The sequence below is a fragment of the Mesosutterella porci genome, assembly GCF_022134585.1.
In the GTDB taxonomy this organism is placed as follows: Bacteria; Pseudomonadota; Gammaproteobacteria; order Burkholderiales; family Burkholderiaceae_F; genus Mesosutterella; species Mesosutterella porci.
In genome coordinates this window covers 1-57,671 of sequence record NZ_JAKNCT010000004.1, presented here as the reverse complement: position 1 = coordinate 57,671, position 57,671 = coordinate 1, and the positions used below count along the sequence as shown (strand labels likewise).

At 59.5% G+C, this 57,671-nt stretch carries 43 protein-coding genes and 1 pseudogene (1 of these 44 running past the window's edge); 19 read left to right on the top strand and 25 right to left on the bottom strand.

All coding sequences use genetic code 11. The features are described from left to right. Positions 1-1,826, bottom strand: the 5' portion of a protein-coding gene (locus MAF45_RS04050) for an autotransporter outer membrane beta-barrel domain-containing protein (protein WP_237978273.1). The gene continues 4,495 nt to the left of window position 1, outside the view; the window shows 1,826 of its 6,321 coding nt (coding positions 1-1,826); it begins with the start codon at positions 1,824-1,826; the stop codon falls past the left edge of the window. 507 nt (positions 1,827-2,333) lie between these two features. On the opposite strand from MAF45_RS04050, the gene MAF45_RS04045 reads away from it, so the two are divergent. The 4 genes from MAF45_RS04045 to MAF45_RS04030 all read left to right on the top strand — a co-directional run bounded on the left by MAF45_RS04045 (position 2,334) and on the right by MAF45_RS04030 (position 5,458). Then, a complete protein-coding gene (locus tag MAF45_RS04045; protein ID WP_237978272.1) occupies positions 2,334-2,582 on the top strand; it encodes a hypothetical protein in 249 nt (82 codons plus the stop codon). A 219-nt stretch (positions 2,583-2,801) separates the two neighbouring features. After that, positions 2,802-3,605 (top strand): MerR family transcriptional regulator, encoded by an 804-nt coding sequence (locus MAF45_RS04040; RefSeq protein WP_237978271.1) that lies wholly within the window; start codon positions 2,802-2,804, stop codon positions 3,603-3,605. A 121-nt stretch (positions 3,606-3,726) separates the two neighbouring features. Further along, positions 3,727-5,142, top strand: a complete 1,416-nt coding sequence (locus tag MAF45_RS04035; RefSeq protein WP_237978270.1) for an FAD-dependent oxidoreductase — start codon at positions 3,727-3,729, stop codon at positions 5,140-5,142. A 1-nt stretch (position 5,143) separates the two neighbouring features. Beyond that, positions 5,144-5,458 carry a cytochrome c3 family protein gene (locus MAF45_RS04030; RefSeq protein ID WP_237978269.1) on the top strand — a complete coding sequence of 105 codons (315 nt, stop codon included), beginning with the start codon at positions 5,144-5,146 and terminating at the stop codon, positions 5,456-5,458. Positions 5,459-5,613: 155 nt separating this feature from the next. On the opposite strand, the gene MAF45_RS04025 is transcribed toward MAF45_RS04030, so the two are convergent. The 5 genes from MAF45_RS04025 to MAF45_RS04005 form a co-directional block, all read right to left on the bottom strand. Beyond that, complete coding sequence (locus tag MAF45_RS04025; protein WP_237978402.1) at positions 5,614-5,937, bottom strand: integration host factor subunit beta; 324 nt, start codon at positions 5,935-5,937, stop codon at positions 5,614-5,616. Between the two features lie 271 nt (positions 5,938-6,208). Further along, positions 6,209-8,014 (bottom strand): FAD-dependent oxidoreductase, encoded by a 1,806-nt coding sequence (locus tag MAF45_RS04020; RefSeq protein WP_237978268.1) that lies wholly within the window; start codon positions 8,012-8,014, stop codon positions 6,209-6,211. Between the two features lie 183 nt (positions 8,015-8,197). After that, on the bottom strand, positions 8,198-8,476 hold the full coding sequence (locus MAF45_RS04015; protein WP_237978267.1) for a hypothetical protein: 279 nt from the start codon (positions 8,474-8,476) through the stop codon (positions 8,198-8,200). A 501-nt stretch (positions 8,477-8,977) separates the two neighbouring features. Beyond that, a complete protein-coding gene (locus MAF45_RS04010; protein WP_237978266.1) occupies positions 8,978-9,652 on the bottom strand; it encodes a response regulator transcription factor in 675 nt (224 codons plus the stop codon). A 3-nt stretch (positions 9,653-9,655) separates the two neighbouring features. Further along, the gene (locus MAF45_RS04005) at positions 9,656-11,470 is read right to left on the bottom strand and encodes a sensor histidine kinase (RefSeq protein WP_237978265.1); all 1,815 of its coding nucleotides are present in this window, start codon (positions 11,468-11,470) and stop codon (positions 9,656-9,658) included. A gap of 412 nt (positions 11,471-11,882) precedes the next feature. On the opposite strand from MAF45_RS04005, the gene MAF45_RS04000 reads away from it, so the two are divergent. From MAF45_RS04000 to MAF45_RS03990, 3 genes are all read left to right on the top strand, one after another. Further along, positions 11,883-13,556 (top strand): carbon starvation CstA family protein, encoded by a 1,674-nt coding sequence (locus tag MAF45_RS04000; protein WP_237978264.1) that lies wholly within the window; start codon positions 11,883-11,885, stop codon positions 13,554-13,556. Between the two features lie 487 nt (positions 13,557-14,043). Then, positions 14,044-14,379 carry a phosphonate C-P lyase system protein PhnH gene (locus tag MAF45_RS03995; RefSeq protein ID WP_283206999.1) on the top strand — a complete coding sequence of 112 codons (336 nt, stop codon included), beginning with the start codon at positions 14,044-14,046 and terminating at the stop codon, positions 14,377-14,379. A 35-nt stretch (positions 14,380-14,414) separates the two neighbouring features. Beyond that, the gene (locus MAF45_RS03990; protein WP_237978262.1) at positions 14,415-14,795 is read left to right on the top strand and encodes a hypothetical protein; all 381 of its coding nucleotides are present in this window, start codon (positions 14,415-14,417) and stop codon (positions 14,793-14,795) included. Positions 14,796-15,167: 372 nt separating this feature from the next. Here MAF45_RS03990 and MAF45_RS03985 read toward each other — a convergent pair whose 3' ends face one another. The 5 genes from MAF45_RS03985 to MAF45_RS03965 form a co-directional block, all read right to left on the bottom strand. Next, a complete protein-coding gene (locus MAF45_RS03985) occupies positions 15,168-16,400 on the bottom strand; it encodes a DUF401 family protein (protein WP_237978261.1) in 1,233 nt (410 codons plus the stop codon). Positions 16,401-16,418: 18 nt separating this feature from the next. Then, the gene (locus MAF45_RS03980) at positions 16,419-17,297 is read right to left on the bottom strand and encodes an ADP-ribosylglycohydrolase family protein (RefSeq protein WP_237978260.1); all 879 of its coding nucleotides are present in this window, start codon (positions 17,295-17,297) and stop codon (positions 16,419-16,421) included. A 134-nt stretch (positions 17,298-17,431) separates the two neighbouring features. Further along, positions 17,432-18,382 (bottom strand): hypothetical protein, encoded by a 951-nt coding sequence (locus MAF45_RS03975; protein WP_237978259.1) that lies wholly within the window; start codon positions 18,380-18,382, stop codon positions 17,432-17,434. Between the two features lie 358 nt (positions 18,383-18,740). Continuing rightward, positions 18,741-20,012, bottom strand: coding sequence for a M20/M25/M40 family metallo-hydrolase (locus MAF45_RS03970; protein ID WP_237978258.1), 1,272 nt, complete (start codon positions 20,010-20,012; stop codon positions 18,741-18,743). A gap of 58 nt (positions 20,013-20,070) precedes the next feature. Then, the gene (locus tag MAF45_RS03965; protein ID WP_237978257.1) at positions 20,071-20,994 is read right to left on the bottom strand and encodes a hypothetical protein; all 924 of its coding nucleotides are present in this window, start codon (positions 20,992-20,994) and stop codon (positions 20,071-20,073) included. Between the two features lie 478 nt (positions 20,995-21,472). On the opposite strand from MAF45_RS03965, the gene MAF45_RS03960 reads away from it, so the two are divergent. The 4 genes from MAF45_RS03960 (at position 21,473) to MAF45_RS03945 (ending at position 28,099) form a co-directional block, all read left to right on the top strand. Beyond that, entirely contained in the window at positions 21,473-22,567 is a 1,095-nt protein-coding gene (locus tag MAF45_RS03960; RefSeq protein WP_237978256.1) for a porin, read from the top strand. 454 nt (positions 22,568-23,021) lie between these two features. After that, positions 23,022-25,562 carry a ribonucleoside-diphosphate reductase subunit alpha gene (locus MAF45_RS03955; RefSeq protein WP_237978255.1) on the top strand — a complete coding sequence of 847 codons (2,541 nt, stop codon included), beginning with the start codon at positions 23,022-23,024 and terminating at the stop codon, positions 25,560-25,562. A gap of 38 nt (positions 25,563-25,600) precedes the next feature. After that, the gene (locus MAF45_RS03950; RefSeq protein WP_237978254.1) at positions 25,601-26,647 is read left to right on the top strand and encodes a ribonucleotide-diphosphate reductase subunit beta; all 1,047 of its coding nucleotides are present in this window, start codon (positions 25,601-25,603) and stop codon (positions 26,645-26,647) included. Between the two features lie 945 nt (positions 26,648-27,592). Continuing rightward, complete coding sequence (locus tag MAF45_RS03945) at positions 27,593-28,099, top strand: terminase small subunit-like protein (RefSeq protein WP_326520669.1); 507 nt, start codon at positions 27,593-27,595, stop codon at positions 28,097-28,099. Between the two features lie 835 nt (positions 28,100-28,934). Here MAF45_RS03945 and MAF45_RS03940 read toward each other — a convergent pair. Both MAF45_RS03940 and MAF45_RS03935 read right to left on the bottom strand, forming a co-directional pair. Continuing rightward, entirely contained in the window at positions 28,935-30,080 is a 1,146-nt protein-coding gene (locus tag MAF45_RS03940; protein WP_237978252.1) for a porin, read from the bottom strand. 342 nt (positions 30,081-30,422) lie between these two features. Then, positions 30,423-31,328, bottom strand: a complete 906-nt coding sequence (locus MAF45_RS03935; protein ID WP_237978251.1) for an SLC13 family permease — start codon at positions 31,326-31,328, stop codon at positions 30,423-30,425. Between the two features lie 439 nt (positions 31,329-31,767). Between MAF45_RS03935 and MAF45_RS03930 the strand changes: the two genes are divergently transcribed. Continuing rightward, entirely contained in the window at positions 31,768-32,133 is a 366-nt protein-coding gene (locus MAF45_RS03930; protein ID WP_237978250.1) for a hypothetical protein, read from the top strand. On the opposite strand, the gene MAF45_RS03925 is transcribed toward MAF45_RS03930, so the two are convergent. Beyond that, a complete protein-coding gene (locus MAF45_RS03925; RefSeq protein ID WP_283206997.1) occupies positions 32,130-33,200 on the bottom strand; it encodes an MFS transporter in 1,071 nt (356 codons plus the stop codon). The two genes, MAF45_RS03930 and MAF45_RS03925, sit on opposite strands and share 4 nt — an antisense overlap. A gap of 77 nt (positions 33,201-33,277) precedes the next feature. On the opposite strand from MAF45_RS03925, the gene MAF45_RS03920 reads away from it, so the two are divergent. After that, positions 33,278-34,042: a GntR family transcriptional regulator gene (locus MAF45_RS03920; RefSeq protein ID WP_237978248.1), complete on the top strand. Its 765-nt coding sequence runs from the start codon at positions 33,278-33,280 to the stop codon at positions 34,040-34,042. 231 nt (positions 34,043-34,273) lie between these two features. On the opposite strand, the gene MAF45_RS03915 is transcribed toward MAF45_RS03920, so the two are convergent. Together MAF45_RS03915 and dcuC are read right to left on the bottom strand one after the other, a co-directional pair. Beyond that, entirely contained in the window at positions 34,274-35,449 is a 1,176-nt protein-coding gene (locus tag MAF45_RS03915; protein WP_237978247.1) for a porin, read from the bottom strand. Between the two features lie 31 nt (positions 35,450-35,480). Further along, positions 35,481-36,752 (bottom strand): C4-dicarboxylate transporter DcuC, encoded by a 1,272-nt coding sequence (dcuC, locus tag MAF45_RS03910; protein WP_237978246.1) that lies wholly within the window; start codon positions 36,750-36,752, stop codon positions 35,481-35,483. Between the two features lie 375 nt (positions 36,753-37,127). Between dcuC and MAF45_RS03905 the strand changes: the two genes are divergently transcribed. Both MAF45_RS03905 and MAF45_RS03900 read left to right on the top strand, forming a co-directional pair. Next, the gene (locus MAF45_RS03905) at positions 37,128-38,384 is read left to right on the top strand and encodes an MFS transporter (protein WP_237978245.1); all 1,257 of its coding nucleotides are present in this window, start codon (positions 37,128-37,130) and stop codon (positions 38,382-38,384) included. Positions 38,385-38,424: 40 nt separating this feature from the next. Next, positions 38,425-39,708 (top strand): amidohydrolase, encoded by a 1,284-nt coding sequence (locus MAF45_RS03900; protein ID WP_237978244.1) that lies wholly within the window; start codon positions 38,425-38,427, stop codon positions 39,706-39,708. Positions 39,709-39,858: 150 nt separating this feature from the next. Here MAF45_RS03900 and MAF45_RS03895 read toward each other — a convergent pair whose 3' ends face one another. Further along, a complete protein-coding gene (locus MAF45_RS03895; RefSeq protein ID WP_237978243.1) occupies positions 39,859-40,386 on the bottom strand; it encodes a hypothetical protein in 528 nt (175 codons plus the stop codon). After that, complete coding sequence (locus MAF45_RS03890; RefSeq protein WP_237978242.1) at positions 40,275-41,537, bottom strand: MMPL family transporter; 1,263 nt, start codon at positions 41,535-41,537, stop codon at positions 40,275-40,277. The genes MAF45_RS03895 and MAF45_RS03890 overlap by 112 nt, the downstream gene beginning before the upstream one ends. Positions 41,538-41,913: 376 nt before the next feature. Here MAF45_RS03890 and MAF45_RS03885 point away from each other — a divergent pair, with 376 nt between their 5' ends. Both MAF45_RS03885 and MAF45_RS03880 read left to right on the top strand, forming a co-directional pair. Continuing rightward, positions 41,914-43,398, top strand: a complete 1,485-nt coding sequence (locus MAF45_RS03885) for a hypothetical protein (protein WP_237978241.1) — start codon at positions 41,914-41,916, stop codon at positions 43,396-43,398. 599 nt (positions 43,399-43,997) lie between these two features. Beyond that, positions 43,998-44,507, top strand: coding sequence for a terminase small subunit (locus tag MAF45_RS03880; RefSeq protein WP_237978240.1), 510 nt, complete (start codon positions 43,998-44,000; stop codon positions 44,505-44,507). A gap of 48 nt (positions 44,508-44,555) precedes the next feature. On the opposite strand, the gene MAF45_RS03875 is transcribed toward MAF45_RS03880, so the two are convergent. Beyond that, a complete protein-coding gene (locus MAF45_RS03875; RefSeq protein ID WP_283206990.1) occupies positions 44,556-44,774 on the bottom strand; it encodes a DUF2188 domain-containing protein in 219 nt (72 codons plus the stop codon). Between the two features lie 45 nt (positions 44,775-44,819). Between MAF45_RS03875 and MAF45_RS03870 the strand changes: the two genes are divergently transcribed. Then, entirely contained in the window at positions 44,820-45,005 is a 186-nt protein-coding gene (locus MAF45_RS03870) for a hypothetical protein (protein WP_237978239.1), read from the top strand. Positions 45,006-45,931: 926 nt separating this feature from the next. On the opposite strand, the gene MAF45_RS03865 is transcribed toward MAF45_RS03870, so the two are convergent. The 6 genes and pseudogenes from MAF45_RS03865 to MAF45_RS03840 all read right to left on the bottom strand — a co-directional run bounded on the left by MAF45_RS03865 (position 45,932) and on the right by MAF45_RS03840 (position 53,651). Next, positions 45,932-47,611, bottom strand: a complete 1,680-nt coding sequence (locus tag MAF45_RS03865; protein WP_237978238.1) for a putative transporter — start codon at positions 47,609-47,611, stop codon at positions 45,932-45,934. 324 nt (positions 47,612-47,935) lie between these two features. Beyond that, entirely contained in the window at positions 47,936-48,955 is a 1,020-nt protein-coding gene (locus tag MAF45_RS03860) for a hypothetical protein (RefSeq protein ID WP_237978237.1), read from the bottom strand. Positions 48,956-49,033: 78 nt separating this feature from the next. After that, the gene (locus tag MAF45_RS03855; protein WP_237978236.1) at positions 49,034-50,023 is read right to left on the bottom strand and encodes a tyrosine-type recombinase/integrase; all 990 of its coding nucleotides are present in this window, start codon (positions 50,021-50,023) and stop codon (positions 49,034-49,036) included. Positions 50,024-50,902: 879 nt separating this feature from the next. Next, positions 50,903-52,149, bottom strand: a pseudogene (locus MAF45_RS03850) (IS256 family transposase). Positions 52,150-52,356: 207 nt separating this feature from the next. Next, on the bottom strand, positions 52,357-52,902 hold the full coding sequence (locus tag MAF45_RS03845) for a radical SAM protein (protein ID WP_237978234.1): 546 nt from the start codon (positions 52,900-52,902) through the stop codon (positions 52,357-52,359). Positions 52,903-53,336: 434 nt separating this feature from the next. After that, positions 53,337-53,651, bottom strand: coding sequence for an ArsR/SmtB family transcription factor (locus tag MAF45_RS03840; protein ID WP_237978233.1), 315 nt, complete (start codon positions 53,649-53,651; stop codon positions 53,337-53,339). A gap of 1,760 nt (positions 53,652-55,411) precedes the next feature. On the opposite strand from MAF45_RS03840, the gene tet(W) reads away from it, so the two are divergent. Next, entirely contained in the window at positions 55,412-57,331 is a 1,920-nt protein-coding gene (tet(W), locus tag MAF45_RS03835; protein WP_237978232.1) for a tetracycline resistance ribosomal protection protein Tet(W), read from the top strand. The last annotated feature ends 340 nt before the right edge of the window (positions 57,332-57,671 follow it).

Here is a 57,671-nt window from a genome sequence, read left to right as displayed (position 1 = left end):
GTGAGGGTGATGGCGTTCTCCTCAAAGCCCTCAAGCGGACTGCTGTCGGTGTCAAGAAGGAGCGAGTTGAAGGAAACGTCGCCCGAGGCCTGCACGGAGAGGGCGGCGTGCGCCTGGACATCGACGTCGCCCGCGCTGATGTTTCTGCCCTTTAAGGTCAGGCTGTAGCCGTACTGTGTGCGGCCGCTGTCGTTTTCGGCGCCCTGAATGAAGATGGAGTCCCGGTAGCTGCCCTTGACAAATCTGATGTCGCCGCCCGCTTCAATGGTGCCGGAGCCCCGGCTGTGCGCATAAAAGGCGCTGTCTCTTGTGGGGGTGACCGTGACGTTTCCGCCCGCCTTCAGAAGAAGCGTATTGTCCCGGTCGTCATAGCCGCTCGATTCCGTGAAAACCGAGCCGTCCAGGCTGATGTTTGCGCCGGCCCCGATTTCGACCCGGTTGGCGCCGTAGCTGTAAAGCCCGGCGTCCCGGCTGTGTTTTGATTTGATCGAAACATCCCCGGCCGCCTTCATATAAATCCCAAGATGGTCGGTACGTGCCCTCGTGGAGGTGTTTTCAGCGAAAAGGCTGCCGTTCAGCGTGATGTTGTTGCCCGAGACATAGTAAAACGCGTTCTGCCGGGCGTAGAGGGCGTAGGGGGTGTAATCGGAGTCGGAGCTGCCGAATCGGACGTCACCGCTTGCCTCGATCAGCGCCTCGGCCTGATCGGCGTCCAGCCCGAAGTCTTGCCGAACGCTGTCGATCGCCGACAGGGGCGACGCGGATGAACCGTCAGAAATCACCTTGGCTGTGCCGGCGCGGCGGTCATTTTGCAGCGTGAAGGGAGTGTTGAAGGTGATGTCGCCTTCGCCCTCTGCCGTGGACCTGGTCTTGAAGGAATAAACGCCGTCGCCATAGACCTGCATCAGGCTGTCGACCTCTATGCCTTTGTAAGCGTCAAGGCTGAGGCCTTTCTTCCGGTTCAGGCTCAAGCTGTTGCTTTCAGCATTGACGCCGTATTTGACCGTGATGGCGCCGGACTCGCTCGAGGCCTCAAGGTTTGTATTGATGCCGTTCAGATACACGCGGCCCTGAAGGCCGATGTCGCCCGATGACTGGAAGCTCGCGTTCGAAGACCCGGCCGCCCCGATGTATTTCAGATCGTCCTGAAGGAGAACGTCGCCGGAAACGGTGAGGCTTCGGACGCGGCCGCCGGCCGATCCGATATGGAGCTCTGACTGGGACACGGAGATGTGGCCCGTATTCACGCTGTCGGTCTCTTTGCCGCCAATCGCCGTCACGCCGCCGGTCTGGTAAATCTCCTTCATTTGGATCTGCCGGCCCAGAACCGTGACGCTGGGATCCTGTCCGCCATCGCTCTTGGAGAAAAGGTTCCCTTCGAAAGTGGTCCGGGTGGTGGAGGAGTCGCCCAGGGAGAGAGTGGAGCCGCTCGCGCTCACCTGCTTTTGGAACGTAATGCTCCCGCCGTGGACCGTGACCGTTCCCCCGGCGCTCGAATTGATGGAGCCGAGCCCTCCCTCGCCCTTCACCACCACCGTTCCCGTTCCGGTTTCCGCCCCGACCACGACGTTCTTTTCACCCCATTCGCCGCCGTCGCCCCAGGCGGCCACGTACTGGTTCACCGTGATGTCGCCGGTCACGCCGGTCGTGTTCCGGGTCCAGTTGTTGACGAAATCAACCGTGAGGGAGTCGGCCGAAGCCCCGAGGGAGCAGGCCGCGAGCAGCGCGGCGGCCGTCGCGGTCTCGATCCGCGAGGGTCTCAGGGCCGGGGTCGTCCGGCGGGATGTTCTTGAAGTAGACAGTTGATTTATAGAATATTTTTTCATTTTAGAAGACCGAGAGCAGAACGAAGGGCCGGGAAAAGATGTCTAATGAAAATATTTTTTTACATTTGTAAAGAATTATAGGCGCCGGTAACCCGAGAACAATTAGACAAAAGGCGCAAAGCTATAAGAATCAACGCATAAACAGCCGGATGGCCCGTTCTTCCGGCGGCGTTTCCCCAGGGGTTCGGACAGAGGCCCCGAGGGGACGGACGCGAAGCGAGGGCGCGGCCCGGGGCGTATTTGACGACATTGATGCGTTCTTGGAAGGTGAGGCGTTTGACCACGGAAGACACTCTTTTTGAATATTACGGAGTGTCTTAACTTTTTGGGTCAGTCTAGTCCGGGGCTTTTTCTCTCCTGACCGGCCGCCGCCCGCCTCCGGCAGGCCTTTAAAAATTTTTTAAAACAGCGTTAATTTTTGAAAAGACGCTGGCGGGAATCCCGCCGCCGGGAGCAAACTGTCTGAACGAGCAGGGATTTCCAGTTGGCTCGTATAGGGAGAAATCGATGAAACGTCGTGCACTTCTTGCAGCTTTCGCGGCGCTGCCGATCATTGCGGCGCAGGCAAAGGACAAGGGCCCGAAGCCTCCCGAAGGACCGAAGCCTGAGGGCCCGGACAAGGGACCCCGTCCTCCGGAACCCCCCAAGGGCGGCCCGAAGCCTCCGAAAAAGGGCGACCGCAGGCCTCCGAAAAAAGAGGACAGGAAGCCCCCGAAGAAGGGACCGGACAAAAAGCCCGAAGGCCCGCGTCCCTGAACTCCAAAAATTGAGAGAACCTTGATTTGATGCCGCCGCCCTTTAAAGTGCGGCGGTTTTTTAGGCCCTCAGCGAAGCGGAGCCGGACCCGGCCGCAGAGAGAATCAGGGAGGCTTCGGCCGCCCCTCCCCCCTTTGAGCGTTGACCGCCCCGGGCGCCATGCCCGACAATGGAGCGCACGGCGTTTCCTTTTTTCTCTCCGGTCTTTCGCCTCTCCTCATGCAGACAGTCAAGCAAATCGCCTCGGCGCTCGGCGTCGGCCCCGACGTCATCCGATACTATACGGACATCGGGCTGCTGCGCCCCGCGGTGGGCGCGCAAAACGGCTACCGCTACTACGACCCGCACGATGCGCTGCGCACGGCCGACGCCCGGGTGATGAGAAGCCTCGGGTTTCCGCTCGCGCGGGTGAAGGTGCTCTCGGGCGCCCCCTGCGCCGAGCAGCTCGCGGCGCTCAAGGACCGGGAAAAGGATGTGGAAGAGCAGCTCCGGGAGCTCTCCCTGCGGCTCGAGCGGCTGCGTGAGGTGGAGTCTTTCCTCGCCAGGAGCGCGCTTTGCACCGGGACGGTCGAAGACGTCGCCCGGCCCCCGATCCACAGCCTCTACACCTACGGGCGGGAGAAGGACTACAGGGCGGCAAGGCGCCTGGCCGCGGCCTGGATGAAGCACCTTCCCTACACCCACATTTCGGTGAAGGTTCCCCGCGAAGAGCTCAACGACCCGGGCTTTGGGGGCCCCTATTCGGTGGAGCTCGGGGTGGGGGCGACCGATGGGTTTGCAAAAAGGCTGGGGCTGGACCTGAGCCCTCCGGTTGAGTCGATCCCCGCGGGGCGCTTTCTGATCGAGTACCTCAGAACCCCGGACATTCTGTCGATTTCGCCCGCAGATCTCGCCCCGATGCTGTCGCTGTCGCGGCGGCTCCGGCGGCCTTTCCTGAACCACTCCTCGGGCAGGCTCCTCGCGATCGAAGACGGCCCGCAGGGGCCCGTCTACTCCATCCTGATCCGCGCGAGGATCGGCTGATCCCCGTCCCCTTGCCTGATCTCCTTGACCTCGGTGCCGCCCCCGGGTTTAGGGTGTGCCTGAACGTAAGGCCTGGAAGAAAGGCTTCCGGACCCTTGAGAAAGGAAAAAAGGAGAAACACATGGCAGAAAAAGCAGTTTCCAGAAGAACGGTGCTTCGGGCCGGCGCGGCCCTGGCGCTTTCGGCTCCGGTCCTGCCCGCCTTCGCGCGGACGCAGCCGCGCTTTGACGTCATCGTAGCGGGCTCGGGCGCCGGGGGCTTTGCCGCGGCGATCCGGGCCGCGGAGAACGGCGCCCGGGTGCTGCTGCTCGAGGCGAACAGCTGGGTGGGCGGCGCCTCGCGGGTTTCGACCGGAATCTTCGGCTGCGCCGGGCACCCGATACAGAAAAAACTGGGCTTCACGGCGACGGCCGAGGATCTCTATAAAAACTACATCGGCGTCGCCGCGGCCACCCGCACGAAGGCGAAACCCGAGGCGGCGCGGATCCTTGCCGACGGCGCGGTGCCCGCGGCCGACTGGCTCGCATCGCTCGGGGTCGAGTGGTCGACGAAGAAGGCCCAGAAGTTTTTCTTAAACATTAAGGAAGGCCACAGGCTGGGAGAGCTCCTGATCGATTCGCTCGAACGACGCGCGAGGGCGCTGGGGGTGGAGATCCGCACCCGGCACCGGGCTGAGCGCCTTCTCGTGAAGGACGGCCGGATCGCGGGAGTGCGCTGCCGGACTACGGAGGGATCCAAGGCCTTTCCAGCTCGCGCTGTGGTGCTTGCGACTGGCGGCTTCGAGGCGAATCCCCGCATGATTGACCTTTACATCGGGCACGGCTGGGGCAAGGCGGGCATTTACTGCACCCCGGCCGACCGAGGCGACGGCCAGAGGATGGCTGAAGAGGCCGGGGCGGGACTCGCCGACATGGAGGTTTTCAAGGCGAACCCCACCATCCACGAGTACAAGGGCAACCGCTACAACCTGCGCTCCGTCATCCGCCAGGGCGCGATCGCGGTGAACGGCGAAGGGCGGCGCTTCATGAACGAGACGGGGAGCTACTACGAGTCGCACCGCATCTGGGCACTGCCGCAGAAACAGGCCTGGGTGCTCTTTGGGGATCCGGCGCTCGAGGCCGACCCGAGGCTAAAAAAGCTCGTGGCCGCGGGCGACATCCTGCGCTCCGAGACGCTGTCGGGGCTCGCCCGTGCGATCGGGGCGGAGGAGAGCACGCTCGAGGTGACGCTGCGGCGCTACGAGGCGATGCGGAAATTCGGGCGCGACGAGGACTTCGGGCGCGGGAACCTGAAGGAGGCTTTTGGCGGCGCGTGGTACGCGGCGCGCATCCAGCCCATGATCCAGGGGACATTTGGAGGCGTGATGACCAATGTGCGCACGCAGGCCCTCACGCCCGAAGGGCGGGTGTTCCCCGGCCTTTATGCCGTCGGGGAATGCGCAGCCGCGGGGCTGAGGGGGCTCAACCCCCAGACGGCCAACGCCGTTTTCGGATCCATCGCCGGGCGCGAGGCCGCGGCTTACAGCAGGGAGGCGTGATATGAAAAAGACTGCCGCAGTTTTGATTCTCGGACTCTTCTGCGCCGCGGCTTTCGCTTCCGACCTCGCCGCAGTGCATCAGAAAGCGGGTGTGCGGCTCAAGGCCGAGCCCACTGAGCAGCAGTGCCTCTCCTGCCACGGCTCTTACGAGTCGCTGGGCGAGAAGACCGCCGCGCTTTCTCCCAACCCCCACCGCAGCCACATGGGGCGCGTGCAGTGCAACGCATGCCATGCCTGGAAGGGCAGGTCCCGGCTCATGTGCCAGGACTGCCACAATTTCCCCGAGCTTGAGGCCGCCTTAAGGCGCGGGCGCTGACCGCACACCGGGCTCCTCTTCCTCTGAAAGGAGGGAGGGGCAGCGCGGTCCATGGGCAAAAAAGAGCTCCGAAGGCCGTTGCATCGGCTTTTCGGAGCTTTTTGCTGCCGGCCGGCCCATTCCGCCCGGTCAAGGACGGACAGGCCACGCGCTTTTCAGGCGGATTTTTTCTGCGATAGGTTCGGCACGCCGTTTTGCGCCGCGCGGTTCACGTTGTCCTTCATGTCCTTGCCGGGCTTGAAGTGGACGGCGAACTTGGCGGGCACCTCCACGGACTCGCCCGTTCTCGGGTTGCGGCCGAGACGGGACGGGCGCAGGTTGAGGTCAAAGGCACCAAAACCGCGGATCTCGATGCGGCGACCGGAAGTGAGGCTGTCTGTCATTGCCTTGAGCAGCATCCGGACGGCTTCATCAGTGTCTTTTTCAGAAAGGCCAGGAATGCGGTTGTTGATGGCCTTGATCAGATCGGAACGGGTTATGCCTGCCATTTTTTAATTCTTTTCAAATGTTTTGCGATAGAGGACAAAATCTTATCAGACTTCGCAGAGGGTGGAGCCCGAAAGCGGGTCATTTTGCTTAAATTGAAACAAATCAGGCCCCTGCAGATTCCAGAGGCCGCCTCCAGCACGGGGGAAAGAAAAAAAGCTCCGGCCCGCCCGAAAGGCGGAGCCGGAGTCCTTGGAAAGCAGGGCGCTTCGCGGCGGGGCCCCGGCCTTTTTGGGGGAAAGGGGCCCCGGAGCGGACCGCTCCTTACTTGATCGACTTCACGGCTGAATCGGCGGCAACAGCTCCGGAGATGATCGCCCAGGAGTTCATCATGGCGGTCATGGAGTCGGCGCCGTTCGCACCGCCCACAACGCAGCCCGCGCCGTAGAGGTGGCCGATCGGCTTGCCGTTCTTCCTGAGGATCTGCATGTTGGCGTCAGCCTTCAGGCCGCCCAGCGTCGTGCAGAAGCGGACCTTCTGCTCGACGATGTACCAGGGTCCCTCGGTGAGCGGCTTCAGGGTCTTGCGGCCGAAGTCCTTGTCGGAGCCCGCCTTGACGAAGCCGTTCCAGCGGTCCACGGTCTTCTGCAGCCCGGCCGGATTAATGCCCATCTTCTTTGCGGCTTCGGCCAGATTCATGGAGGTGGCCATCACCGGGCGGCCGTTGTTCACGATCTTCGCCCACTTGTTGAGGTCATCCTCGGAAGCGACGAGTTTGTCCTCGAGGGACTTCGCGACGTACTGCTTCCAGGCGGCCTTGTCCATCACAATGTACATGATGGAGTTCTTCTGAGCCTTGGTCGCATCGGTGAGAATCCCGAGGCCCTTCATCTCGTCGACGAAGCGCTTGCCGTCGGTGTTCACGTAGATGGCGCCCGACTTCTTGATCGTGTCGGTCGAGGAGGCGGTGGCGGCCAGGCCGTGGTGCGGCGTGGTCTCAACGCCCTGCGGGTACTGCTTCACGAGGTCGAGGTTGATCGTCGCGGCCCCGATCGCACGGCCCATCTTCAGGCCGTCGCCGCTGTCGGAGTCAAGACCGTAGAAGAGGCCCTTCTTCACGTCCTTCGGCAGCAGGGCGCGGTTGGCGCCGTAGCCGCCCGAGGCGAGAATAACCGCCTTCGTGTTGAAGATCTTGTAGCTGCCGTCGGCGAGGCGCGCCTTCACGCCCGTCACGTTGCCCTTCTTGTCGGTGATGAACTTCTCGGCGCGCGTGTCGGTCATGATCTTGCCGCCGTTCTTCTCGAAGATGCCGCTCATGAGGTGCAGGAAGTTCACCGAGCGGCCCTTCACGCCCAGCTGACGGTTGGCGGAGTGATCCGGGTACTGGGTCGCGGCCGGTCCGTACGGGATCTTGAGGTCGTCGATCAGCCAGTCGACCACGCGGCCCGCGTTTTCAGTCGTCATCTTGACGAGCACCGGGTCGTTGCGGTACTTGCCCACCTTCATAATGTCCTTGTAGGCGAGCTGCGGGCTGTCCTTCGTCTCCTTCATGACTTCGCGCTGGTAGCGAGAGCCGGTCGCGATAAGGGTGCCCGCGTTGAGCTGCGTGTCGCCGCCGATCTGAGGCATCTTCTCGATGAGGATCGTCTTCTTGCCCTGGGTGGCGGAGCGCACGGCCGCGGTGATGCCCGAGGCGCCGCCGCCGATCACGAGAATGTCGGTCGCGACGGTCTCAGTGCCCTTCTTGCCGGCCTTCTTCACAGGCACGACCGCCTTGAAGTCGGCGGGGTTGCCGCCTGCGGCCTTGATCGCGTTGTTCACGGCCTCAAGGATGCCCTTCGAGGTAAGGGTGGCGCCCGAGACGGTGCTCACCTTCGTGGAGTTGGCGGCCACGATCTCGCCCGGGAGCTTCTTGAGCGCCGGGTCGGAGACGCCAGCGGTCTCGGTCTGCTTGGTGATCTTCACTTCGGTGATCTTGCCGGCCTTGAAGGTGACCGCAGCGGTCACGGGGCCGCCGCGGCCCGCGCCGGTGCCCTCGAAGGTGCCGTCCTTCACGGCGGCGCCCGCGGACACGCTGAGGAACGCGGCTACGGCCGCTGCAGTGACGGTGAGTGCGAATTTCCTGCTCATTTTCTCCCTCCTGGAGAGGGCGCACCATGCGCCCCTTCTTTTCTAACACAATATGGTTAGTTATTTTTGCAGAGAGAAGCGCAGGTGTCTTTATACGTACGTATAAGGTCTATATCCAATCCCTGAAGTTTGTTTGGTAGGTTGGCAAAGCACTCTATTTATTTAAAAACATAAAATTAGGTTTTAAATTTCCATTTGTTTGACTCGTATCCACAGTTCTCTCGTGAGGAAGCCTTTCCCCCCGCGCGCGGATATCCGCGGGAGAAGTTTCCGCCTTTTTTCAAGGTTAAGGAGAATGATGATGAGATCCAGCCGCAGACCCGCTTTTCCCGAGGTCTTTGCCATACTGTTCGGCGTGTTTGGAACCGCCGCATTTTTCTCTTCTCCTTGTTTTGCCGAGGATGTGCCGGCATTTTCCAGAGCGGTGGGCGGCGAGACGAAGGAAATCAGCGGCGACGTCATCACAGCCACCGGCACGTATACGAGCGGTACCGCTGCCGTGGAGGGCAGATCGATCCTCTTAATGCGAATGTCAGAAACGACACGAGCTTCAGCGCAGGCTCGCCCAGTGCGCGGGCTATTAAAGATCGCAGCACGGTTTCCGTTCCCACGGCCAAGGGGGAAACCGCGATCAGGCTGCCCAGATACTCCGCGCGATTTGTGCCAGCAACGGCAGAGTCACCGTCGAGGCAGAAACAGGCGGCAACGCTATCCCGGGCGGTTGCCAGGATACGGAATATACGATTTGGGCTGAAAACAACGGCGAAGTCACCGTCAGGAATGAAGCCGGAAACAACATCCTGAGCCCGGGCGGCATCCGTCTGGATAAAAACAGCACGGTCGAACTTACGGCCGTTTCAGGCAGCAACAGACCGACAACCGGCGGCGCACCTGAAAACGCGAGCCGGGCTGCACGTGGCGTTCTGAGGCCGCTCTGTAGGGGCTCGGGGGTTTTCTGCTTCTTCAGGAGGAGTCCCCGCCGCCCACGTCTTCCGGAAGAACCTGCAGCGTGATGAGCGGGTTCTTCTTTTCATCTGCACCTGCGGAATCAAGCAGCGAGCGGATTTCCACGGCCGAGCGGAGGGCGAGCTTCGCGTAGATGTTGGAGCGGTGGATCTTGATGTTCTGCTCCGACACCCCGAGCCGATCGGCGACCGCCTTGTTGGGCAGCCCCGTGGCGACAAGCTGCGCCACCTCGCGCTCGCGCGGCGAGAGCTTCGCGAGAAGTTGCTTCGCGCGCGCCCTTTCCCGGGCCTTCTCGCGCGAGGTCGCGTCCCAGTCGACGAGAGTGCGGCAGGCCTCGACCAGTTTTTCAGCCGGCACGGGCTTCTGGAGGAAATCCGCGGCCCCGCGCTTCAGGGCCATTACGGCCATATGGATGTCGCCGTGCCCGGAGAGGAAAAGCACGGGGAGCCTGATTCCGCGCGCATTCATCTCCTCCTGGCACTGCAGGCCGCTCATGCCGCCCATGCGGATGTCGAGCACCACGCAGCCGGGCCGCTCGTGGTCGTCCTTCTCGAGGAAGTCCTCCGCGGACTCGAACTCCCGCGTGTCGAACCCCGCGAGCTGAAGGACGAAGGCCTGGGCTTTGCGAAGCTGCGGCTCGTCGTCCACGAGCCGGATGAGAGGCGAGAGCATGGCTTAATTCTCCTTGTCTTCTGCGGGTACGAGGGGCAGCGTGAGGGTCGCGACGAGCCCGGGGCCGGGCGCGGCGCGCCGAAACTGCACGGAACCGCCGTGCGACTCCATGATCCGGCGCACGATCGTGAGCCCGAGCCCCAGCCCGTCGCGCTTCAGGCTGCGGGTGGGACGAGCGAGCCCCGCGATGAGCTTGTCGGAGACCGGCGGCCCGTAGTCCCGGACGCTGATCCGGACGTGCGGCGGTTCGCACTCGAGCCCGATGTCCAGGCGCCGGGCGGCTTCGGGCAGCGTCCCCATGCAGGCCGCGCCGTTTTTAAGCAGGTTCACGATCGCGAGTTCGAGCTCGAGCGGCTCGACCAGCACTTCCGGCGAGGCGGCTCCGGCCGGGCTTCGATAGAGCCTGCGGATCGAGACGCCGCTTGAGGTCGTGCTATGGCTGAAGGTGCGCAGCGCCCGCTCGATGAGCCCCGCGGCGGCCATCCGGTGCCGCGGATGGGTGTCGGCCTTCGCGTAGCTCCTCACCCGCTCGACGATGTCGGAGACGCGCTGCGCCTCCGAGACGATCTCGTCGGCTGTCTGGTTCACGACAGGATCCTCCGTCCCCTTTTTCCGGAAATACATCCGCAGCCCGCCCGCATAGGTCATGAGGGTTGCCAGGGGCTGGCGCACCTCGTGCACGAGCAGCGACGACATTTCGGAGACCACGCCCGCGCGCTCCATGTGCGAGAGCCGCTCTCGGGCCTCGCGGGCCTGCCGGTCGCTTTCGGTCTTCTCGTCGATCGCGGCCTGGAGCTCGCGCGTTCGGCGCCGCACGAGCTCGTTCGCCCGAAGCGTGTGGAAGATGAGAAAGCCCGCCGCGGCAAGCAGCGCGAATACCACGCTCTTGTACTGCTCCCAGAGCACCTTCCAGTTGGTTTCGCGCAGGTAGCTGTAGGGACCGATCTTCAGGGTCTTGTAGAGCTTGTCGACCGGGTGGAAGTCGTTTGCGATCCCCCAGCTGTAGCCCCGCCGGGTGGGCGGCATGGTGAGTGCGGCCACCATCAGGGTCTTCACCGCTCCGGGGGTGAGCCGCGGCGTCGCCCCGAAGACGGTGTCGGGGAAAAGCGCGCTCGTGCTGCGGCAGGGGTAGCCCGTGATCGGCTGGGGTTCGAGCACGCGGAAAGCGCCCTTTCTGACGCGCCCTTCGGCCTCGAGCCGCTCGAGGCTGCAGGAGGGGAGCACCGCGGCGTCGGCCTGGCCCGAGGAGAGCCGCTCAAGCAGCGGAGGCTCCTCGTAGTTGGCGACGACCGCCCGGCTCTCGATCGGCCCGAAGTCGACCCCGCGTTCGGCGAGCACCCCCTGGAAGGCGATCCAGGTGGTGAAGCGCTCGGGGTCGTTCACCGCGACCCGGCTCTCCTTCAGGTCTTCGATCGAGCGCACGGGCGAGCGATCGGGCACCACCACGGTCATGCCCACCGCGTGGCATGGATCGCTGATGTGCGGCGCGAGCCTGGTGGCGACCTGCATGATGTGGTAGCGGATGTGCAGGAACGTGAAGATGCCGCTGTCGGCGAAGAAAAGGTCGGCGCGGCCCTGCTTGATCGCTTCGATCAGCTGCGCGCTCGAGTAATCCGTGCGCCTGAACTCGGTCCCCGGGAATCGTTTTTTGAGATACGCGATGGTGGGCTCGTAGGACTCGAGGAAGAATTCCGGGTCGAGCGAAGCCTGAACCGCCACCCGCACCACGGGGGGAAGTTCCTGCGAATAGACGGCCTGTGCCGCGCACAGGGCGCAGAGCGGGGCGGCGAGGCATTGAAGGAGGCGGGAGAAGTTCATGGACTTAAAAAACGCTCCGGAACCTGAAGTTTAAAGCGCGGCGGCGTTTCTGTATACATCTCAGCGCCGAAGCCGACCAGGCGGTCCTCGCGGGGGCTCGGGGTGGCTTGCAGCGCGGTCTCCCCCTCCCGCAAAAAAACGGCCCCGCGCCGGGGATATAAGATTTAAGTATTTGTAAAATAAATAAAATAAATAGAATAAATGCAGAAGCTTAGTGAGTTCAGCTTAAGGGAAAAATCCATGGCCTTCGGCAACCCGGATATCAGATAAAAATATATATTTTTCTGCAATGGGATTCTTCTTGGTCTGATTCCTCAAAGAAGGAGCGCCCCCCGGGCCCCGCGCTTTAAGGGGGAGAAGAGCTCCCACGGTTTTACAAGACTTCAAACACTTTTCTTAGAGAGACAACACAATGAACGGCGTAACCGTCATGCTGATCGCCTTTGCGGCGCTCGGCTTCGGGTATTTCGTATACTCGAAATGGCTGGAGAAAGTCTGGGGCATCGACCCCAAGGCCCTCACCCCGGCCGTAAGAAACAAGGGCGGGGACTTCGCCCCGGCCTCCAAGTGGACCGTCGCGGCCCATCAGTTCACCTCGATCACGGGCGCGGGCCCGGTGACCGGTCCGATCATCGCGGCAATGTTCGGCTGGCTGCCGGCGCTGCTGTGGATGCTGGTGGGCTGCGTCTTCTTCGGCGCGGTCCACGACTTCGGAGCGCTCTACGCCTCGGTCAAGAACAACGGCAAGTCGATCGGCTCGGTGATCGAGGACTACGTGGGACACACCGGCAAGCAGCTCTTCCTGCTTTTCTGCTGGCTGTTCTCGCTGCTCGTGCTCGCGGCGTTCTGCGACATGGTGGCCGCGACCTTCAACGGCTTTTCCAAGACCGGCGCTCCGCTCATGCCCAACGCCGCCGCGGCCTCGATCTCCATGATCTACATGGTGGGCGCGATCATCTTCGGCCTTTTCATGAAGTACGTGAAGCCCTCATCCGGACTGCAGTTCGTGGTGGGCGTCGCGCTCATGGTCGTGATGGTGGCCCTCGGCATCGAGTTCCCGATCTACGCCTCGGCTGACACCTGGCGCTACGTGACCTTCGTCTACCTCTTCGCGGCCGCGGTCTGCCCGATGTGGATTCTGAAGCAGCCGCGCGACTACCTGTCGTCCTTCCTGCTGCTCGGCATGATCCTCTGCGGCGTGCTCGGCGTCTTCGTGAAGAATCCGACTCTCAACATGCCGGCCGTCACGGGCTTCACCGTGCACAACCTGGACCTCTTCCCGATCCTCTTTGTGACGATCGCCTGCGGCGCGGTCTCGGGCTTCCACTCGCTCGTTTCCTCGGGCACTTCCTCCAAGATGATCAGCAACGAGCGCGACATGCGCTTCGTGGGCTACGGCTCGATGTGCTGCGAGACGGTGCTCGGCGTGGTCGCCCTCATCGTGGTGTGCGCCGCCGCGAGCAACGGCCACCTGCCCGCCGGCACTCCCTTCCAGACCTTCTCAGGCTCCGTCGCGGGCTTCCTTGAGCAGATCTTCGGCGTGCCCAACGACATCGCCGCCTGCATCCTGACGATGTGCGTGTCCGCCCTCGCCCTCACCACGGTCGACGCCGTGGCCCGCATCGGCCGCATGTCGATGCAGGAGTTCTTCACCCCCGCCCCGGGCAAGGAAAAGACCCTCGTGCAGAAAATCGGCACGAACGTCGTTTTCTCCACCGTGGCGACCCTGGTGGGCGGCTTCCTGCTCTGCCTCGCGGGCTACATGTCCGTCTGGCCGCTCTTTGGCTCGGCCAACCAGCTGCTCTCCGCGCTGGTGCTCACCGGTCTTGCCGTGTTCCTCAAGGCGACCGGCCGCAAGGGCTGGATGCTCTACATCCCGATGACCTTCATGTTCATCGTCACGATGACTGCGCTTTTCGAGGCGGTGTTCCGCATCTTCGGCCAGATTGCGAACGGCACCTTCGTGTTCATGGTGGGCGGTCTGCAGCTCATCGTCGCCGCGGCGCTGATCGTGCTCGCGTTCCTCGTGGTCTATCACTGCGTGGGCAAGCTGCGCGAGCCTGCGCCGGCGACGGCGAAAAACTGACCCGGGGCGTCCCGCCCGGCAAGGGGCGGGACAGCTCTCCTTTTCACTCCCAAGCCCCGGTGCGTCCGGGGAGGGGAGGATCCCAGGCGGAGCCTCGCGCTCCGCTTTTTTTGGCTTCGGGAACCTTCTGGAGAAAGCGGGCCCGCACGGGGCGCGGGCCGCCTTCAGGGATCCGCCGTGAGCCGGATCCTTTTCCCCGCGATCGGCTCGAGCAGCGCTTCGAGGCCGAAACGGCGGCTACCAGGGTGGACTTTCAGAGCGTGTCCGGGATCCGCCATGACTGAGCGGACGGTTCTTCGCGGAGCAGCGCTTTCCGAGCAACGGGCCTTCCGCTGCCTGCTGCTCGCCCTTTCCTATCCGGAAAGGCCGGCTGCGGCGCCCGCCGATGAGTTTTTCCTTGGCTCCTGCGCGCTCGCGCTCTCGGGCGGCCTGGGGCTCGTCTGCCTAATGGGGGAGTGCGACGCGTCCCTGCGGGGCCCCCTGGGGGCTGCTCCGGAGCGCGCAGGCTCAGGAGGCCGACGTGGTTCTCGCGCCTGCGAGGTTCGGCCCGGTCGAGCGGACCCTCAAGCGCGGCACGGAGCTCGATCCGGACCTTTCGGCCCGGCTCGTGCTGCTTAACGGCGGCTGCGCCCCGGGCGAAGAGGTGCGGCTCACGGGTCCGGGCGTGCGCGGCAGCCTGGCCGTGTCGATCCCGGGGGCGGACCGCGCGTTCTGGGAGGCCCGCGGGGAGGCCATCCTCTGCGTGTCTCATGAAAGAAATCCTTCGGACATTCCGTTCGACCGGATTGTCCGTCTGGGTCCAGCGCCGGTTTCCGCCTGCTGATTCCGCGCTTTTTTAACTTTATGGAGTTTTAACTCATGAACCGCATCACTGTGACTGGAAAAGGGCAAAGCCTCATCTTCACGTTCGAGGAGATCCTCAAGTACTTCGGCTCGGGAAAGATCTCGGGCTGCGTCGTCGGGGTGAGCCACGGGCTCATCTCCATGCAGCTCGCCTTTCCGATGCTCGACGCGGGCCGCCCCCTCGAGCGGCGCGAGGTGAGCGTCCGCACGGCCTTCCCCGGAGCGGGAGCCCGCGACGCGCTTGAGATGGTGACGCGCTGCTTTACCGACGGCCGCGTCGTGGTCGACAAGAACATGCCGGAGGCGAAGGACGCGGTCGAGAGCCCCAGGGGACGCTACTACTTTGAGTACAGCTACCGCGGCCGCACAATCGCCTGCAGCGTGAAGCCGGGCTGAGTGAAGCCGGAATTCATCGCCCTCGCCCGGCTGAAGAACCGCACCCCGGAGCAGGAGTCGGCGCTGGACTTTCGATGAATTTCCTCTGTCCCTGATGCTGACAGGCCCGGGGGCGCTCGGTGATCAGCGTACAGATGTTTGATTATCTGCGTTATGAATTTGTTCCGGTGATTGCGGCAGTTTCCCTGGGCCGATATGGCCATTGCCGCCGTGGTCATGCTGATAATCGAAAAATCAATTGGCCTGAAGGCAATTTAGGGCGGGAAGAGAAAATCATAAATAGTGAATGCCGCCTTACGGCAGCAAAGGATGAGACTGGCGGGACGGTTAAAGCGATAAAGCACGGCGCGCCGAACTTTGAATCCCGCTCAATCACCAAAGAAGTTGCAGCAGGCAGGCTCCCGCGATGTAGCAGAGCAGGTACAGCGCGCTGCAGCGGGCAAGCAGCGGCAGCGTCTTCAGGTAGTCCGCCCTGAAGTAGTCGAGCGTCACCGTAAGGCACATGTGCGTGGGCGTGAGCATGATGCCCGCAAGCCCGCAGGAGAGGATCACGCCGGCGAGCTCGAGGCTGCCCTGCGGGACGAGGGCGGCGGCCAGCGGCATCACGATTCCAACGTAGCCCGGGGTCATGCCTACGACCGCCCCGAGCACGAAGGCCGCGGCGCCAAGCAGCACCGGCGCGGGCATCGGCGCGGAGAGGATCGCGGCCGCAAGCTGCTCGAGCGCTCCGGACTCGCCCGCGAGTTCCACGAACAGAAGTATGGCGAAGGTGTTGAGAAGCAGAGGCCACTCGAAGGTGTTCTTCAGGATTGAGCGCAGGTCGACAGGCTTGCCGAAGGCAAGGAGAACGGGGATCATGCCTCCGGCAACAAGGCCGATCGAGCGCCCCGCGCCCAGGTTCGTCGCGAACATCAGCACAAAGCTCGCAGCGATGGGGAGCACAGCGAGAAACACCTCCCTGGCGGCTTCGAGCCCGGAGCCGGACGGGGCCCCGGAGGACCGCGCCCGGGCCTTGACCGAGCGCAGCAGCACGAGCCATCCGGCCGCCGCAAAGACCGCTCCGGTCCACAGCAGGCTCGCGATCAGCTCTCCGATGTCCACCCGGGCGATGGAGGCGGCGAGAATGACGCCCGGGGCGATCGGCCTCAGGTTTTCAAAGATGTGCCGGAACCAAAAGTTCACGGCGGACTTCTGCTCGGCCGAGAGGCCCAGCCCCTGCGAGGCCTCCTCGACGATGGGGGCGGAAAACCGCGCTCCGCCCACCGAGGGGAGGAGCCCGAGGAAGGCCGGCATCAGAAAAAGAGTCGCCTTGGGCGAGTGGAAGGTTTTCTCCAGTGCCGCGACCATGCCCCGGATCGACTGCGCGCCTTTTAATTCAGACTCGATCGCCATGACGGCAAGAAGCGCGCCCATCAGGTCCCAGGTGCGCGGCGAGAGCGCCGTCTTTTCAAGCGAGGCGGCGAGTACCCCTGGGTCCCTCGACGTGAAGGCCCAGATGAGAAGCCCGCCCGAGAGCGTGGCGGCTCCGACCGGGACCTTCCTGCGGATGAGCCAGACGATGAGCAGGACGGCAAGTCCCATCACCAGCGCGATGCTTTCGCTCATGGCTGCGGCCTCCCTTTATCAGGTCTGGGCGGCTGCGGGGCCGTCTTTTTCCCGGGCGGGGGCTGAAAGGCCTCCGGGCTTTGTCGCCGCGACGCGGTCGAGGATCGAAAGCAGAGGCTGCGGGAGCCTGCTGCGGGCCGCTTCGCGGACCGGCCCGGGCACGCCCCAGTAGGCCTCGGCGAGGCTCCCCGCGATGGCGGCCTGGGTGTCGGTGTCCCCGCCGAAGGAGATCGCGCGCCGCAGCGCATCCTCGAAGCTGTCCGAAGAGAGAAAGCTCATGAAGGCGATGGGCAGTGTGTCCATGCAGGTGGCGGAGGGCCGGGCCGAGGCCCTGAAGGCCTCGAAGGATCCGGAAAGATCGTAGCCGTAGCGCTCGGTGATATAGGATCGGATGTCCTCAGCCGAAGCGCCGGTTCTCGCGAGGAAAATGCCCGAGGCCGCGGCGCAGGCTCCGCGGATGCCCTCCGGGTGGTTATGGGTCACGGCGGCGGCGATCTCCGCGAAGCGTTCAGTCTGCGGCAGACTGTCGAAAAACCAGCCAGCGGGGGAGACCCGCATCGCCGAGCCGTTGCCAAAGCTGTTGTAGGGCCGGGGGTCCTCGGAGCGCAGCCACAGCTTGAAGCGCACGCCGTAACCCGCATTCGGGTAGAGGAGCGCGAGACGGCGGATCGAGGCGATGAGCGCGGAGGGCGTCTTCTGCGGATCGCCTCCGCCTTCGATCAGGCCTTCGGCCACGGCGAGCGTGAGCACCGTGTCATCGGTGAAGCGAGAGGCGGGTGCAAAAAGCGGCCCGGCGTACGAGTTGATCGTCCGGGGAGCGCGGCAGTGCTCGTAGGGGCTGCCCGCGATGTCGCCCGCGATCGCGCCGTACAGGAAGCCATGGCTGAAGTCTTTCATAAGAGCGCTCTCCAGAAAGGAGCCGGTCCCTTTTGACGCGGGCGGATAGCCGCGGCGGAGCGGCCCGCCGCGTCCGGGGAAACAGTGGCGTCCGAAAAAGAAGGATAGCACCGCCCGGACGGCCCCGAAGTTTTTCAGCGGCGCAGCGCCTCCTCGGCCCAGAGCGTGCGCCGGGCGGCCTCTTCGGGCAGCCCATCCAGATCCCCGAGGAGGGGCTTCAGGCGGCTGGGGATGAAGCGGCGGAAGACAAGGGCGCTGCCCCCCGGAGAATACCAGGCTCCCGCCTGCGTGAAGGGGGCGGCCGCATCCATTGCAAGGCGGTTCAGATCAAGGGCCGCCTGCCAGGCGAGGGCTTCGGAGGGCTGCCTCGCGGGCAGCTGCAGCTCGATGGCGAGCCCGGGCCCCAGGGCCGCGTGGCGAGAGGCCCGAAGCGTGAGCCGCGTTCCCGCTCCCCCGGGGCCGGAGAGCTTCCCCTCGAGCCCGGAATCTGTGACGGAGGGCTCCTTCAGGGCGGCGGCCCAGTCCGAGGCCCACCGCCTGAAATCCCCGGCGTTCCAGGCCGGCTCGGAGGCGTCCGCGCTCCCGCGGCCGGTGAGGGAGGCGACAAAGCCCGTGAAGAGTGCCTTCGGGGCTTCGAGCGCTGCTTCCTTCACGGCTGCCCCTGCTGCCTCGCTCCAGCGCCCGATCCGGATGCGGCTGCCGACCCGCAGCTCGCCGCTGCCCGCGCAGTAGAGCGCGCCGCAGGAAGCGAAAGCGTTGATCGCGTTTTCGGTGCGCGGGTTGAAGGGGAAGCGCTTCCTCACGAGGGAGGGGACGCCCGAGGTGACGACGAGGTCCGAGGCTTCGGCCTGTCCGGGGCCGGTCTTCGCGGCGCGCGCCGTGAGGAGGACTTCGCTCGAGGGCGTGACAAGCTTCAGGCTCGCCTCGTCCTCGTAGGAGGCAAAGACCCCGGGCTCGTCAATGAACAGCAGCGCGACGCGCGCGAGCGACAGCCCGCAGGCCTCGTGCGCCCCGCTCTGGAGATCCTCGGCGAGCTGCTCGGCCGTGAGCCCGCGCTCTCTCTTTTTAAAAAGCCAGTCCAGCATGGCATCCTCAAGGAAAAAGCGGAGGGCGCAGCCCCTGAGGCTTGCGCCCGTGTGGGGCGAGCATAGCCCAAAAGAGAGCGCCCTGCGCCTTCTGCCGCCCTTACGTCAGGACATATGGAGCTGCCTAAAAAATAGGCATGCTGGTTTAGCCCTTAGAAACAATGGGGATTTTTGTCGCGAAACCCGCTATTATTCACAGATTCTGTGGAAATGTGGCCCCAAGGTTACAGCAAAATTTTGTAATGCAGGAAAAATGGCAGCGCCCGCCGCTCGCAAGGGAGCTCTTGTCGCCTGCGGCGGCGCCGGGAGGGCCTGGGGAGCGGGGGCGGACAAGCCCCCTTTTCTGTGGAAGCATCGGTCAGACCCTGAGGTCGAGCGGGGCGAGCTCTCCCTCGACTCCGGCCAGCGCGAGCAGGAGCAGCAGAGAACGCTGTTCGCACACCCACACTCCCCGCGGGTCGAACCATTCGGCGAGCGTGTGCGTGCCGAACTCCTCACCGCCCCGCGAGAGCGTGACGGCGGGAATGCCGCGGGCAATTGCGATGTTGCCGTTCGTGCAGCCGCCGGGCAGAAGCCGGGGCTGGACGCCCGCGGCGAGCGAGGCCGCCCTGGCGGCCTGCACGATGCGCGAGGACTCGGGCTGGGAGCCGGCCGGGATGTCGAGGATTTTCCTGCACGACATCCGGATCCGGCCGGGAGTTTCCCAGCGGGCGTTTTCCTCATCGGCTCCGGCCTGAAAGAGCTCCTGCATCCTCTGGTTCAGCCGCTCGAGGACCGTTGCGCTGTTTGAGCGGGCGTTCACCTTGAAGGAGGCGCGGGAGGCGATGCCGTGAATCGCCTGGCCGCCTTCGATCAGCGTGACCGAAAGCACGGTCTTAGGTTCGGCGGGGAGCTCCAGGTCCGCGAGCTTTGCGGCCGCCCGGGCCGCGGCGTGCACGGCGCTCGGCTCTCCCCATGCTGTCCAGACATGGCCGCCCGGGCCCTCGTAGTCGACCTGCCAGTCGACCATCCCGGTCGCGTTGGCGTAGAAGGTACCGCGGCTGCCGCCGTCGATCGAGATCGAGGCGAGCAGCTTCGTGCGCGCGGGCAGGTCCTCGCCGAGCAGCCGCTTCATGCCGTCCATCGCGCCCAGGCCTTCCTCGCACACGGTCCCGGCGAACACGAGGTCGTGGTGGGGGCGGATCCCGCAGGCGCGCAGCGCCTTGAGCACCGCGAGGTTCGCGGCGAGAGCGCGCGTGTCGTCGCAGATGCCCGGGCAGTGGATCCGGCCTTCGGCGTCCACGAAGAGGCCCTTCACGTCGCCAAAGGAAAAGACCGTGTCGAGGTGCCCCTCGAGAAGCACCGAAGAGCCGGTGCGGCCCCCGCCGCGCACAAAGCCGAAGACGTTGCCGCTCGGAGCAGTCTCGACCTCTTCAAGCCCCGCGCCGCGGAGCAGCTCCGCGTACCGGGCGGCCTTCTTCTGCTCGTGGCGCGAGGGCGCCTCGATGAGCGCGAGTTCCTTTTGCACTTCGATCGTCTCGGGGAGCCTTTCGCGCACGAGCCGCAGGGCCTCCTTCACGGCGGGCAGGGTCTTGAGCGCCTCAAAGGCGCGGGCGACCTCCGGGCCGACAGCTGTTTTTTCTTCGTTCACGGTTTTCTCCTTTGTGGAAAAAAGACCGCGCCGCCGCGGGCCCGGGCCGCGCGCTCTTTCAGCGCACAAGCTGGCAGCGCGCCGAGAGCCCGAGCGCGGTCGCGATTTCAATCCTTTCCGAAGCGGAGTAGACGTAGTCGCGGGACTTCACCCGGGAGGCGGCCTGGCGCACGAAGGGCGCGGCGAGCGTCTCCGGCCCTTCCTTCAGGAAGTCGGCGTAGGCCTCGAGATAGTGCTCGCGCTTTGCGCCGCTGCGGGCGATCTCAGGGTTGTGGGTGAAGTAGGTGAGGGCGGCCGCGTAGAGCTGGCGGATCTCGTAGGCGTAGGGAAAGTTGGGGTAGGCCTTGAGGAAGGCGTCGGACCCCAGGAGAAACCGCCCGAGCCTCTGCGGTGCGGGGCCTTCCTTTTTCGAATTGACCGACGGGATCTTGCCCGCGGCCTCGTCCATCAGCGCGAAATATGCGGCCCAGCCGCGCGGCAGCGAGGGCAGGAGGCGGAAGAAGCCGTAGTTTGGCGTGAGCTCGAAGTCCGGGATCTCGTTTTCCCGCGAGGCGCGGGAAAAGCCGTTGAAGGCGAGCTCCTGCTCGATCGCCCGCCCGGCGACCGACCCGTCGAAGATCTGCTTTTCCTTGTAGCGCGAGGCCACCTTGTTGTTGAAGCTCACGATGTTGTTGAGGTAGAGCCGGTAGAACTTCTCGAAGGACGGGTTGTTCGCGTAGAGGGACTCGGTCGCCTTCGCCTGCTTGATGAGCTCGGTGTGGAAGGTTTTCTGCGCGGGCGAGATCTCAATGGAGTCGTCCTTGAGGTTGATGAAGGAGCGCGCGGAAAAAGGGTTGGGCTCCGTCTGGACGGATTTGGGCCCGAGCGTCGTGCGCCCCCAGTTGAGGACCCGCTCGATCATGTCGCCTACCGAGGCGGCCTGCGCTGCCGCGGAGAGCGCAAGAAGCAGGGACGCGCATAGGGCGAGAGCTGTTTTCTTCATGCCGTGTGTCTTAGAAGCCGAAGCGGAAAATGTGTAAAAAAGAAAGACTGTCAGGCGATTATTGTACGAAGGCGAGTGAAAACAGTTCCTCTTAATTTGTTTCAAAGTAATTACCGAGCGGGGCTGACGCGCGAAGGAAGGAAAAGGGCATCCTGCCGCCGCGCCCTGACCGGGCAGCTGTTTTGCCTGAAAATGCCAAGTCTCTATCCAGGAAGAATTACTCCTGCGAAAAGCCGGTTCACCTGCGTGCTGCGGCGGGCCTGCCCCTGGGATTAACTTTTTAGCTTATTGAAGAAAGAGAATTTAAATACTCTGAGTTTTTTCAGAAACAATTTTGATAAATAATGGACATATTCTTGCGTTTTCCCTGATTGCCTAATCCTATGAATATATGGATATATGGATATTCACCCCCTCCGGGGGGAACAATGGTAAAAGAGTTTTGTTTTCATCACATTCAAAGAGAAAAAGGACAGTCATGAAAAAAACACTCATTGCAGCGGCGTTTCTGGGAGCTTTTGCCGCATCGGCCTTTGCGGTCCCGTCGGTCAGCCTGTACGGCCGCATCGACACCGGGCTTCTTTACCAGCACGTGAATCCGGACGCTCCGGGCAAGGATTCGGTCGACACCGTTTCGATGGAGTCCGGCTGGAACACCGGCTCGCGCTGGGGGCTTAAAGGCGGGGAGGACATCGGGAACGTCCGCGTGGGCTTCGTGCTCGAGTCGGGCTTCGCCTCGGATGCCGGCACGAGCAGTCAGGGTAGCCGCCTCTTCGGGCGCCAGGCCACGGTAGAAGTCTCGGGGGCCTATGGAACGCTCTATGCGGGGCGCCTGGGCTCGATCAATTCCGATATCGGCACGATCGGCCTTCTGGGGAGCGTTTCCCCCCTGGGCTCATCTTTCTCCGCGCTCGGGACCCACAACTCCTCCGGGCACCTCTGGACGCGCTACGACAACACGCTCGCCTGCGTTTCTCCTTCCATCGCCGGGCTGAAGGCTGAGGCGATGTACTCCTTCAAGGGCAACGCTAAGGACACGTACGGGGTCGAAGGCAAGTCGAGCGCCGACCGCTATGCCGCCGCGGGTCTCAACTACAACAACGGCGCCCTCGATCTCGTGCTCACCGGCGACTACACGATGTGGGGCAACGCCGAACACCCGGGCCTCGACGACGGCTGGAGCGTCGTGCTGGGCGGCAACTACAACTTCGGCTTCCTCACCGCCTACGCGAAGGCTACCTACTTCGGCAACCAACTGATCACAGACGATTCGGACCTGAACTTCTTCGGCCTCATCTCGATCCCGGTGAAGGGCTGGGGCGTGTCGGCGAGCGTCAAGGCTCCGCTGTGCGGCGGCAGCGCTATGGCTGAGGTCGGCTACCGCGACGCGAAGAACGTCGACGACTCGAGCGACAAGTTCCAGCGCCTGTACGCGACCGTGGGCTACAGCTATTCCTTCAGCAAGAGGACCAGCGTCTACGTGGCGGGCGGCTACACCCAGGAAAAGGCAAAGAAGCTTGACCGGACGCCGAACTCGGCCCTTGTGGGCGGCGGCCTCGTCCACAAGTTCTAAGAAACGCAGCAGCAAATTTACCGCGGGCCGGCCGGGGCATTTCCCGCCGGCCCGCGCGGCGTCCGGCTTCTCCGCCCCGCCCGGGGCAGGCGCCGCCTTTTCCCCTTCGCGCTTCCGGCATCCCGCGTATTAGGGGGTGGCCCCTGGCAGCGCCGCTTTCTTTTTTTCGGCTTTCCGCCCCCGGAGCCCCGCGCGGGCTGCCTCCGGGTCAGGGTTCAAGACCTTCTTTTCCCTTCGCCCGAACGCCGTCAAGGCGGGTTTTCTCCAAGGCGTAGGAAGGGCTGCGCCATGATAAAGTCACTACATTTTGTTTCTCAGTGAATTTCATTAACTATTGATTGCGGTTCCGGCTTCATCCGGCCCCGCTGCGGCAGGGTCCGCGGCGGGCGGCCCCAGCGGCCTCTGAAGCCGGCCCGCCCGACGGGCGCATGCGCCCTTGGACAGGAAAACGAAGATGGAAAAAAGACCGTCCTTTACGATTCGCAAGCGAAACGGCTGCGCCGAGCCTTTCATCGGGGAAAAGATCGCGCTCGCCCTTGAGAAATGCTTCCGGGCGGCTGGCACCGGGCCGAAGCCGGGGGACGCCGCCGGGATTGTGAGCGCTGTGCGCGCGCAGCTTGAGGCCCATGAAGAGATGCGCGAGGTGGAGCGCATCCAGGACCTCGTCGAGCGGCAGCTGATGCAGCGGGGCTATTTCGATGAGGCGAAGCGCTACATCCTCTACCGCGAGCAGCGTTCCGGCGAGAGAAGGCTTGTGAAGGAGCTCTCGGAGCTCACCGGGGGCGCGCCCTCCGAGCCCGTGTGGAAGGGCATCGCCCGGGACTTTCCGCAGCCTCTCTATTCGCTTGAGGTGCTGAGGCGCAAGGCGGCCGGGATGGAAAAGGAAGGCGGCGGGAGCCGCACCCGACTCGGCGCTTTCATCGCCGCGGCCGAGGAGCTCACCACCGCGGAGGCCCCCTTATGGGAGATGATCGCCGCGCGCCTGCTCGACTTCGAGCTGAGGAGCGGCGTCCGGGAGGCCGAGCAACGGGCGGGTGTCACGGACTTTTACTCAAAGATCTCGTGGCTCGTCTCCGAGGGGCTCTACGGGGGCTACATCCTCGAGCATTATTCGCGCGAGGAGATCGCCCGGGCCGCGGCCTTCATTGACGACGGCCGCGACCGGCTCTTCAGCTACCCGGCCCTGAGCCTTCTGTCCAAGCGCTACCTTATCCGCCCGCACGACGGGTCGCAGCCCGTCGAGACGCCCCAGGAGATGTTCCTCGGGATCGCGCTGCACCTCGCGATGAAGGAAAAGAAGGACCGTCTCGGCTGGGTGAAGCGCTTCTACAGCATGATGAGCAGGCTTCAGGTCACGATGGCCACCCCCACCCTCGCCAACGCGCGAAAGCCCGCGCACCAGCTCTCCAGCTGCTTCATCGACACGGTACCGGACTCGCTCGAGGGGATCTACCGCTGCGTCTCGAATTTCGCACAGGTGAGCAAATGGGGCGGCGGCATGGGGCTTTACTTCGGAAAGGTGCGGGCTGCGGGAGGACGCATTCGGGGTTTTGACGGCGCGGCCGGAGGCATCGTGCGCTGGCTGAAGCTCGTGAACGACACGGCCGTGGCTGTGGACCAGCTCGGGGTGAGGCAGGGGGCCGCCGCGGTCTACCTGGATGTCTGGCACCGGGACCTTCCCGAGTTCCTGCAGATTCGGACGAACAACGGCGACGACCGCATGAAGGCGCACGATATCTTCCCGGCGGTGTGCTTCCCGGACCTCTTCTGGCGGCGCGCGAAGGAGGATCTGGGGCAGCCCTGGGCGATGTTCTGCCCCGACGAGGTCTGGCGGGCGAAGGGCTGGCACCTCGAGGACTTCTACGGCGAGGAGTGGGAAAGGCGCTACCTCGAGTGCGTCGCGGACCGGAGGATCTCCCGGCGCGTGATGACGATCCGCGACATCGTTCGGCTCATCATCAAGTCCGCCGTCGAGACGGGCACGCCCTTCATCTTTAACCGCGACACGGTGAACCGCGCGAACCCGAATCCGCACAAGGGGATGATCTACTGCTCGAACCTCTGCACCGAGATCGCCCAGAACATGAGCGCGATCGGCGAGGCGAAGACCGAAGTGAGGACCGTCGACGGCGAGACCGTGGTCACCTCCAGCGTGACGCCGGGGGACTTCGTCGTGTGCAACCTCGCCAGCCTTGTGCTCGGGCGCATTCCGCTCGAGGATCCCGCGGCCCTGAAGGAGATCGTGGCCGCCGCGGTGCGCGCGCTCGACAATGTGATCGACCTCAACCGCTATCCGCTGCCCTATGCGGAAATTACGAGCCGGCGCTACCGGGGTATAGGCCTCGGCGTGAGCGGCTGGCACCATGCGCTTGCCGTGCGCGGGATCCCCTGGGAGAGCGACAGGCACCTGCAGTTTGCCGACGAGGTCTTCGAGCGGATCGCGCAGGCCGCAATCGAGGCGAGCAGCGATCTCGCCGCGGAGCGCGGCTCCTACGCCGAATTTCCGGGCAGCGACTGGCAGAGCGGGGCCTACTTCGACAAGCGCGGCTACGTCTCCGAAGCCTGGCAGGCCCTCCGGGAGAAGGTGCGAAGCCAGGGCATGCGAAACGGCTGGCTCATGGCGGTCGCCCCGACCAGCAGCACCGGGATCATCGCGGGAACCACCTCCGGGGTCGACCCCGTCATGAAGCGCTTCTTCCTCGAGGAAAAGAAGGGCTCGATGCTGCCGCGGGTCGCCCCCGGGCTTTCCAACAAGACTTGGTGGATGTACAAGAGCGCGTATCTGATCGACCAGAAGTGGAGCATTCGCTCGGCCGGGATCCGGCAGCGTCACGTCGACCAGGCGCAGAGCGTGAACCTCTACATCACGAACGAGTTCACAATGAGGCAGGTCCTCGCCCTCTACATCCAGGCCTGGGAGGAGGGCGTGAAGACGCTCTACTACGTGAGGAGCAAGTCCCTCGAGGTCGAAGAGTGCGAAAGCTGCGCCTCGTAAGGGAGCCCCCCAAAAAAATTCACCGACAGGAAACCAGCATGTCAGAAAAAATCAAGAGGAACGGCCTTTTTAACCCGAACGGTGACACCGACCTGAGGCTGCGCCGGATGATCGGCGGCAACTCCACGAACCTTAACGACTTCAACAACCTCAAGTACCCCTGGACCAGCCAGTGGTACCGCCAAGCGATGAACAATTTCTGGATCCCCGAGGAAATCAACCTTTCGCAGGACGTGAAGGACTACCCGCGGCTCGAACCCGCGGAGAAGACCGCCTACGACAAGATCCTGAGCTTTCTCGTCTTCCTCGACTCGCTGCAGAGCAACAACCTGCCCTGCATAAGCGAGTACATCACGGCCAACGAGGTGAACCTCTGCCTGCACATCCAGGCCTTTCAGGAGTGCGTCCACAGCCAGAGCTACAGCTACATGCTCGACTCGATCTGCAGCCCCGATCAGCGCAACTCGATACTCTACCAGTGGAAGACGGACCCGCACCTGCTGCGTCGCAATACCTTCATCGGTACCTGCTACAACGAATTCCACGAGAACCAGGACAAGACGGCCTTCATGAAGGCTCTCATCGCCAACTACATCCTGGAAGGCATTTACTTTTACTCGGGCTTCATGTTCTTCTACAACCTGAGCCGGATCGGGAAAATGCCCGGGTCGGCCCAGGAGATTCGCTATATCAACCGCGACGAGAACACGCACCTCTGGCTTTTCAGGAACATCATCCGGGAGCTGCAGAAGGAGCAGCCCGAGATGTTCACCCCCGAGCGGGTCGAGATCTACCGCGGCATGATGCTCGAGGGCGTGAGCCAGGAAATCGCCTGGGGGCAGTACGTGATCGGAGACAGATTGTGCGGCCTGAGCTCCGCGATGATTCGCGACTACATCCGCTTCCTCGGCAACCAGCGCTGGTACAGCCTGGGCTACGGCTACCTCTTCGAGGACAACCGGTTCGAGCCCGAGAGCATGAAGTGGGTGTCGGTGTACTCGAACGCCAACATGGTGAAGACGGACTTTTTCGAGGCGAAGAGCACGGCCTACGCGAAAAGCGCCGCCATCGTGGATGACCTGTAAAGAGGCGGGGGTCGGGCCGGGGCGCCCTCGCGCTGCTCGGGGGCCCGCCCCGCGGTTTGGACGCCTCCGGGCTGGCAGATCGGATCACCTTTCCGGAAGAATGTCGCCTACGGAGTAAAACACAGCTTTCCTCGCAATCGTAACGCGGTCCCCGTCTAGGCTTGCCGGTGCTTGCCTGGCAACAATTAGGTCTATTGTTTGATAGATATTCTTAATTATATGAATTTAAAGTAAATACTCAATATTACATCGCTAAAATGGCTATGGAAATAACTTCATTTCCGGCCTGTTTTATGTATCTGGCAGCTTGAATTGAATGTATGCCGATTGCAAAACGTTAAAAATCAATTAGTTGCGAAATATAATCTTTTCGTTTCATGTGTTTTCCTGTACAAATGAGGGAAACAGAGTGGGAAATGAATTCATTTCCGGGATGTTTTAAGGAGAGGTTTTCTTAATTTTGTTTTATTATCAGTGAATTAGAATTAACTATCAAGCAAGTATCCTATCTGTCGGCTGGTCCGACCCCGGGCAGAATAAACACAAAGGACAAGAATTTTTTACTACATCCGGTTTCTTTTTCTTTAATAAGAAAAGAACGGCAACGTCTTTTAATTTAATGCGTGTGGCGGGCACCAGAGAGCCTGTTAACTTGCATAACGTGAACGTTGAAGGCTCTGCTACGTATAAGTCCAAATCCTTTTACAAGCGAATTAGGCACACCGACGAAATGATTGATGAAGAAATTGAGTTGATAGGCGTCAGATTTGAATAACGAAAAAGCCGCGTGGTAGGTTGCTTGGCGCTCGCAGAGCCTACTCACTCGGCCTTTTAGCTGAGAGCCTCCACTTCCTTTTCGAATGATCTTTCGATCCGCTGCAAAAATTTGAGTGCCGAGGTCATCTCAACCTTTCAAGAAGCGATTTTACATTAAAGGAGTGCCAGATGCAAAATAAACCACATGCGGCCTCCAGCAAAAACAAAGGAGGTCGGCCAACCCTCTACAGCAATAATTTGGCCGAAAATGTTCTATCCAAAATAAGGGATGGCCTATCAGAAACGAAAATTAGCCAAATGCCCGGAATGCCGACTGTGAGAACGCTGGGATTATGGAAACACAAGTACCCCGATTTTCTTGCGGCTATCATCGAGGCTAGGCGGGCTAGCGCTGATCTGTACGACGACCGGCGCATGGAGCTGGTTGATGAGCTGATTGAGAAAACAAGAGCGCACGAAGAAAAAGCCGTCAGTTTCCCCAAGGGCGTTGTCGATGGCTACAAGGTCGCCATGCAGGAGCTCGCCCGCGAGGCCGCGATACGAGACGATTCCCGCTTCAGCGACCGCCATAAAGTGATTGCCGAGGTGAAATCAGGCAACACTGGTGAGGGCATGGACGCGGTTTACGCCAAGATGCGCGAGGTCGTTGAGGCCCACAAAGATACCGGTAAGTAACCCTTTTTCTGAGCTCTGGGCCCCGCATCGCTACAAGGTGTTTTACGGAGGCCGCGGTTCAGGGAAAAGTTGGGCTGTGGCAGAGGCCCTTATCACGATGGCCGACATGGCACGGCTGCGGATTCTCTGCTGCAGAGAGATCTAGGCAACAACTAGGTATATTGTTTGATAGGTATTCTTAATTAGATGAATTTAAAGTAAATATTAGATATTACATCGCCAAAATGGCTATGGAAATAACTTCATTTCCGGCCTGTTTTATGTATCTGGCAGCTTGAATTGAATGTATGCCGATTGCAAAACGTTAAAAATCAATTAGTTGCACGAGATAATCTTTTCGTTTCATGTGTTTTCCTGTACAAATGAGAGAAACAGAGTGGGAAATGAATTCATTTCCGGGATGTTTTAAGGAGAGGTTTTCTTAATTTTGTTTTATTATCAGTGAATTAGAATTAACTATCAAGCAAGTATCCTATCTGTCGGTTGGAGCGTTGGAAATAAGCCTTGATCTTTTGTGGGGCTTATCAAAAAGTTTTGAGAAACGAGCGCTTTCGAACGAAAGTTTGTGGTTCGCTGATCAAAAAATCCGACGGCTCCTGATGTTGCATCCGCGTCAGCGGGTGACAATAAAGCTTTCGACTTTAGTCGAGAGTTGTTTACAGCGCATTTCGCCTTATGGGCACAAGCTCGGCCTCGATTTCTTGAACATTGGCAACGGTGCGACCGTTCCTTGCTGGCAACGCCTGCAAAAAACCGCTCCCTCCTTGGCAGAAGAGAGCGGTTTCTGACATCACGTTCTAAGCGGAATGGCGAACTTCCGCTTCCCTTCCAGGAATTAGAACTTGTGCACGAGGCCGACGCCGACCTGAGTTTCCTTCGGAGTGAGGGAGACGCCGTAGCCCTTCACCTTTTCCTGAGCGTAGCCCGCAGCGCCGTAGACGTTCGTACGCTTGGAGAAGGCGTAGGTGTAGCCAATGGCGGCATTCCAGCGCTTGGCCTTCACGTCGGTGAAGTCAACGACCTCAGCATCGCGGTAGCCGACAGCGGCGAGGAAGTTGCCGCCGAAGGCCGGCACATTCGTGCCGATTTCAGCGCCCCAGCCCTTGAGAGCGAACTTTCTCTCGAGAAGTTCTTCGGCGGCTGCCTTCACTTCAAAGGTGTCCTCAACAGAGGCGGCGTTATCAAAGTAGGCGGCCTTGGCGAAAGCCTTGGCGACGCCGAAGTCGTAGTTGCCGCCGAGGATCACGGCGACACCGTCATCGAGCTTGCCCCAATTAGCATTACCCCACATCGTGTACTCAGCGGTGAGCACGCCCGTGAAAGCGCCCGCCTTGTACTGGAGGCCGGCGGCCGCATAGCGGGTGGATTCAGCCTTGTTCTCGGCGAGGACGTTGTTGTCGGCATCCTTCTCAGAGCTGTCCCCCTTGAAGGAGTACATGGCCTTGGCGGAGAAGCCCGCGAAGGTCGGGGAGGCGTAGGCAATCGTGTTGTCGTAGCGCGCAAAGGCAGAGCCCGTGGAGCCCTTCATCGAGGCGACACCATAGGCGTTGCCGAAGGCAGAGGTTTCGCCCAGCATTCCGATTGAGCCGCCGTCAGAAGCGAGGGACAACATGCGGCCAGCGTACAGGGTGCCGTAGGCGCCGGAGACGCTCACCAGAGCCTCGCGGCCGAACATACGACCAGACTGAGCGCCCGTGCCATCATCGCCGTTGAAGCCGTTCTCGAGGACGAAGCCCACTTTGACATTTCCGAGGTCTTCCGTGCCCTTCAGGCCCCAACGGGAGCCAGTGGACCAGCCGGACTTCATCTCGACCGAGTCTTCAGACATATGGCTAAGGCCTTCGACGCCCTTCACGGAGAGGCTGTCGTGCGAGTAGACGAGGCCGGTGTCGATGCGGCCGTAGAGCGTCACGGAGGGGGCGGCGAAAACTGAGGCCGCGAAAGTGCCGAGCAGGGCGGCAGCGAGGAGAGTCTTCTTCATGGTTTTCATTCCTTGACTGGCCTTCGGTGTGGAGGCCTTCTATCAATTTGCAGAGCGGCAAGGCAATGCCTGTTCCTCTGCTTGACCACATCTTGCTCGCAAGGGAAAAGTTAGTTTATGGGGGTTTACCCCCCCCCCGTTTACATTCCAAATTAAAAAATTTTAAAGTAAATCTAAGTTGATGTTCTAATTTGATTTGCGCAAGCTTTAGCTACGAATTCTCTCGTAGCTTCGCTTTCCTTATATTTTGTTGCCAAAAAACAACAATTGTGTTTTTCTGTTCTTTTGCCGCGGTTCGTTCCATTGCTCAAAGAAGAGGTTTGCTTTTTCGCCACTCTGTACTCACAGCGTGCTGAACGCGGGCCAGAAGAGCATCGCGGCCCAGCAGGCGAGGCTCACAGCGATCACCGTGAGCACCGAGACGATGAGCCCCTCGCGCAGCAGCGCGTCGGCGCTCAGCCCGTAGCTCACGCCGATCGCCCGGATCGAGACCGGGAGCACGTAGGCGCAGTTCACCGCGATGATCGAGGCGAGGAGGTACGGGATCGGGTTCATCGAGAGCTCGGCCGCGAGCCCCTGAACGACGGGGATTGCAATGGAGGCTGCAGCCGTGTTGCTCGAGATCTCGGAGAGCACCGTTCCGAAGGCAGTGACGGAGAGCATGGTCTCGAGCCCCCCGTGAAGCGGCAGGAGCGCGAGCCCCTTCGCGATCACGAGCGCGGCGCCCGTCTCCGTGATGAGGCGCCCGAGCGCAAGCCCTCCGGCAAAGAGGAAGATCATGCCCCACATGATGCCTTTTTCGGCCTCGGCCCAGGTGAGCATCCACTCGTGCCGCTCGTCCTTCAGGACGAAGGTGAGCATGCCGAGCGCGAAAAAGACGTAGGCGGGCTTCATGCCGGGGAGCCACGCGGCGTAAAGGGGCCTCGCGAAGGCTAGGACCGTTGCAGCCACGAAAAGCGCAAGTCCGATCTTCTCTCCCCGGCGCATCGCCCCGAACCCCCGGTAGGTCTCCTTGAAGTAGTCCGCGCCCCCGTGCAGGTTCTTGCCCTTGGGGGAAAGCCTCAGGATCACGGCGAGGTTGATCGCGAAGACGAGCGCGAGGATAGGCACGAACCGGTAGAGCCAGTCGATGTACATGAACTCGTGCCCGATGTAGGACTCTATATAGGAAAGAGCGACGAGGTTCGCGCTTCCGCCCAGAGGGGAGCCAAAGTCCCCGATTCCTGCGCCCCAGACGATCGCGAGCATGATGGCGGTGGCGGCCGGGCTCTTCTCGAGGTTCTTTTCGCCCAGGCAACAACTAGGTATATTGTTTGATAGGTATTCTTAATTAGATGAATTTAAAGTAAATATTAGATATTACATCGCCAAAATGGCTATGGAAATAACTTCATTTCCGGCCTGTTTTATGTATCTGGCAGCTTGAATTGAATGTATGTCGATTGCAAAACGTTAAAATTCAATTAGTTGTGCAAGATAATCTTTTCGTTTCATGTGTTTTCCTGTACAAATGAGGGAAACAGAGTGGGAAATGAATTCATTTCCGGGATGTTTTAAGGGGAGGTTTTCTTAATTTTATTTTATTATCAGTGAATTAGAATTAACTATCAAGCAAGTATCCTATCTGTCGGCCGATGGCCTGGATCTCTCCTCGCTCCCTGAAAAGCTCCAGGACGAGAATGCCCCGGTGCCCGTGTGGATCGAGCGCAGCCTCGACTACAACGGCGCCTGGATCGAGCGCAAGTACTATCCACTCGAAGCGCTGATGGTGCTGCTCTGGAACGAGGATCTCGTGGGCGCGAGCGAGCTTGAGAACTGGCTCGACCTGCCTCGCTCCGAGATCAAGCAGCTGCACCGCTACGCCTTCTGCCGTCCGGTCGGCATCAACCGGAAGGGCGAGTGGCTCTTCGACGCGGACTACATGCTCAAGTGCCGCAAGGCTTGGCTCATCGAAAAGGCGGGCGGCGACATCCGGCGAACCACGATCAAGCATGCAATCCCCCGCGAGGCTGAATTCAACTGGTTCTCCCTCGACTTCAAGGTGCGCGGCTAAGCCGCGCCGCCGCCATCCCCGCTGCGGTTGCGAAACCGGATTGCAATGGCCGCGCCTCCCATGAGGCTCGCCATCGCCATGAAGATCCAGAAAGGCCCGAAAAGGCCGGCAAGCGCCCCGAACCCTGCCGGAAGCACCGCGTGGCAAAGGCTCGTGAGCATCGTGCGGATGCCGATCGCCTCGTCCGCCCGTCCCGCAGGACTCTCGGTCTGCAGCAGGCTCATGACATTGGGCTGGCTTGCGCCGAGACCGAGTCCGAGCACGAAGGCGCAGGCGAAGGGCGGCGGAAACGCCGTGAAGAAAGGAAAGCCGAAATAGGAGGTCGAGCCCAGGACGAGCACTCCGGTGAGGAACTGCCACTCGCGGAAGCGCCTCGCGAGAAAAGGCGTGAGGAAGCGCACGATGAAGGACGCGCTGAAGAACGCCCCCACCAGCCAGCCGATCTCCGTGGCGGAGAACCCGACAGCGCGCCCGTAGACTGGAAACATGAAGGTCTGCAGATCCCAGGCCATGAAGACCAGCGCGGAGACGAGTAGCACGTTTCTCAGCCGCGGGACGCCCAGCAGCGCGAGCGACCCTCCCTTGCTCTGGGCTGCGGCCCGCCCCTCCCAGGAGGCAGGCAGCCGCCGCAGGCTCGCAATCGTGATGAGCAGCCCGGCAACGCTCACCACCGCCCCGAATCCGAATGCGAATCGGTAGCCCGCATGATCGATGATGATTCCCGAGAGCACGGGCGAGATGAATCCTGATGCGGCCATCGCCGTCGACTGCCAGGCGAAATTGGCGAGCCGGTTGCTGTTCGTGGAGGCGAAGCCGATCAGCCGCTGCACGAGCACCATCACGACCATGACGCCAATGCCGACGAGAGAGCAGCCGATCGCAAGCGTCACAAGCCCGAACTGCGCCGCAGGAAAGGCGAAGGGCACCGCCATGTCGGCTGCGACCAGCGCGCCGCCCGCCAGCACCGGCCGCCTCGAGCCCGCCCGGTCGATCCAGCGTCCGCAGCCGATAGAGAGAAACATGGGAAAGAAGGCGAGCAGTCCGATGACGACCCCCGCCTCTTGCAGGAAACGGCGCGCTGCTAAATAATAGCCGCTGCCGCAAGCTCCTGCCTGCGGCAGCGCTTTTCCATGGGAGTATCCTCATGCTGCCGTCTTCATTGGATTTCTTGTCTTTGCGCAGCCTCCCCAAGCGGGAGACGCTCTTCGAGCAGACGAGCCGCGCCATCGCTGAATGCATCCGCCAGGGCCGCTGGAAGCCCGGTGAGATGCTGCCCAATGAAGTAGAGCTTGCCGCAGCGCTTGGCGTGAGCCAGGGAACGATGCGCCGGGCGCTCAACATGCTTGTGGAAAGCGGCGTGCTCATCCGGCACCAGGGCCGGGGCACCTTCGTTGCGGAGTTCTCCGCGCACGAGGACCGCGTCTACCAACGCTACATCAGCCTCGAGCCCGACGATGCCACGCTCTCGGAGCCATCCCCCACCTCCTCCGAGCTGGTCTCCTTCGAGCGGGCCGTGGCGCCGATCGACATCTCTTCGGCGCTCCAGGTCGATGCCACGCTGCCGCTCGTCCACGCCGTGCGCGTGCTGAAGACCTCCACGGGCCTGGTCACCTACGATGAGCTCTGGTGTCATCCAGAGGACTTCGCCAGGCTTACGGCGGAGAATCTGGCACACCACGAGGAGAGGATGCTCTACGCCTTCTACCAGCGCGTCTGCGGCGTCACCATCGTGCGCAGCCAGGAGACGGCGAAGGCCGTGCTCATGCCGCAGGCGATCTGCGAGCGCTACGGATTGAAGAGCCCGCTGCCCGTGATCGAGATCCGGCGCATCTCCTGCACCTACGGCGACCGGCCGGTGGAGTTCCGCCGGCAGCTCTCCGTCACCGAGCACTACCACTACAAGCTCTGAAGCCCCGTCCCTCCGGCGCAGCGGGCGAGCCGCCGAGCTTCAGGGAAGTGTCTCGATGGCGGCCAGGGCTGCTGCATCACGAACAAGCAGGCAGCCTGCGCGAGCTTGAATCCTCTGCATGAAAAAGCCTTCCGGAGGCCGCGCGGCCGTCCGGAAGGAAGGATCAAGGAGCCGAGGAGCTGCTTCAAGCCGGCGCGCAAGGCGCGCCGGACGCGCTTTCCCGCGCTGGCCTCAGAAGTACTTCGTCAGGCCGGAGAACACGTTGAGGTTCTTGTCAGCAAGCCTCGCGCCCGTCTTTCCATCGATGCGGCTCACCTCGCTCATGCCGCCGCCCAGATAGAGCTCCACCGTCTTCGAGGGACGGTAGATGTACTTGGTCGCCACGCCGATCGAGTGGCCCGAGGTCTTCACGCCCTCGCGATCGAGCGTGTAGTCCTTCCAGTACGCCATCGACTGCCAGGACGACAGCCCTGAGAGCCAGACCTGCGCGCCCGCATAAAGGCCGTAGCCCTCGATCGAGCCCGCCGCGCGGCCGGCCGTCTTGACGGCGCCCGTGGCGGCGTCACGCACCTCAGCCACCCGCTTCGCGGAGAAGCTGTCCACCGCGTTCGCGCCGTTGTAGTACTGCGCCTCAGCGTAGACCGTGGCCGGCTGGAAGCGGTAGGAGCCGCCCAGCGTGAAGAGCTTCTTGCTCGTCGACGCCCCGGAATCGATCTGCTGCCTGCGCCCCCAGGCGACGCCCTCGGCGATGCCCACCAGGTTGAGGGGGCCCGAGCTGTAGCGCAGCGCCGCGCTCCAGTAGCGGTTGACATCGCTCGTGTTCTCATCGCCCTCGTCGTAGCCATCGTTCTTCATCGAATACTGCAGCGTCGTCTGGAAGCCCGCGAGCATCGGCGAGCGGTAGGCGATCGCATTGTCATAGCGGCCCGCCTTCACCGGCGCGTTGCCCGCGCCGTTCGTGCCGCCGCCAAAGGCGTCCATGTAGTACTGCAGGTCAAAGGCGCCAGATCCCGAGGAGGTGCCCGCCATGCGGCCGAGTGCGATCTCGCCGAGCTGCTTGTTCGCGACGCCGAGGAACATCTGGCCGCCGAACATGCGGCCGCTCTTGCCGGCCGAGAAGGACTTGAAGGCGCCGGAGTCAGATGTGAAGCGGTTCTCCATCTGGAAGAGCACCCGGGTGGAGTCGGTGAGGCTCTCGCTGCCCTTGAGACCCCAGCGCGAGGCCGTGTTGACGCCCGAGTCGAGCGTGACGGCATCCTGCTTCAGGGAGTCGCCTGCATAGTGGTTGTAGATGAGGCCCGTGTCGATGCGTCCGTAGACCTTCACTTCTGCGGCGCCCGCCTGGGCGGCGGCTGAGATCGCGGCGGCGGCAGCCGCTGCGGCCATTGCTCGAGCAAGATGAGTCATGATGAACAAGCTCCTCAAAAAGAACAGGGAATCAGATGAAGAAGTACGCAGCGGCCAGCATCACCGCCATCACGGGCGCGGAGCGCTTCACGATGTCGATCGGGGAGACGCCCGCGATGCCGGCCACCAGGATGAGGCCGCCGCACAACGGAGAGCTCAGCCGCCCGAAGGAGCCGCAGACCACGGCGAGGTAGCCGAGCGAGGGGATCGTCATGCCGAATTCCGCCGCGTGCGGCGTCACCGCCTCGTTGAAGGCGAAGGCCGCGGCATCGCCCGAGCCGGTGAGCACGCCCATCAGGTAGGGGCCGAAGGCGCCGCCGATGCGGGCCCATTCGCTCGAGCCGGTCAGCGCCGCGACGAGCAGGTCCACCAGCCCGGCCGCCCTCAGGCCGGCGGCGAAGACGCCGGCCGCGATGATGATGCCCAGGATGTTGCCGTAGCCCTTGCCCATGCCGTCAAAGAACTTCCGGGAGACTTCCGCGGGGCTCGTGCGAGTGACGGCGAGCGCGTAGATCGTGCCGATCAGCATCGCGGTGGCGACCGAGATCTTCGTGCTCGTGAACAGCGTCATGTAGAGCAGCAGCGAGACCGGCACGAGCGGCGCAATCGCCCAGAGCACGTTCACCTTTTCGGGCAGGTTGCTCGCCCCGGCAGCGGCCTCATCCGCTCCCGCAGCCGTCTGGCCGGGCCTTTTGTAGTCGCGGTAGGCGAAGCAGACCACGGTGATGCCGATGATCACCGCAATGCTCAGCCCGAGGAGTTGGTAGGCGAACTGGCCGATCAGATCCATGATCTCAATGCCGGCGAGCTTCGCCACGAACACGTTGTGCGAGACGCCGGGGTTGAAGAGAGCGGGCGTCGTCGAGCAGACGATCGCCGCCGCCGCGATCGAGGGCTTGAAGCCCGCCCGGATGAGAATCGGAATCATGGACGGCCCCACCGCCGCGCACAGGCCGGCGGTCGATGGAATCGCCACGGCGCAGAAGCTCGTCACCGCCATGCAGGCGGGCAGCAGCAGCACGCCGAGCTTCCTGAGTGGGCGCGTGAGCAGCGCCACGAGGTGCACGTCGCACTTGGTGAGCGAGACCACGGCGGCAAAGCCCATCGCCGAGCAGATCGCGATGATGAGCGAGCCGTTCGTCATCGACTTGTCAAACTGCTGGAAGGCCACCATCGGCTTCAGCGAGAAGAGCGCCATCGCAAGGCCCGCCGTGATCAGCACGAGCCTTGTTTCATAGCGCTTGATGAGCGCCCATACCGTCACGCAGACGGCAACCAGCGCAAAAGCGATATTCAGGGTCATCTTTTAGTCCGTTTTTTTCTTTCAAGTAAGTCCCCCGGATTGCTCCAAGGGCTGACTGGATTCTATTTTGTAACTAATCATTTTCGCATCCGTGATTTCAACTTAATATTCAACTGATATCCGATATCTAACTTATTTGAAGCATGGATTAAGCCTTGCTTGAATTATATTTCAAGCCAAATTGCTTAAATGTTTTATCTTATTGATTTTCAATCAATTAATATGTATTTCACGTTATTGAATAAATATCATATTTAAATGAAATGCAAGTCCGATATCCGATAGAAGATCCCTATTTGAGCAATTATCCCGTCTACTGATTTCGTCCAGTCTTGCCTAATATGCAGGCAGAAAAATCATTCTCACGAACAAGCAATGGAAACTGAAATCCTCACCGCCAGGCGGCGACGCGGCCTCTATCTCGCCGCATTCTGCCTGATCAACTTCTGCACCGGCGCGCTCTACGTCTGGAGCGTCTTCTCAGCCGCTCTCGCGGAGCGCTTCACCGCGATCTCGGGCTCCCTTGCCACCACCTCGCAGCTCGGCAGCATCTTCGGGCTCGCCACAGGCATCACGCCCTTCCTGATGCTCGCGGGCGGCATCGTGAACGACCGCATGGGGCCGCGCGCCGTGATCGGCGCGGGCGGCCTGTGCATCGGCGCGGGCTATCTGCTCTCGGCGCTCGCCAGCACGCCCTCGGAGCTCTACCTCGCCTACGGCCTGCTCGTGGGCGCGGGCACCGGACTCGTGAACGGCTGCACCATCAACACCTCGGTCAAGTTCTTTCCGGATCGGCGCGGATTTGCGGGCGGCGCGGTCACCGCCTCGCTCGGCATCGGAGCAGCCGTCCTGTCGCCCCTTGCGAGCGGCCTGATCAGCGCCTTCGGCGTCGCCTGCGCCCTCGCCGCCTTCGGCATCGCCTCGAGCCTGGTCATCGTCGCCGCCGCGCTCATCACGCGCAAGTGCCCGGACGGCTTCGCGGAGAGCTTCCCCGCAGCCTCGGGCGCCGCAGCCCGGCGCCGCGCTCCCGCCCGCAACCTCAACTGGCTCGGCATGCTGAAGTCGCCCACCTTTCCGCCGCTTGCCGCGCTCTTCATCGTCTCGACGACGATGGGGCTCATGCTGCTTTCCAACATCGCCTCCATCGCACGCGCCCAGGTGGCGCTGCCAGCCGCGGCCGCCGCGCTTGCGGTCTCCGTGATCTCCATCGCCAACACGAGCGGGCGCTTCATCTCAGGGGTCGTCTCCGACCGGCTCGGCCGCGTGCCCACGCTGATGATCGCGCTGCTCGCGGCGCTCGCGGGCTTTGCCATGCTCTGCGCCGCCGGCGCAGGCGACTCGCTGCTCTTCTTTGCCGGCATCATCGCGATCGGCCTTTGCTTCGGCGCCTTCGTGGGCATCTACCCGGGGCTCGTCGCCGATGAGTACGGCCCGCGGCACAACAGCGTGAACTTCTCCGTGATGGCCTTCGGCTACTCGGTCGGCAGCATCGCCGGCCCCGCGCTGCTGCGCTGGGCCGATACGGGCGAAGGCGACTTCACGCGGGCCTACGGCGTGTGCTCCGCTGCGGCGCTTGCGGGACTTGCCTTCGCCGTGATCTACCTGCTGCTCGAGCGCCGCGTCTCGAAATGATTCATGACTCTTCTTTTTTAAACTGACTCAGGAGACTGAAATGCTGAAATCCTACAAAGATGACATGGTGGCGATCCGCCGCCACCTGCACCGCCGCCCCGAGGAGGGCTGGACCGAGTTCGAAACCACCTACTTCGTCTGGAGCCGCTTGAAACAGCTCGGCCTTCCCGTCACGATCGGCAAGGCGAACATCAACACGGCCGAGGTGCTCGGCCGCGATGAGAAGCTCGTAGCCGACGCCATGAAGCGGGCCGCGGCGCACGGCGTGCCCGAGGACTTCCTCCAGGCGACCGGGGGCTACACGGGCTGCGTGGCCGTGCTTGAGACCGGTCGTCCCGGCCCCGTCACAGCCTTCCGCAGCGACATGGACTGCGTGATCGTGCGCGAGTCCGATGATCCCGAGCACCTGCCCAACAAGCTCGGCTTCGCGAGCGAGCGTCCCGGGCTGATGCACTCATGCGGCCACGACGGCCACACGGCCGTGGGGCTCGAGGTCGCGCGCTGGGCGGTCGAGCACAAGGACGCGCTCTGCGGCAAGCTGAAGTTCATCTTTCAGCCCGCCGAGGAAGGATGCCGCGGCGCCCGCGCCATGGCGGCCGCCGGCATCGTCGATGACGTCGACTACTTCATCAGCGGACACGTGGGCGGCGTCGCCAAGCTCGGTGAAATCGGCGTCATGGACGGCGGCTTCCTCGCCTCGACCAAGTTCGATGTCGACATCGCCGGCACCCCGGCTCATGCGGGCAACGCCCCGCAGCTCGGCCACAGCGCCCTCATGGCCGCCTGCGCCGCCTCGATGATGCTCACGGGCATCCCGAGAAACGGCGACGGCGAGACGCGCGTCTCCGTGGGCACGCTCTCCGCAGGCGAAGGCCGCAACGTCGTGCCGGCCCACGCGAGGCTGCAGATGGAGGTGCGCGGCGAGACCGAGGAGGTGAACCAGTACATGGGCGGCTACGTCTATGACATCTTCGCGGGCGTTGACAAGGCCTACCGCGTGAAGTCCACCGTGGTGAAGGCGGGCGAGTCAACGACGCTCACCGCCTGCCCGGAGCTGCTCGACACGGTCGAGGACGTCATGAAAGCCGTGCCAGGCGCCAGGCTGATCCCCCGCGTCCACGTTCCCTCCGGATCCGAGGACTGCGCGCTCTTCATGCGCCGCGCCGTGCAGCACGGCGGCCAGGCCGCCTTCATTCTCTTTGGCTGCAACCACCACGGCCATCATCGTCCGAACTTCGACATCCAGGACGAGCAGAGCCTGCCCAATGCCTTCGCGGTCTACACCGGATTCGCGCAGCGCATGAACGGCCTCAAGAAGGCCTGATCACCCGAAGAGAGGGTGGTCGCCCTCTCCAGAGAAGCGCCGCCCGGGCCGGAAAAGCCTCGGGCGGCGCTTCACTTCGTCCTGGCTGCCGGCGCAGTTCAAGTCGGCCGCCCGAAGATGAGCGAGGCGTTGCTGCCGCCGAAGGCGAAGTTATTCGTCATGACGGGGCCTGGCGGAATGCGCGTGGGCACTTCCGGGAAGGCGAGTGGAGCGCAATCCGCGGCCCGGCCGCCGCTCGCCCTGCACCGGAATCAGGATCGCGGCCCCCGCCTTCGACTCGATCACGAGCCGCCGCCAGCCCGCGCTCAGGTAGTCTTGCAGCCAGGGCTGCAGCGCGAGCGGCTCGAGCCTGGCCTCCTCCGGCTCGATCCCATAGAGTTCAAGTACGCGCTTCGCCTCGGGCATCGCATTCTTGATGAGACGGATATCCCGGCGCTGCGTCTCCTCGGAGTTGATCGGCAGAACCGTGGCGCCCGTGATGATGCTGCCGTCGCGCAGCGCCGCAAGTCCCGGCAGCAGGGCATCCTTGCCCTGAAGGGCCTGCTCGGCGCCGCTGCCGCTCGCAATCAGCCAGCGCTGCGTGGCATCGCGCCCGGTGACCGAGGCGATGATGGCCTCCTGCGTCTGAAGCTGCCGGAGCGCCGCCTGCAGCGCCTTGAGGTCATCATCGGCCGACACCTGCAGCAGCCCCCCCCGGCGGCAAAGAGCGCCACCAGGCCCAGCACCATGGCCGGGAGCCCCCAGTCCCGCCTCCAGAGCGCGATCACGGTGAAGAATGAGGCGGCCAGCCCCGCCACGCTGAAGACGCCGAGCAGCCGCAGCCCTGTAAACGGGGCGAAGAGCATTGCGGCATAGGCCGCGCACGTGGTGAGCAGCGCTTGCAGGAGCACCGGCCGGAGCCTGTCTGCCGTGGCTTCGGGCGTCTCCTGCGGGTCGGCCGTCATCCGCGCCGTGAAGAAATGCGTCGTGTAGTCGGTTGAAGTCCCGATGAGCGAGAGGCTCATCACGAGCGTGATCATGTGGATGCCACCGAAGACCGCAATCGTGGCGGCGATGCCGGCAAGCGCTCCCGCCGCAACGTAAAGGCAGCAAAGCGCAAGCGGCGCGACCTTGCGGAAGGTTGCGAAGAGCACCGCGAGCAGCGCGGCGGCCGAGATGCCGCCGAGCAGCGTCATGTCGCGCTTCGCGCACTCGCCCGCATGCTCCGAATAGAAGATCGCCCCCTGTGCGGCAAAGCGCGTCCCGGGAAAGGCCGCGGCCACTTCGGATTCAGCCTGGCGAATCCTGCCAGCGAGCCCCTGCTCGGCGCCCTCCGCCAGGGTGGAGCTGCGCATGAGCAGCAGCGGATCCCGCCTCACCTCATCGGCCGAGATCCCGGCCATGGCGGAGAAGAGTTGCGAGGCCACCCAGGCCGTCTGCTCGCGGCCTCCGTCCCTCAGGCGGCTGCGCCCGGCCTCGGAGAGAAAGGCCGCGCGGTGCTTGAAGAGAAAGCGCGACGATCTCGCGATCGCCTCCGGATCCAGCCGGCACGAGACAGCCTCCAGTCCCGGCGTCCGCGAAAGCTTCTGGCAGAAGGCCTCAGCCGCCGCCTCCGGCCTCGAGACGGTAAGCGCCAGCTGCCTGCCCATGCGGCTCGCGAAGGCCGAAGCCATCTCGCGCTCCAGCGCCGTCCCTGGCTTCTGCGGTAGCAGCGCCATCACGTCGGAGGTGATCGTGGCGCGCGGCAGCGCCATCACGAGAAAGGCCGCAAGTGCGAGCCATCCCCAGGCGAGCCGCGCCGGCCCATCGAGCAGCCGCCTAGCGATCGAGCCGGCTTGCGAGATCTTCATGAACCGCTCCGTTTCCCACGATGGGCAACAACTAGGTATATTGTTTGATAGATATTCTTAATTATATGAATTTAAAGTAAATATTAGATATTACATCGCCAAAATGGCTATGGAAATAACTTCATTTCCGGCCTGTTTTATGTATCTGGCAGCTTGAATTGAATGTATGCCGATTGCAAATCGTTAAACATCAATTAGTTGTGCAAGATAATCTTTTCGTTTCATGTGTTTTCCTGTACAAATGAGGGAAACTGAGTGGGAGATGAATTCATTTCCGGGATGTTTTAAGGAGAGTTTTTTTAATTTTGTTTTATTATCAGTGAATTAGAATTAACTATCAAGCAAGTATCCTATCTGTCGGCCGGCGTCCTTTGAGATGAAGCCGCAGGAATTCCGCGATGAGGTGTCTGCCGTTGGCAAGGATGTGACGGAGGCGCTTAAGGCGGCTAACGTGCCTGATGCTCAGGCTAAGAGCTACAGCGCTCTCGTTCAGACGCTGGTAGGCAACATGGCCTCCGACGCGGGTATGTCGCCCAGGGAGATCTGGGAACAATACGGTATCCGCAATATTTTCTCCGAGGGGAAGGATGTAACCCGTGATGCTTCCGGTCAGGTTCAGGCGGTGAGCTCGGAAGCGAAGAGCGCGCTGGTGAGTCCGGAGAGCCTTCATGAACCGTGGGCCAAGCAGGGAAATGCTACGGTCAACGTACCGGATATGTTCGGTCCGATCTTTAGCGGGGAGGATTTGGACTTTAAGCCCTTAGCGGTACTGGCTAAGCTCCGTAAAGAAAAAACGGGCGTTGTTCCTAACGCTTTTCAATTTAGGTTGGATCAGTGGTTAGACCCAAACGGAAAGCCGTTACCGTCTAATGGAGCCGTTGGACTCGTTTATGGCCGGCCGGGGGACCCCAAGAGAGAATTTAGCGGCGGCTACGGTTTGGCGCACATAGACGCCAAGCATCCCGGAAACGCTGAAAAGATAGTTTCTTTTTTACAGAACCCCGCTCTTCGGGCATTTAGCCGCGGGGATAAAATAACGCTTTGGAACGGTAAGGATAAAGTTGGTCTTTCCGTTTTTTGGGATGGTAATCCGGACCGAGGGCAGTGGGTAATTACATCTTTTAAAGATGAAGAAGCACCGACTGGCAAAGAATTAAAAAGAGCTCCAAGCGCCGTCGACAAGATTCCAAGTCCAAGTCGGACAGTTGATGGGGACTCTGGCTCTTCATCCCCGCGCGAAGCTCTTAATTCCAATGATAAATCAACTCCTGAATCTGTCAAGGAGCAGAATCCCAACGAGCTCTCCAAGGGCGAGTATTTCCCCACGGCTCGGTCCGTTCTGCTCTGGGCTAATGCGGACCGTTCCACTTTCCTGCACGAAACGGGGCATTGGTTCCTCGGCGCTCGGGTTGGTCTGGCTCTCCAGTTGAAGAATCTGGAGACGCTGACCGACAGCCAGAAGCACCTGGTGTCCGCGGTTGAAGACGCCGTGAAGTGGCTGGGATACGATTCACTGGAGGCTTTTGCCGGTGCTTCGATAGAAGAGCGCCGTCCGGCCGAGGAGCGTTTCGCCCGTACGTTTGAGCAGTATCTCAAGGATGGCCGGGCTCCGATCGCGGGCCTCCAGTCCCTGTTTCGCCGCTTCGCCAACTGGTTTAAAGCGATCTACGGCTTCATGACAGCGGTTCCGGGCTCTCAGATGAGCGACGATGTGCGCCAGATGTTTGACCGGCTTTTCGTGACCGAAGAACAGCAGACCGAGGCCCGGCTCCGCTACGACCTCTATCAGGCCCTTAACCGCGAAGATTTCAGCGAGGAGGAAGCCTATCAGGCCTATCTTGCCCTGATGGGCAACAACTAGGTATATTGTTTGATAGATATTCTTAATTAGATGAATTTAAAGTAAATATTAGATATTACATCGCCAAAATGGCTATGGAAATAACTTCATTTCCGGCCTGTTTTATGTATCTGGCAGCTTGAATTGAATGTATGTCGATTGCAAAACGTTAAGATTCAATTAGTTGCGCAAGATAATCTTTTCGTTTCATGTGTTTTCCTGTACAAATGAGGGAAACAGAGTGGGAAATGAATTCATTTCCGGGATGTTTTAAGGAGAGGTTTTCTTAATTTTGTTTTATTATCAGTGAATTAGAATTAACTATTAAGCAAGTATCCTATCTGTCGGCTGGGGCGGCAAACGAGAAGGCGCCGGCCGCCCGAAGGGATGGCGCAAAGGATTCAGTGAACAGAGGAAACAGCACCAGGTGAGAGCGTTTGACGATGAATGGCAGCTTATACTGAGATTCGCTAAGGCCGTCAAACACGGAAACAAAGAGGCATGTACTGCCGCTGTTGAAAAGCTGGAACAAGAAATGAAAACGGAATAACGAGAAGGTCACTGCGAGAGCGGTGGCCTTTTCTAGTGGGAATTTTTAGGGAGTGTGGTGAGCATGTGAGATGAAGCTGACAGAGAAGCAGAGGCGCTTTGTCGATTATTATATCGAGACGGGTAATGCCAGTGAAGCGGCGAGACGGGCTGGATATAGTTCAAAGATAGCCAACAGGATATCGTCGGAGAACATGGCGAAACCTGTCATCCAGCAGGCTATCGAGGTCCGGCTCAAGGAAATCGAGAGCAAGCGGATTGCAAATGTGACTGAGGTCATGGAGTTTCTCACATCAGTATTGCGCGGAGACCTGACGGATGAAAACATCGTAACCGAGGGCACTGGCGAAGGTTGCAGCGAAGCCCGAATAATCGAGACAAGAATATCCTCGAAGGACAGACTCAACGTCGCCCAGCAACTTCTCAAGCGCTTCCCGCGTCAGATGGATGTGGCAGAACAGGAGGCCCGCATTAAGCGCCTTGCCTCCGAACTGGAAAGCTTGGAGAAAGCGAACGGCGTGGAATCGGTGCAGATTGTTAATGATTTGAGGGAGGGCGACACGGATGAGGAGACACAATAAAAGGCCTCGTTTAATAGCACAGCCTTTTGGTAAATGTGTTAGATGATCTTATCCTTTTGGCGGGAATGGATCGTGCCCATGAGAATCTTTTTGACTGATCTGTCCATTACGATTGTGAATGACTAATTCAGTGCCCTGATTTCGGGAAATTTTACGGGCCCTGTTAATAGCTTCACGTTTTGTGTTTGTAAGGGCGGTGGCGCAGCTATTGCCTTCGCCTTTGACAGCCCACCTGTTTCCACGCGGAACAACATGCTGATTCGGCATAGTAATCACCTCCTTCCAATAGTCAATTATATAACTGGAGGAAGTATGATGCAGAAAGTGGTCAGTCTTTTTCAGTGGGAAGTATATACCTATTTCTGGGGAACAGCTGTAAAAGAACGTCGTACAGGTAAGTGGGTGGCAGCTTTTTTGAGCCCCGGCGGGCAGGAGATTAATTTAGAGGGACTGAACGTTGAGATTCACGAAAATGGGATTGAGTTTATTGATGAGTAAGGAGGACGACACGGATGACGACGATAAGGCTGAGTAATATTGTGGCCCGGTCGTTCTGGGGCGTTCATCAGGATATCAAACGGCATGGCCATACTTATTACTGGATGAAGGGCGGCCGTGGTTCCACCAAGTCATCTTTCATCAGCACCGAGCTTCCCCAGCTTTTAATCCAGAATCCTGACTGTCATGCTGGGCAACAACTAGGTAAATTGTTTGATAGATATTCTTAATTAGATGAATTTAAAGTAAATATTAGATATTACATCGCCAAAATGGCTATGGAAATAACTTCATTTCCGGCCTGTTTTATGTATCTGGCAGCTCGAATTGAATGTATGCCGATTGCAAAACGTTAAAAATCAATTAGTTGCACAAGATAATCTTTTCGTTTCATGTGTTTTCCTGTACCAATGAGGGAAACAGAGTGGGAAATGAATTCATTTCCGGGATGTTTTAAGGAGAGGTTTTCTTAATTTTGTTTTATTATCAGTGAATTAGAATTAACTATCAAGCAAGTATCCTATCTGTCGTCAGGTCGACGGAGACCGCCTGCGCTGCAAGCAGACTGGGTATATCGGGAAGTTGTTTGTTTGTGCGTTGGCCGCCGCCATTTGGTCCATGATGCTCAGGAGGGCCTATGAATGCAAGGCCTCGGGCGTTTCGCTCCCGCACGACTCCATTGGCTGCCTGCTGGCAAAGCTACGCTGCCTCATGGATGACAAGCGCCCCATAACGGCAATGCCTGGGTGATCCGACCCATAACAAAGAAACAGTAGAGTCTTCTCTCGCTGTTTCTATCGGTGCCTCTCCCGCCGAAAGTCCTGCCATAGGGATCTGTTCATCGGGAGTTTGGTAGCTTCGGAAAGGAGCGGGCGCTCCAGTCAGCATTTCGGCATCCTGCTTTATTGCTCTGTTCCAAATGGCCGTCATGAAACGAAAGGCCAGAGGACCACGAGAATGAGTTGTCCGGTCAGGATCCGTAGGAACATCGCAAGAGGGTAAACGGTCGAATAGGCGACGGCGGAGGAATTGTTTTCAGACAGCGTCGCGGCGTAAGCTAGCACGGGAGGATCGGTCGTGGCGCCCGCCATGAGGCCAACAATGCTGTGGTAATTCACGTGGAAAACACACCGGGCGATCGTTCCCACGATCAGGAGCGGGATCACAGTAATGAGAAGGCCGAGGCCGACGTAGAGCGGCCCGTTTCCGTTTGTCATCGCATCGACGAAGCCCTGGCTCGCGGCAAGCCCGACGCTGGCGAGGAAAAGCGAAATGCCCAGCTCCCGCATCATCATGCTCACCGACTGAGTCGTGAAGGAGACAAGCTTCATGAAACAGCCGAAGCGCCCGATCAGGATCGAGACAATGAGGGGGCCGCCCGCAAGCCCGAGCTTCAGGGGAACCGGGAGCCCGGGGATCACGATCGGAACCGACCCCAGCAGGATGCCCGCCGCAAGGCCCACAAAAATCGTGAGGATGTTGGGGTGGTAGAGCTTCTTGATTTTGTTGCCGAGAATGGATTCCAACCGCTGCAACGCCGCTTCAGGCCCCACGCAGTAGACCTGGTCGCCCACCTGCAAGTGCAGGTTGGAGTAGGGAAACAGCGTCATGCCCGCCCGGAAGACTCGGGTGATGTTGACCCCGTCGAAACGGCTCAGCGCGAGGTCCTTCACCGTCATGCCGTTGATCTTGGAGCGGGTGATCAGAATCGTGCGAGTGGACACCGGAGACTTGTCCGCCGCCAGATCGACGTCGTCGCGTTCACGGCCAAAAAAGGCCGAGACGGGGAGGCGGCTTTCAGGAGCGGCCACGATTCGGAGGATGTCTCCGCGCTTCAGGGCGGTATCGGCTGTAGGACTTGAAATCTGGCCTTCGCGCAGAATCCGGCTTGCGATGAAGGGGCGCGCGATAATTTCACGAACTTCGCTGATCTTACGGCCTTCGATACCGGAGTTCGTGGCTTCGACGTGAAAGTATATCGGTTCGTGGTTCTGCGCCTTTTTTTCATCTTCCCAGTGCTTGTCCTCTTCCGCTAGGTTGATTCGAAAGGCGTAGCGGAGAATGATGGCGCAAGTGATCGTGCCGACAACGCCGAGCGGGTAGGCGCAGGCATAGGCTACGGCGATGTTCTCCCCTGCATAATGAAGTACGTCGAGCGCTTCCTGCGTCGCGCCAAGCCCCGGGGTATTCGTGACCGCGCCATAGTGCACGCCCATCATCTGGGGCAGCGATACCCAGCCGGAACAGAGGAAGTAAAGCGCGATGGTGACTGCGATTCCGAGCAACACAAGCAGCGCGGTGAGTCCGTTAAGGAGCAGCCCTCCGCTCTTGAAGGAAGAGAAAAACGAGGGCCCCACTTGCAACCCGATAAAAAAGACGAAGAGCGTGAGCCCGAAGTCGCGCATCAGCGTGAGAACCTCGGAGGGAACGCTCAGTCCGAGCTGGCTCGCCGCCAGCCCCGCAAAAAGAATGAAAGTGGCCCCGAGCGAGACGCCCGCGACGCGGATGTGTCCTAGAAGCGTGCCTGCCGCGATCACCAACGAATAAACGAAAATGATATGGGCGGAAGTCGCGGGATCCGCGAAAAGAGAAACGAGCCAGGACATGAGCGTTTCGGCTCCCGTTTTTTAAGAAAGCCGCAATACTTTTAAAAGGTTGAGACGGAATGCGCCGCCAGGGGCAGAAGCGGCAAGGAATATTGCTTAGTCTAATCGCATCAGAGTGGAGATCAGTCTTTCGAACTAGCGTTTTATGCAAATTGAGTTTTCAAAAAGAACAAGGGCAGCAAGAGAGCGTTTGTTCCCTTGTAAGATAAAAAGGGAACAAACGCGTAGAAACAGCGCCCGCTTCGCACCGTAACCGTTTTACGGTCTGGAAATCAAAGGCCGGCATTTCAAGGGCCGCCGTGCTCTAGTCAGAATGCTTGAGGTTCAAAAGGGCTTTTTCCCTACCGTCGTATCTCTCACTTTTTTAATAGACTGAAAAAGAACGGCTTCCAGCGCCACCGAGCGAAGCAGCGGATGAAGCGCTACGGCGTTTTTCTTCACGGTGAGCGTTCCCTGATCAGTGAGCGCAAGAATGCCGGCCACATCCCACGAGTCGGGAAGGGCGCCGAGCGCTTCTACTTCTTTCTCCGGTGCCGCAAGCCAGTAAAAATCCACAAAATCCAGCTGAGCTCTGAGGTTTTGCAGGCGTTTCAGATCCTGTGCCGAAGAGAAGACAGCAAAGCCGTGCAGAGCCACGCGGCCGATTTCATGCGTCGTGACCGATTCCGCCGCCAGCGCGTCAAACCTCGGGACAAAGGCCCGGCCAGGTGCGACCGCAAGTTCGGGAAAAAGCTCGTATCCGTCCTGGAAATAGGGTTTGATGGAGGATCCCGGCAGCCAGGACGGTGTGCGGGCGAGGGCGAGGATCAAATCCGCGCGGGAGGAAAGAGGCGTCTCCGAAACCAAATTGGGCTTCAATTCCGCGTTCCTTCGCTCGTAGCCGTTTGCAAAACCCACGGCGCGGCCGGCAAGGCGCCTTTCTTCACGCTCCATCTTCCAGGTCTGGCGCAGGGCCGTGCCCGTGAGGATGCCATCGCTTGCCTTCGCCATCAGGTCGCGTTCACGCTCGGCGCTGCCGCCGGCGATTCTGAAAATATATTTCAACTTTTCCACGCCGAGCCTTGCTTTTTCCAGGCTGGGGGCGCTGCGGCCCGCCCTGGCCTCCCGAGCCTCAAAGCGGAGGTAGTATTCGCCAGCGAAAAGACGGTCCCATAGCACTGAGATATGGATCCGGGTTGCCTCCGAAATGGTTGAGAGCCAGTTTGAAAAAGAACTGTAGCCTGGTTTCCAGAGCTGCTGTTTTTTGACTTCCTCCATCATTCGGAAAGAGGCCACCCAGGCCCTTCTGTCCGTGAGCAGGAGGTGCTTGAGGCTGCGTTCGATTTCACCCAGTTTGGAAAACATGACCGGAAAATTAAAATTAATTACTCGTGCTTTTCACGAGTAATAATATAAATTAAAAAATGTTTGACCCTGTTTTTTTTAAAGCCGAATTTTCTTAGACGCTTCACGCTGCGCGTCTTCACCGCGCCTATCATACATGGCGGTCGTCGAAATCGAGGCATGCCCCATCATATTCTGAACCGTGGTGATGTCGACATTGGCAGCGAGCAACCTGGTGGCAAATGTGCGGCGGAGATCGTGGGTTGAAAGCGCTTCCAGCCCCGCCTTTTCCCGATATTTTTCAACGATGTCACCCACTGCGTGCGGCGTAAGCGGACGGTTCGAATCAAACCTTCCACCTTTGTAGAATCGTCCGAAAACATAGGCCCCCAGGGGTCCACGGACCTGAAGCCAGGCCTCGAGTGCTTCCTGAACTTCGCCAATCATGAAAACTTTTCTTTCCTTATCGCCCTTTCCGATCAGCCGGATGCTCGATTCCGGCAGGTTCAGGTTTCGGATCAGGAGCTGCGCCGCCTCAGCGCGCCGCAGCCCGCAGCCCAGAAGCAGTGCGAGAATCGCGTGATCGCGAAGCCCCTGGGGATTACGAGGCTGCGCCTCTAGGAGTGCCTCTGATTCGGACTCCGAAATCGAGCGGCCGGCTGCGAGCCTCGCATAGCGCACCGCGCGAATGAGCCTGATGCGGCTCAAGGCCTCAGTGCCCATCTGCCGCAGCAGGTAAGCCTGGCGCGCGACGCCCTTCAAGGCCGAGAGGTAACAGTTGAGGGACCGAGCGCTGAGATGAGGCCTGCCATCTGCTCCGGGCTTCTGCATCGAGGCCATGAAGGCGAGGATGTGCTCGTAGCGAAGCGCCGCCCAGTTGCAGGAAAAGAGATCCTGAGCTCCAGCCCAGCGGGCGACGCAGTTCAGTTTGCTGCGAACATTGTCGCGGGAAGCCCCTTCATGGAGAGTCGCAAGGTATGCCGCTGCTGGATTCAGCCGCGAGGGCCACCGGAGAGCGGCTGGCAGCGCCTCACCTTCCTTCGGGTCTTCGGGGGGTGGCAACTCGACTTCGTAGCGGCGGAGTGTCATCTTTCATTAGCCTGGGCTTTGATATTACTTTCTATAATAACCATTATGTTAAGTAAATACAACATTCCTGAGTAAATTTTTCCCTGTTTCCACAAGCCCGGCTACCGGCCTCAGTTGGCGAGGAGGCCGCGCGTGGATTTCCCCACCCCTTGGCGCGCCAGCTCACCGGTCGCAGCGAGCCTGCGCAGGGAGCCTTCTAGAGCTTAGGAGTCAAGGACGCGGACAGAGCTCCCGGACATCTTCTCCTTCATGAATCTGCCGCTTCTGACTTGTGCGGCGATCCTTACGGCCCCGAGCGCCGGGCTCTTTGCCGCACCAAGGAGCAAGCCCTTCACAGGCACAAGGAGCACTCTCATCAAACCATAGGCTGCAGGATCTCTCTCCCTGCTTTTTACAATTTTCCCTTAAAAGGCTGAGTAAATTAAGTTTCTCAGATGCTTCCCCTGCTAATTTCCAAAAGGCAACGAGCCTGCCGCTTTAAGCGCCAGGGCTGGTGTTTAAAGCGAAAGCGGCAAAAAATTGACCTTTGCCTGGCCGAGCGTCGCCTTAAATTCAGGCGCATCATGTTTTAAATGATCTGCAGAGTCCACCGCGCGCCAGCCTTACATATGTTCAACATGGCGAATCTACCAAATGAGAATAGGGCGGGATCTTTCGCTTGACATTCGGGAGTAGCCGGAGAAATCCGAAGAACAGCAGGGTACATTTAAACTCATTTAAATGAAGAACCACTAATCTATAATAATTTGGGGCGTTTTATTTTCACCTCTCTTTAAGATCGCTGAAAGCCCGGGTGAAGGGGCTTTGTTTTTCTCATAGAGTAAGAGCGGCTGGGCCCTGGACGAGGGGGTGGAAATTTTTGCGGGCGGCTCCTTCAGTTTAATCGAGGAAAGGTGTGATCCTGTCCCCGTACTCAATAGCTAATTCTCGCATGGCAGCCTTCCAATAAGGTGACGGCCTCACCCATCGCTTTTCCACTTTTCGTACGGCCAGGTAAATCAGCTTCATTGCGGCCGTCTCGCCTGGAAAGGAAGCTCTCGTCTTAACGACTTTTCTCAGGTCACGGTTCAGACTTTCGATGGCGTTGGTGGTGTAAATCAGCCGCCTGACGGCGGGTGAGAAATCGAAGAAAGGAATCACTCGATCCCAGGCAGCCAGCCACAGCTTTTCGATATAGGGATATTTTCCCCAAGATCCGACTGGGCGAAAGCGTCCAGAGCCTGCCGCGCTTCTTCGGCGTTCACGGCACGGCAGACGGGCTTCAAAGCGGCCACAACCGCCTTGTAATCCTTGCAGCTCACCATTTTGAGGCTGTTGCGTATCGGGTGGACGATGCAGGTCTGCAGCATCGTTTCCGGGAAAGCGGTTTCCAGTGCTTCCTTCATGCCTTTGAGCTCGTCTGTGACGGCGATGAGAATGTCGGAGACGCCTCGATTCTGCAATTCGTTAAAGACCTTAAGCCAGTATTTGGCGCTTTCATTCTCTGACATCCACAGGCCCAGGACATCCTTCTTTCCATCGGTGTCCACGCCCAGAGCGATAGGGACCGCCCGGGGTGTGACGACCCCGTTTTCGCCTCTTGTCCTGATCCTGATGGCGTCAAAGAAAACAACCGGATAGACGGGGCAGAGAGCCCGGTTCTGCCACTTCTCGAGCTCCGGCAGGATGGCCTCGGTCACATCGCTGATGAACCCGGCGCTGGTTTCCATACCGTATTCGTCGTAAAGAAATTCTTGGGTCTCCCGTGTCCTCAGGCCTCGGGCATAAAGAGCCAGGATCTTCTCGTCGAAACCATCGAGCGTCCTCTTGCGCTTAGGGACGATCCGGGGAGTGAAGCGTCCCTTGCGATCCCGGGGCACGTCCACATGGATATTTCCAAGCTTGGGAGACCTCAGAGTTTTGGAGCTGTGCCCGCTGCGTTCATTGTCGCCCGGGCTTGCCTGGCCCTTTTCATAACCCAGGTGATGGGTCATCTCGCCATCAAGCATTTTCGTCAGCAGTCGGCCAAGCAGGTGGGGCATGAGATTATCCATCTCGTCGGCGGATCGGATTTCCCGGCCGGACTCTTTCAAGTCATTCAGAATCTGTTCGGCGTACTTGTCAAAAGGATCGGGTTTTCGTTTCATGTTGGGGTTCTCCAAGAGGCATTGTCTCAGAGCGCCCACAAAATTCTTTACACCCTCAATCCACCTGATAGCACCGTTACTTCCAATCCTGGATGTGCTTCAATAAACGGCTTAAGAATTGTCTCAAACCCATAGCACCATCCACAATAGCTGTCAAAAATATAATACGCCTTCATCTAAATACCGCTTTTCTGATTTCTGTCCTGGTCACAGGCTTCTCATGCTGTCTCTTCGCATCCGCAATCGCTCTTCTCCCTGTTCGTCTGCACCCTGTTTGAGCATCGCCAGTATCTTCTCTTTGTCATCCGGAAGCTGTCCATATACCGGCATCATATTGGAGACATTCGTTGCATCCAGCTGCGTGTGGATTTCAAGCGTCTTCACAAAGGTATATAGTTCCTGTATCTTTTCTGTCTCTGTAGCTTCTACAAACTCACCCCTTCTCACTTCTTCCATAAGCGGAGTATCAGGGAAGATCGAGAGCCCGGAAGCCAGTACCCTGACAGGCGACAGATGATTTAACACTTCTGCTGTTTTGATGGCATGCCCCATACCATAATCATGGCCTCCCAGTCCGTATAAGAAGATGACGGAATAATGCATTCCTGCTTCATCCAGCTTGGAGAGCTGCTCTACGATATCACTTCCATGATAACCCTTATTCATCTTATCGAGAACAGCATCATCACCCGACTCGATTCCGAATACGATCATGTCATATCCCATTTCTTTCAGTGACTTAAGCTGCTCCACAGACTTGTTCTTTACGCTGTCAACCCGGCCATATCCACCAACGGAAACGCCCCAGGGCAGGTATTATTTGATCAAGTCCATGATTCTTTTAAGTCTGCCGTAGCTCAGCAGGAACGGGTCCGCTCCCTGCAGAAAAATCCGATTTACCTTCCATCCGGAATCTCTTATTTCCTGAAGATCCTCCCGTATCTCCCTCTCAGGAGATACAGCAAACGGTGCTTCCTTGTAAAAGGTACAGAAGCGGCACTTGTTATGCGAGCAACCTGACGTTACTTGTAAAAAACAGGAACCTGCCTCATAGGGCGGTCTGACAATTCCACATGAAAAATGCATAGAAATTTCTCCTTGTTTCTTTATATCCTTATATCTCGTTTTGTCGATATATAAAGCCTTAAATTAAACGGGATTCTCATCCCGCCTAATTTATGCACAACTTAAATTTCGTGTCCGAAGTAGTCTGACAGTGCAGTCAACATCTCTTCATTCCGTCTGTAATATGTCCACTTCCCATGCCTTTCGGAAAGAAGCAGACCCGCCTTTTGCAGCATATCAAGATAATGAGATACGGTCGACTGTGATATACCGGCCCTGTCGCGGATGCTTCCAACACACACTCCGCCCTTCAGATCCACCGCATCGTCAAAATGTCCTCCCTGCGGTGGAAAGTTTTTCTCCGGTTCCTTCAACCACTCAATAATGCTGAGCCGTGTTTCATTTGACAGCGCTTTAAAAATTTCAATCTTATCCATACATCTATTATATCCATTATTCGCGATATGTCAATAGTTTTGAGAAAACTAGTAAGCCCCCAGGGCCACCAGCAGCAGGCCGCAGGTCAGCTGGGCAAACAAGTACCCCAGTTGAAGGAGCACTAGCGACGCGCAAAATGTAGTGAGTCGTTTCCCCTTTAGGGGGCAATACTTATAAAGTCAGCGTTACGGGATTTACTTTCAGTATCATACGTTATGAGGCAACAATTAGGTCTATTGTTTGATAGATATTCTTAATTAGATGAATTTAAAGTAAATATTCAATATTACATCGCTAAAATGGCTATGGAAATAACTTCATTTTCGGCCTGTTTTATGTATCTGGCAGCTTGAATTGAATGTATGCCGATTGCAAATCGTTAAAAATCAATCAGTTGCACAATATAATCTTTTCGTTTCATGTGTTTTCCTGTACAAATGAGGAAAACAGAGTGGGAAATGAATTCATTTCCGGGATGTTTTAAGGAGAGGTTTCCTTAATTTTGTTTTATTATCAGTGAATTAGAATTAACTATCAAGCAAGTATCCTATCTGTCGGCGCTAGAAAGGAATCCTGTTGCCGTCCAGCCTGAATACCCAACAAACGGCCAATCACTGGGGACTCGGGCCACTTCTTCGTCCCCACAGGATTCCTTTTAAGCTCTCTGCTGTGGGATAAGACCCCGACGAATCGCCTGTTGCCGTCTGATGATCAGCCGGTGCACCCTGAGTTGACTGGGCCACAGCAGGAGCTTAGAAATAAGATTATCCGGTACTTCTTAAAGCAGAATTGATCTGCATCAAGGAAAAGTTGTGCATTATTTCCTGCGGCCACGTTGTGCGTGCTACGCGAAGCGGAGCGTTGACCAGTGCGGGGCCGGCGTCCTCGAAATCGATGAGGTACTGAAGGGCCGCTAGTGTGGAGAGCGTCTTCCCCATCCCCATACCGGCCCAGACCATGCAGCGGGGGTGGGTGATGATCTCGGATACGCTTAAGAAACCCCGCCGCCGTTCAGTTTGTATACCCTTCTAACGGCCGTTCCATGGAGACCAGGGCGTCCTATTCTATGTCTCCGCGGGGTTTCATCACCGACTATAATGCTCATGTACGGTAAAGAAGCAAGCAACCGAAAACAATAGATAGACCGCCAGCACTACACTATTCCGAACCAAAGACCAAAAGATAAGCATTTTGAGAAAATCTAAACTTTTGGATTTTCCTACAATGCCGACTACGGCGGAATCCCTCCCACTCCTTATATATTTCTTTCTGTATACATTGAATTTGTATTTAGTAAAATGCAGACAACACCACGGATCGGCTTTTGGCTGGACAATTCCAACCAAACACCGCAGCAGACAGTAGAAACCATTCTGAACGTTAGGAAGCCGGTATGATTGTTACATATAAGGGGAAGAAAAATTTCTTTTAGATACTTGTTTTCCTAAAACTGATGTGATATAATAATTCAATTCCAGAAAAGGAGTAAAAAATATGCGGCAAGGTATTCTTAAATAAAACTATAATCAAATAGTGGGAACAAAGGATTATGATAGTCCCTTTTGTAGGGGCTTAGTTTTTTGTACCCAATTTAAGAATACTTTTGCCTTATCAATTTTGACATATCCCCAAAAACAGCACTCACAAACAGGTGTATGCTGTATATGTGTATGTCCGCAAATTATCATCCCCAGTGGTAAAAGTATTTTACTGCTGGGGATTTTTATGCCCTTCGGGGCAGTAAAGGGAGGACAATCACATGAAAATAATCAATATTGGAATTCTTGCCCATGTAGACGCTGGAAAGACGACCTTGACGGAGAGCCTGCTATATGCCAGCGGAGCCATTTCAGAACCGGGGAGCGTCGAAAAAGGGACAACGAGGACGGACACCATGTTTTTGGAGCGGCAGCGTGGGATTACCATTCAAGCGGCAGTCACTTCCTTCCAGTGGCACAGATGTAAAGTCAACATTGTGGATACGCCCGGCCACATGGATTTTTTGGCGGAGGTGTACCGCTCTTTGGCTGTTTTAGATGGGGCCATCTTGGTGATCTCCGCTAAAGATGGCGTGCAGGCCCAGACCCGTATTCTGTTCCTTGCCCTGCGGAAAATGAACATTCCCACCGTTATCTTTATCAACAAGATCGACCAGGCTGGCGTTGATTTGCAGAGCGTGGTTCAGTCTGTTCGGGATAAGCTCTCCGCCGATATTATCATCAAGCAGACGGTGTCGCTGTCCCCGGAAATAGTCCTGGAGGAAAATACCGACATAGAAGCATGGGATGCGGTCATCGAAAATAACGATAAATTATTGGAAAAGTATATCGCAGGAGAACCAATCAGCCGGGAAAAACTTGTGCGGGAGGAACAGCGGCGGGTTCAAGACGCCTCCCTGTTCCCGGTCTATTATGGCAGCGCCAGAAAGGGCCTTGGCATTCAACCGTTGATGGATGCGGTGACAGGGCTGTTCCAACCGATTGGGGAACAGGGGAGCGCCGCCCTATGCGGCAGCGTTTTCAAGGTGGAGTATACAGATTGCGGCCAGCGGCGTGTCTATCTACGGCTATACAGCGGAACGCTGCGCCTGCGGGATACGGTGGCCCTGGCCGGGAGAGAAAAGCTGAAAATCACAGAGATGCGTATTCCATCCAAAGGGGAAATTGTTCGGACAGACACCGCTTATCCGGGTGAAATTGTTATCCTTCCCAGCGACAGCGTGAGGTTAAACGATGTATTAGGGGACCCAACCCGGCTCCCTCGTAAAAGGTGGCGTGAGGACCCCCTCCCCATGCTGCGGACGTCGATTGCGCCGAAAACGGCAGCGCAAAGAGAACGGCTGCTGGACGCTCTTACGCAACTTGCGGATACTGACCCGCTTTTGCGCTGCGAGGTGGATTCCATCACCCATGAGATCATTCTTTCTTTTTTGGGCCGGGTGCAGTTGGAGGTTGTTTCCGCTTTGCTGTCGGAAAAATACAAGCTTGAAACAGTGGTAAAGGAACCCACCGTCATTTATATGGAGCGGCCGCTCAAAGCAGCCAGCCACACCATCCATATCGAGGTGCCGCCCAACCCGTTTTGGGCATCCATCGGACTGTCTGTTACACCACTCCCGCTTGGCTCCGGTGTACAATACGAGAGCCGGGTTTCGCTGGGATACTTGAACCAGAGTTTTCAAAACGCTGTCAGGGATGGTATCCGTTACGGGCTGGAGCAGGGCTTGTTCGGCTGGAACGTAACGGACTGTAAGATTTGCTTTGAATACGGGCTTTATTACAGTCCGGTCAGCACGCCGGCGGACTTCCGCTCATTGGCCCCGATTGTATTGGAACAGGCATTGAAGGAATCAGGGACGCAACTGCTGGAACCTTATCTCTCCTTCACCCTCTATGCGCCCCGGGAATATCTTTCCAGGGCTTATCATGATGCACCGAAATACTGTGCCACCATCGAAACGGTCCAGGTAAAAAAGGATGAAGTTGTCTTTACTGGCGAGATTCCCGCCCGCTGTATACAGGCATACCGTACTGATCTGGCCTTTTACACCAACGGGCAGAGCGTATGCCTTACAAAACTGAAAGGGTATCAGGCCGCTGTCGGCAAGCCAGTCATCCAGCCCCGCCGTCCAAACAGCCGCCTGGACAAGGTGCGCTATATGTTTCAGAAGATAATGTAACGTCTTGCGCAATGCAAGCGTTCATTGCTGGCTATTGCGAAATATCATTGATAAAATCAGTATCAGAGAGGAGAAACTATTTTGAACCAGGAACAGACGAATATTACAACAGGAAAGCAAATACGTCATCTGCGAACACAATTGGTCATGTGTTTTCCTGTACAAATGAGGGAAACAGAGTGGGGAATGAATTCATTTCCTGGATGTTTTAAGCGTGAAATCCGCAAAATTTATACTGTGTAGGTCAGATTGATGGCCTTGGCACACCCACGCGGTCAAATATCTGCAGCTGCTTCTGCGTGATTTCGGAGAGCCGGGGAGTGATGCCTTCCCCGGAGAA

Coding starts and splice junctions, on each gene's coding strand:
- MAF45_RS04045 (WP_237978272.1), top strand. CDS start 2,334: ATGAAACGTCGTGCACTTCTTGCAGCTTTCGCGGCGCTGCCGATCATT.
- MAF45_RS04040 (WP_237978271.1), top strand. CDS start 2,802: ATGCAGACAGTCAAGCAAATCGCCTCGGCGCTCGGCGTCGGCCCCGAC.
- MAF45_RS04035 (WP_237978270.1), top strand. CDS start 3,727: ATGGCAGAAAAAGCAGTTTCCAGAAGAACGGTGCTTCGGGCCGGCGCG.
- MAF45_RS04030 (WP_237978269.1), top strand. CDS start 5,144: ATGAAAAAGACTGCCGCAGTTTTGATTCTCGGACTCTTCTGCGCCGCG.
- MAF45_RS04020 (WP_237978268.1), bottom strand. CDS start 8,014: ATGAGCAGGAAATTCGCACTCACCGTCACTGCAGCGGCCGTAGCCGCG.
- MAF45_RS04015 (WP_237978267.1), bottom strand. CDS start 8,476: ATGACGTCGCCGCTGATTTCCTTCGTCTCGCCGCCCACCGCTCTGGAA.
- MAF45_RS04010 (WP_237978266.1), bottom strand. CDS start 9,652: ATGCTCTCGCCTCTCATCCGGCTCGTGGACGACGAGCCGCAGCTTCGC.
- MAF45_RS04005 (WP_237978265.1), bottom strand. CDS start 11,470: ATGAACTTCTCCCGCCTCCTTCAATGCCTCGCCGCCCCGCTCTGCGCC.
- MAF45_RS04000 (WP_237978264.1), top strand. CDS start 11,883: ATGAACGGCGTAACCGTCATGCTGATCGCCTTTGCGGCGCTCGGCTTC.
- MAF45_RS03990 (WP_237978262.1), top strand. CDS start 14,415: ATGAACCGCATCACTGTGACTGGAAAAGGGCAAAGCCTCATCTTCACG.
- MAF45_RS03985 (WP_237978261.1), bottom strand. CDS start 16,400: ATGAGCGAAAGCATCGCGCTGGTGATGGGACTTGCCGTCCTGCTCATC.
- MAF45_RS03980 (WP_237978260.1), bottom strand. CDS start 17,297: ATGAAAGACTTCAGCCATGGCTTCCTGTACGGCGCGATCGCGGGCGAC.
- MAF45_RS03975 (WP_237978259.1), bottom strand. CDS start 18,382: ATGCTGGACTGGCTTTTTAAAAAGAGAGAGCGCGGGCTCACGGCCGAG.
- MAF45_RS03965 (WP_237978257.1), bottom strand. CDS start 20,994: ATGAAGAAAACAGCTCTCGCCCTATGCGCGTCCCTGCTTCTTGCGCTC.
- MAF45_RS03960 (WP_237978256.1), top strand. CDS start 21,473: ATGAAAAAAACACTCATTGCAGCGGCGTTTCTGGGAGCTTTTGCCGCA.
- MAF45_RS03955 (WP_237978255.1), top strand. CDS start 23,022: ATGGAAAAAAGACCGTCCTTTACGATTCGCAAGCGAAACGGCTGCGCC.
- MAF45_RS03950 (WP_237978254.1), top strand. CDS start 25,601: ATGTCAGAAAAAATCAAGAGGAACGGCCTTTTTAACCCGAACGGTGAC.
- MAF45_RS03945 (WP_326520669.1), top strand. CDS start 27,593: ATGCAAAATAAACCACATGCGGCCTCCAGCAAAAACAAAGGAGGTCGG.
- MAF45_RS03940 (WP_237978252.1), bottom strand. CDS start 30,080: ATGAAGAAGACTCTCCTCGCTGCCGCCCTGCTCGGCACTTTCGCGGCC.
- MAF45_RS03935 (WP_237978251.1), bottom strand. CDS start 31,328: ATGCTCGCGATCGTCTGGGGCGCAGGAATCGGGGACTTTGGCTCCCCT.
- MAF45_RS03920 (WP_237978248.1), top strand. CDS start 33,278: ATGCTGCCGTCTTCATTGGATTTCTTGTCTTTGCGCAGCCTCCCCAAG.
- MAF45_RS03915 (WP_237978247.1), bottom strand. CDS start 35,449: ATGACTCATCTTGCTCGAGCAATGGCCGCAGCGGCTGCCGCCGCCGCG.
- dcuC (WP_237978246.1), bottom strand. CDS start 36,752: ATGACCCTGAATATCGCTTTTGCGCTGGTTGCCGTCTGCGTGACGGTA.
- MAF45_RS03905 (WP_237978245.1), top strand. CDS start 37,128: ATGGAAACTGAAATCCTCACCGCCAGGCGGCGACGCGGCCTCTATCTC.
- MAF45_RS03900 (WP_237978244.1), top strand. CDS start 38,425: ATGCTGAAATCCTACAAAGATGACATGGTGGCGATCCGCCGCCACCTG.
- MAF45_RS03890 (WP_237978242.1), bottom strand. CDS start 41,537: ATGAAGATCTCGCAAGCCGGCTCGATCGCTAGGCGGCTGCTCGATGGG.
- MAF45_RS03885 (WP_237978241.1), top strand. CDS start 41,914: ATGAAGCCGCAGGAATTCCGCGATGAGGTGTCTGCCGTTGGCAAGGAT.
- MAF45_RS03880 (WP_237978240.1), top strand. CDS start 43,998: ATGAAGCTGACAGAGAAGCAGAGGCGCTTTGTCGATTATTATATCGAG.
- MAF45_RS03875 (WP_283206990.1), bottom strand. CDS start 44,774: ATGCCGAATCAGCATGTTGTTCCGCGTGGAAACAGGTGGGCTGTCAAA.
- MAF45_RS03870 (WP_237978239.1), top strand. CDS start 44,820: ATGATGCAGAAAGTGGTCAGTCTTTTTCAGTGGGAAGTATATACCTAT.
- MAF45_RS03865 (WP_237978238.1), bottom strand. CDS start 47,611: ATGTCCTGGCTCGTTTCTCTTTTCGCGGATCCCGCGACTTCCGCCCAT.
- MAF45_RS03860 (WP_237978237.1), bottom strand. CDS start 48,955: ATGTTTTCCAAACTGGGTGAAATCGAACGCAGCCTCAAGCACCTCCTG.
- MAF45_RS03855 (WP_237978236.1), bottom strand. CDS start 50,023: ATGACACTCCGCCGCTACGAAGTCGAGTTGCCACCCCCCGAAGACCCG.
- MAF45_RS03840 (WP_237978233.1), bottom strand. CDS start 53,651: ATGGATAAGATTGAAATTTTTAAAGCGCTGTCAAATGAAACACGGCTC.